69 protein-coding genes and 1 tRNA gene (2 of these 70 cut by a window edge) are annotated in these 53,202 nt (G+C 57.8%); 54 read left to right on the top strand and 16 right to left on the bottom strand.

Annotated features, from left to right (window positions below):
• A protein-coding gene (locus B9Z44_RS06215; protein ID WP_108401973.1) for a hypothetical protein crosses the window boundary here: on the bottom strand, positions 1 to 127 show its 5' portion. It extends 488 nt beyond the left edge of the window; only the first 127 of its 615 coding nucleotides appear in the window; it begins with the start codon at positions 125 to 127; its stop codon lies off the left edge, out of view.
• A gap of 49 nt (positions 128 to 176) precedes the next feature.
• Here B9Z44_RS06215 and B9Z44_RS06210 point away from each other — a divergent pair.
• Positions 177 to 252: transfer RNA gene (locus B9Z44_RS06210), tRNA-Phe, on the top strand.
• A gap of 317 nt (positions 253 to 569) precedes the next feature.
• Here B9Z44_RS06210 and B9Z44_RS06205 read toward each other — a convergent pair.
• Positions 570 to 1,508: a hypothetical protein gene (locus B9Z44_RS06205; RefSeq protein WP_108401972.1), complete on the bottom strand. Its 939-nt coding sequence runs from the start codon at positions 1,506 to 1,508 to the stop codon at positions 570 to 572.
• Positions 1,509 to 1,510: 2 nt separating this feature from the next.
• The gene (locus B9Z44_RS06200) at positions 1,511 to 2,755 is read right to left on the bottom strand and encodes a hypothetical protein (protein ID WP_108401971.1); all 1,245 of its coding nucleotides are present in this window, start codon (positions 2,753 to 2,755) and stop codon (positions 1,511 to 1,513) included.
• 217 nt (positions 2,756 to 2,972) lie between these two features.
• On the opposite strand from B9Z44_RS06200, the gene B9Z44_RS06195 reads away from it, so the two are divergent.
• The 7 genes from B9Z44_RS06195 to B9Z44_RS06165 all read left to right on the top strand — a co-directional run bounded on the left by B9Z44_RS06195 (position 2,973) and on the right by B9Z44_RS06165 (position 7,751).
• Complete coding sequence (locus B9Z44_RS06195) at positions 2,973 to 3,320, top strand: helix-turn-helix domain-containing protein (protein WP_108401970.1); 348 nt, start codon at positions 2,973 to 2,975, stop codon at positions 3,318 to 3,320.
• The gene (locus B9Z44_RS06190; RefSeq protein WP_245912771.1) at positions 3,317 to 4,246 is read left to right on the top strand and encodes an ImmA/IrrE family metallo-endopeptidase; all 930 of its coding nucleotides are present in this window, start codon (positions 3,317 to 3,319) and stop codon (positions 4,244 to 4,246) included. The genes B9Z44_RS06195 and B9Z44_RS06190 overlap by 4 nt, the downstream gene beginning before the upstream one ends.
• 176 nt (positions 4,247 to 4,422) lie before the next feature.
• On the top strand, positions 4,423 to 5,028 hold the full coding sequence (locus B9Z44_RS06185) for a hypothetical protein (RefSeq protein WP_108401969.1): 606 nt from the start codon (positions 4,423 to 4,425) through the stop codon (positions 5,026 to 5,028).
• Between the two features lie 149 nt (positions 5,029 to 5,177).
• Positions 5,178 to 5,387: a hypothetical protein gene (locus B9Z44_RS06180; protein ID WP_108401968.1), complete on the top strand. Its 210-nt coding sequence runs from the start codon at positions 5,178 to 5,180 to the stop codon at positions 5,385 to 5,387.
• 14 nt (positions 5,388 to 5,401) lie between these two features.
• Positions 5,402 to 5,869, top strand: coding sequence for a DUF2924 domain-containing protein (locus B9Z44_RS06175; RefSeq protein WP_108401967.1), 468 nt, complete (start codon positions 5,402 to 5,404; stop codon positions 5,867 to 5,869).
• On the top strand, positions 5,866 to 7,284 hold the full coding sequence (locus B9Z44_RS06170) for a recombinase family protein (protein ID WP_108401966.1): 1,419 nt from the start codon (positions 5,866 to 5,868) through the stop codon (positions 7,282 to 7,284). Before B9Z44_RS06175 ends, B9Z44_RS06170 begins: the two co-directional genes overlap by 4 nt.
• Complete coding sequence (locus B9Z44_RS06165) at positions 7,281 to 7,751, top strand: hypothetical protein (RefSeq protein WP_108401965.1); 471 nt, start codon at positions 7,281 to 7,283, stop codon at positions 7,749 to 7,751. The genes B9Z44_RS06170 and B9Z44_RS06165 overlap by 4 nt, the downstream gene beginning before the upstream one ends.
• 285 nt (positions 7,752 to 8,036) lie before the next feature.
• Here B9Z44_RS06165 and B9Z44_RS06160 read toward each other — a convergent pair whose 3' ends face one another.
• From B9Z44_RS06160 to B9Z44_RS06145, 4 genes are read right to left on the bottom strand one after another with little or no spacing between them, the layout of a single operon-like run.
• Entirely contained in the window at positions 8,037 to 8,465 is a 429-nt protein-coding gene (locus tag B9Z44_RS06160; RefSeq protein ID WP_108327068.1) for an organic hydroperoxide resistance protein, read from the bottom strand.
• 33 nt (positions 8,466 to 8,498) lie between these two features.
• Positions 8,499 to 9,632 carry an NAD(P)/FAD-dependent oxidoreductase gene (locus tag B9Z44_RS06155; protein ID WP_245912770.1) on the bottom strand — a complete coding sequence of 378 codons (1,134 nt, stop codon included), beginning with the start codon at positions 9,630 to 9,632 and terminating at the stop codon, positions 8,499 to 8,501.
• 41 nt (positions 9,633 to 9,673) lie between these two features.
• On the bottom strand, positions 9,674 to 9,841 hold the full coding sequence (locus B9Z44_RS06150; protein ID WP_108327073.1) for a rubredoxin: 168 nt from the start codon (positions 9,839 to 9,841) through the stop codon (positions 9,674 to 9,676).
• 42 nt (positions 9,842 to 9,883) lie between these two features.
• Positions 9,884 to 10,357, bottom strand: a complete 474-nt coding sequence (locus B9Z44_RS06145; RefSeq protein WP_108327070.1) for a rubrerythrin family protein — start codon at positions 10,355 to 10,357, stop codon at positions 9,884 to 9,886.
• Between the two features lie 140 nt (positions 10,358 to 10,497).
• Between B9Z44_RS06145 and B9Z44_RS06140 the strand changes: the two genes are divergently transcribed.
• The 14 genes from B9Z44_RS06140 (at position 10,498) to B9Z44_RS06075 (ending at position 21,099) form a co-directional block, all read left to right on the top strand.
• Complete coding sequence (locus B9Z44_RS06140) at positions 10,498 to 11,403, top strand: hydrogen peroxide-inducible genes activator (RefSeq protein ID WP_108401963.1); 906 nt, start codon at positions 10,498 to 10,500, stop codon at positions 11,401 to 11,403.
• Between the two features lie 301 nt (positions 11,404 to 11,704).
• Positions 11,705 to 11,968 (top strand): helix-turn-helix transcriptional regulator, encoded by a 264-nt coding sequence (locus tag B9Z44_RS06135; protein ID WP_211308690.1) that lies wholly within the window; start codon positions 11,705 to 11,707, stop codon positions 11,966 to 11,968.
• Positions 11,969 to 11,981: 13 nt separating this feature from the next.
• Entirely contained in the window at positions 11,982 to 12,461 is a 480-nt protein-coding gene (locus tag B9Z44_RS06130) for a hypothetical protein (RefSeq protein WP_108401962.1), read from the top strand.
• Between the two features lie 2 nt (positions 12,462 to 12,463).
• Positions 12,464 to 13,213, top strand: coding sequence for a BRO-N domain-containing protein (locus B9Z44_RS06125; protein ID WP_108401961.1), 750 nt, complete (start codon positions 12,464 to 12,466; stop codon positions 13,211 to 13,213).
• Complete coding sequence (locus B9Z44_RS06120) at positions 13,213 to 14,031, top strand: ATP-binding protein (RefSeq protein WP_211308689.1); 819 nt, start codon at positions 13,213 to 13,215, stop codon at positions 14,029 to 14,031. Before B9Z44_RS06125 ends, B9Z44_RS06120 begins: the two co-directional genes overlap by 1 nt.
• Positions 14,032 to 14,034: 3 nt before the next feature.
• The gene (locus B9Z44_RS06115; protein ID WP_108401959.1) at positions 14,035 to 14,643 is read left to right on the top strand and encodes a hypothetical protein; all 609 of its coding nucleotides are present in this window, start codon (positions 14,035 to 14,037) and stop codon (positions 14,641 to 14,643) included.
• 9 nt (positions 14,644 to 14,652) lie between these two features.
• Positions 14,653 to 15,138: a DUF6511 domain-containing protein gene (locus B9Z44_RS06110; protein ID WP_108401958.1), complete on the top strand. Its 486-nt coding sequence runs from the start codon at positions 14,653 to 14,655 to the stop codon at positions 15,136 to 15,138.
• Positions 15,135 to 15,881, top strand: a complete 747-nt coding sequence (locus B9Z44_RS06105) for a hypothetical protein (RefSeq protein ID WP_108401957.1) — start codon at positions 15,135 to 15,137, stop codon at positions 15,879 to 15,881. Before B9Z44_RS06110 ends, B9Z44_RS06105 begins: the two co-directional genes overlap by 4 nt.
• The gene (locus B9Z44_RS06100; protein ID WP_108401956.1) at positions 15,868 to 16,095 is read left to right on the top strand and encodes a MerR family transcriptional regulator; all 228 of its coding nucleotides are present in this window, start codon (positions 15,868 to 15,870) and stop codon (positions 16,093 to 16,095) included. The genes B9Z44_RS06105 and B9Z44_RS06100 overlap by 14 nt, the downstream gene beginning before the upstream one ends.
• Complete coding sequence (locus tag B9Z44_RS06095; RefSeq protein ID WP_108401955.1) at positions 16,088 to 18,358, top strand: phage/plasmid primase, P4 family; 2,271 nt, start codon at positions 16,088 to 16,090, stop codon at positions 18,356 to 18,358. Before B9Z44_RS06100 ends, B9Z44_RS06095 begins: the two co-directional genes overlap by 8 nt.
• 126 nt (positions 18,359 to 18,484) lie before the next feature.
• Positions 18,485 to 18,958, top strand: coding sequence for a crossover junction endodeoxyribonuclease RuvC (locus B9Z44_RS06090; RefSeq protein ID WP_108401954.1), 474 nt, complete (start codon positions 18,485 to 18,487; stop codon positions 18,956 to 18,958).
• Between the two features lies 1 nt (position 18,959).
• Entirely contained in the window at positions 18,960 to 19,166 is a 207-nt protein-coding gene (locus B9Z44_RS06085) for a hypothetical protein (protein WP_108401953.1), read from the top strand.
• Entirely contained in the window at positions 19,159 to 19,557 is a 399-nt protein-coding gene (locus tag B9Z44_RS06080; protein WP_211308688.1) for a DUF6362 family protein, read from the top strand. The genes B9Z44_RS06085 and B9Z44_RS06080 overlap by 8 nt, the downstream gene beginning before the upstream one ends.
• Before the next feature lie 276 nt (positions 19,558 to 19,833).
• Entirely contained in the window at positions 19,834 to 21,099 is a 1,266-nt protein-coding gene (locus B9Z44_RS06075) for a site-specific DNA-methyltransferase (protein ID WP_108401951.1), read from the top strand.
• On the opposite strand, the gene B9Z44_RS06070 is transcribed toward B9Z44_RS06075, so the two are convergent.
• The 4 genes from B9Z44_RS06070 to B9Z44_RS06055 are packed head-to-tail and all read right to left on the bottom strand — an operon-like array spanning position 21,084 to position 22,565.
• On the bottom strand, positions 21,084 to 21,461 hold the full coding sequence (locus tag B9Z44_RS06070; protein WP_108401950.1) for a hypothetical protein: 378 nt from the start codon (positions 21,459 to 21,461) through the stop codon (positions 21,084 to 21,086). The two genes, B9Z44_RS06075 and B9Z44_RS06070, sit on opposite strands and share 16 nt — an antisense overlap.
• 3 nt (positions 21,462 to 21,464) lie before the next feature.
• Positions 21,465 to 21,824 carry a hypothetical protein gene (locus tag B9Z44_RS06065; RefSeq protein WP_108401949.1) on the bottom strand — a complete coding sequence of 120 codons (360 nt, stop codon included), beginning with the start codon at positions 21,822 to 21,824 and terminating at the stop codon, positions 21,465 to 21,467.
• Between the two features lie 7 nt (positions 21,825 to 21,831).
• Positions 21,832 to 22,278 carry a DUF3489 domain-containing protein gene (locus B9Z44_RS06060; RefSeq protein WP_108401948.1) on the bottom strand — a complete coding sequence of 149 codons (447 nt, stop codon included), beginning with the start codon at positions 22,276 to 22,278 and terminating at the stop codon, positions 21,832 to 21,834.
• 53 nt (positions 22,279 to 22,331) lie between these two features.
• On the bottom strand, positions 22,332 to 22,565 hold the full coding sequence (locus B9Z44_RS06055; protein ID WP_108401947.1) for a DUF6900 domain-containing protein: 234 nt from the start codon (positions 22,563 to 22,565) through the stop codon (positions 22,332 to 22,334).
• 95 nt (positions 22,566 to 22,660) lie between these two features.
• Between B9Z44_RS06055 and B9Z44_RS06050 the strand changes: the two genes are divergently transcribed.
• The 15 genes from B9Z44_RS06050 to B9Z44_RS05985 all read left to right on the top strand — a co-directional run bounded on the left by B9Z44_RS06050 (position 22,661) and on the right by B9Z44_RS05985 (position 35,930).
• Positions 22,661 to 23,212, top strand: coding sequence for an elements of external origin (locus tag B9Z44_RS06050; RefSeq protein WP_108401946.1), 552 nt, complete (start codon positions 22,661 to 22,663; stop codon positions 23,210 to 23,212).
• 42 nt (positions 23,213 to 23,254) lie between these two features.
• A complete protein-coding gene (locus B9Z44_RS06045) occupies positions 23,255 to 25,192 on the top strand; it encodes a phage terminase large subunit family protein (protein ID WP_108402828.1) in 1,938 nt (645 codons plus the stop codon).
• The gene (locus B9Z44_RS06040; RefSeq protein ID WP_108401945.1) at positions 25,192 to 25,401 is read left to right on the top strand and encodes a phage head-tail joining protein; all 210 of its coding nucleotides are present in this window, start codon (positions 25,192 to 25,194) and stop codon (positions 25,399 to 25,401) included. Before B9Z44_RS06045 ends, B9Z44_RS06040 begins: the two co-directional genes overlap by 1 nt.
• Position 25,402: 1 nt before the next feature.
• A complete protein-coding gene (locus B9Z44_RS06035) occupies positions 25,403 to 26,905 on the top strand; it encodes a phage portal protein (RefSeq protein ID WP_108401944.1) in 1,503 nt (500 codons plus the stop codon).
• A 31-nt stretch (positions 26,906 to 26,936) separates the two neighbouring features.
• Positions 26,937 to 28,313, top strand: coding sequence for a S49 family peptidase (locus tag B9Z44_RS06030; RefSeq protein WP_425437197.1), 1,377 nt, complete (start codon positions 26,937 to 26,939; stop codon positions 28,311 to 28,313).
• 12 nt (positions 28,314 to 28,325) lie between these two features.
• Complete coding sequence (locus B9Z44_RS06025) at positions 28,326 to 28,703, top strand: head decoration protein (RefSeq protein ID WP_108401943.1); 378 nt, start codon at positions 28,326 to 28,328, stop codon at positions 28,701 to 28,703.
• A gap of 3 nt (positions 28,704 to 28,706) precedes the next feature.
• Positions 28,707 to 29,711 (top strand): major capsid protein, encoded by a 1,005-nt coding sequence (locus tag B9Z44_RS06020; protein ID WP_108401942.1) that lies wholly within the window; start codon positions 28,707 to 28,709, stop codon positions 29,709 to 29,711.
• Entirely contained in the window at positions 29,711 to 30,046 is a 336-nt protein-coding gene (locus tag B9Z44_RS06015; RefSeq protein WP_108401941.1) for a head-tail joining protein, read from the top strand. The genes B9Z44_RS06020 and B9Z44_RS06015 overlap by 1 nt, the downstream gene beginning before the upstream one ends.
• Positions 30,047 to 30,048: 2 nt before the next feature.
• Positions 30,049 to 30,708 (top strand): DUF6441 family protein, encoded by a 660-nt coding sequence (locus tag B9Z44_RS06010; RefSeq protein ID WP_245912768.1) that lies wholly within the window; start codon positions 30,049 to 30,051, stop codon positions 30,706 to 30,708.
• A 1-nt stretch (position 30,709) separates the two neighbouring features.
• Complete coding sequence (locus tag B9Z44_RS06005; protein WP_108401940.1) at positions 30,710 to 31,156, top strand: hypothetical protein; 447 nt, start codon at positions 30,710 to 30,712, stop codon at positions 31,154 to 31,156.
• Between the two features lie 35 nt (positions 31,157 to 31,191).
• A complete protein-coding gene (locus B9Z44_RS06000; RefSeq protein ID WP_108401939.1) occupies positions 31,192 to 32,130 on the top strand; it encodes a phage tail tube protein in 939 nt (312 codons plus the stop codon).
• A 15-nt stretch (positions 32,131 to 32,145) separates the two neighbouring features.
• Entirely contained in the window at positions 32,146 to 32,496 is a 351-nt protein-coding gene (locus B9Z44_RS05995) for a hypothetical protein (protein ID WP_108401938.1), read from the top strand.
• A gap of 83 nt (positions 32,497 to 32,579) precedes the next feature.
• Complete coding sequence (locus B9Z44_RS15040) at positions 32,580 to 32,813, top strand: DUF7697 family protein (protein ID WP_146180593.1); 234 nt, start codon at positions 32,580 to 32,582, stop codon at positions 32,811 to 32,813.
• Positions 32,806 to 35,433 carry a phage tail tape measure C-terminal domain-containing protein gene (locus B9Z44_RS05990; protein ID WP_108401937.1) on the top strand — a complete coding sequence of 876 codons (2,628 nt, stop codon included), beginning with the start codon at positions 32,806 to 32,808 and terminating at the stop codon, positions 35,431 to 35,433. The genes B9Z44_RS15040 and B9Z44_RS05990 overlap by 8 nt, the downstream gene beginning before the upstream one ends.
• Positions 35,430 to 35,930: a hypothetical protein gene (locus B9Z44_RS05985; RefSeq protein WP_108401936.1), complete on the top strand. Its 501-nt coding sequence runs from the start codon at positions 35,430 to 35,432 to the stop codon at positions 35,928 to 35,930. The genes B9Z44_RS05990 and B9Z44_RS05985 overlap by 4 nt, the downstream gene beginning before the upstream one ends.
• 6 nt (positions 35,931 to 35,936) lie before the next feature.
• On the opposite strand, the gene B9Z44_RS05980 is transcribed toward B9Z44_RS05985, so the two are convergent.
• The 4 genes from B9Z44_RS05980 to B9Z44_RS05965 form a co-directional block, all read right to left on the bottom strand.
• The gene (locus B9Z44_RS05980; protein ID WP_146180592.1) at positions 35,937 to 36,182 is read right to left on the bottom strand and encodes a hypothetical protein; all 246 of its coding nucleotides are present in this window, start codon (positions 36,180 to 36,182) and stop codon (positions 35,937 to 35,939) included.
• On the bottom strand, positions 36,179 to 36,487 hold the full coding sequence (locus B9Z44_RS05975) for a hypothetical protein (RefSeq protein ID WP_108401934.1): 309 nt from the start codon (positions 36,485 to 36,487) through the stop codon (positions 36,179 to 36,181). The genes B9Z44_RS05980 and B9Z44_RS05975 overlap by 4 nt, the downstream gene beginning before the upstream one ends.
• 390 nt (positions 36,488 to 36,877) lie before the next feature.
• Positions 36,878 to 37,285 carry a hypothetical protein gene (locus B9Z44_RS05970; RefSeq protein WP_108401933.1) on the bottom strand — a complete coding sequence of 136 codons (408 nt, stop codon included), beginning with the start codon at positions 37,283 to 37,285 and terminating at the stop codon, positions 36,878 to 36,880.
• Positions 37,286 to 37,351: 66 nt separating this feature from the next.
• A complete protein-coding gene (locus B9Z44_RS05965) occupies positions 37,352 to 37,801 on the bottom strand; it encodes a hypothetical protein (protein ID WP_146180591.1) in 450 nt (149 codons plus the stop codon).
• 16 nt (positions 37,802 to 37,817) lie between these two features.
• Between B9Z44_RS05965 and B9Z44_RS05960 the strand changes: the two genes are divergently transcribed.
• The 14 genes from B9Z44_RS05960 (at position 37,818) to B9Z44_RS05895 (ending at position 48,098) form a co-directional block, all read left to right on the top strand.
• Entirely contained in the window at positions 37,818 to 38,660 is an 843-nt protein-coding gene (locus B9Z44_RS05960) for a hypothetical protein (protein WP_146180590.1), read from the top strand.
• A 12-nt stretch (positions 38,661 to 38,672) separates the two neighbouring features.
• Complete coding sequence (locus B9Z44_RS05955; RefSeq protein ID WP_108401930.1) at positions 38,673 to 39,227, top strand: hypothetical protein; 555 nt, start codon at positions 38,673 to 38,675, stop codon at positions 39,225 to 39,227.
• A gap of 9 nt (positions 39,228 to 39,236) precedes the next feature.
• A complete protein-coding gene (locus tag B9Z44_RS05950) occupies positions 39,237 to 40,070 on the top strand; it encodes a hypothetical protein (protein ID WP_108401929.1) in 834 nt (277 codons plus the stop codon).
• A complete protein-coding gene (locus B9Z44_RS05945; RefSeq protein WP_108401928.1) occupies positions 40,063 to 40,671 on the top strand; it encodes a 2OG-Fe(II) oxygenase family protein in 609 nt (202 codons plus the stop codon). Before B9Z44_RS05950 ends, B9Z44_RS05945 begins: the two co-directional genes overlap by 8 nt.
• A complete protein-coding gene (locus B9Z44_RS05940; protein WP_108401927.1) occupies positions 40,625 to 41,212 on the top strand; it encodes a 2OG-Fe(II) oxygenase in 588 nt (195 codons plus the stop codon). Before B9Z44_RS05945 ends, B9Z44_RS05940 begins: the two co-directional genes overlap by 47 nt.
• A 46-nt stretch (positions 41,213 to 41,258) precedes the next feature.
• Positions 41,259 to 41,870, top strand: a complete 612-nt coding sequence (locus tag B9Z44_RS05935) for a 2OG-Fe(II) oxygenase family protein (protein WP_146180589.1) — start codon at positions 41,259 to 41,261, stop codon at positions 41,868 to 41,870.
• Positions 41,871 to 41,888: 18 nt separating this feature from the next.
• On the top strand, positions 41,889 to 42,086 hold the full coding sequence (locus tag B9Z44_RS05930) for a hypothetical protein (RefSeq protein ID WP_146180588.1): 198 nt from the start codon (positions 41,889 to 41,891) through the stop codon (positions 42,084 to 42,086).
• Positions 42,086 to 43,447, top strand: a complete 1,362-nt coding sequence (locus B9Z44_RS05925) for a radical SAM/SPASM domain-containing protein (protein WP_245912767.1) — start codon at positions 42,086 to 42,088, stop codon at positions 43,445 to 43,447. The genes B9Z44_RS05930 and B9Z44_RS05925 overlap by 1 nt, the downstream gene beginning before the upstream one ends.
• Positions 43,440 to 43,982 carry a DUF1833 family protein gene (locus B9Z44_RS05920; RefSeq protein WP_108401924.1) on the top strand — a complete coding sequence of 181 codons (543 nt, stop codon included), beginning with the start codon at positions 43,440 to 43,442 and terminating at the stop codon, positions 43,980 to 43,982. Before B9Z44_RS05925 ends, B9Z44_RS05920 begins: the two co-directional genes overlap by 8 nt.
• Positions 43,979 to 44,401, top strand: coding sequence for an NlpC/P60 family protein (locus B9Z44_RS05915; RefSeq protein ID WP_108401923.1), 423 nt, complete (start codon positions 43,979 to 43,981; stop codon positions 44,399 to 44,401). The genes B9Z44_RS05920 and B9Z44_RS05915 overlap by 4 nt, the downstream gene beginning before the upstream one ends.
• 11 nt (positions 44,402 to 44,412) lie before the next feature.
• Complete coding sequence (locus B9Z44_RS05910) at positions 44,413 to 46,692, top strand: phage tail protein (protein ID WP_108402824.1); 2,280 nt, start codon at positions 44,413 to 44,415, stop codon at positions 46,690 to 46,692.
• A gap of 67 nt (positions 46,693 to 46,759) precedes the next feature.
• Entirely contained in the window at positions 46,760 to 47,143 is a 384-nt protein-coding gene (locus B9Z44_RS05905; protein WP_108401922.1) for a hypothetical protein, read from the top strand.
• Entirely contained in the window at positions 47,140 to 47,604 is a 465-nt protein-coding gene (locus B9Z44_RS05900; protein ID WP_108401921.1) for a glycoside hydrolase family 73 protein, read from the top strand. Before B9Z44_RS05905 ends, B9Z44_RS05900 begins: the two co-directional genes overlap by 4 nt.
• Complete coding sequence (locus B9Z44_RS05895) at positions 47,601 to 48,098, top strand: hypothetical protein (protein ID WP_108401920.1); 498 nt, start codon at positions 47,601 to 47,603, stop codon at positions 48,096 to 48,098. Before B9Z44_RS05900 ends, B9Z44_RS05895 begins: the two co-directional genes overlap by 4 nt.
• 449 nt (positions 48,099 to 48,547) lie before the next feature.
• Here the strand turns inward: B9Z44_RS05895 and cadR are convergent, their stop codons facing one another.
• Positions 48,548 to 49,012 carry a Cd(II)/Pb(II)-responsive transcriptional regulator gene (gene cadR, locus B9Z44_RS05890; protein WP_108401919.1) on the bottom strand — a complete coding sequence of 155 codons (465 nt, stop codon included), beginning with the start codon at positions 49,010 to 49,012 and terminating at the stop codon, positions 48,548 to 48,550.
• A 104-nt stretch (positions 49,013 to 49,116) separates the two neighbouring features.
• Between cadR and B9Z44_RS05885 the strand changes: the two genes are divergently transcribed.
• From B9Z44_RS05885 to B9Z44_RS05875, 3 genes are all read left to right on the top strand, one after another.
• Complete coding sequence (locus B9Z44_RS05885) at positions 49,117 to 51,351, top strand: heavy metal translocating P-type ATPase (RefSeq protein ID WP_104801476.1); 2,235 nt, start codon at positions 49,117 to 49,119, stop codon at positions 51,349 to 51,351.
• Between the two features lie 57 nt (positions 51,352 to 51,408).
• A complete protein-coding gene (locus B9Z44_RS05880; protein WP_236658025.1) occupies positions 51,409 to 51,750 on the top strand; it encodes a hypothetical protein in 342 nt (113 codons plus the stop codon).
• Positions 51,751 to 51,918: 168 nt separating this feature from the next.
• Positions 51,919 to 53,202, top strand: partial view of a TolC family protein gene (locus B9Z44_RS05875; RefSeq protein ID WP_108401918.1) — the 5' portion only. 75 nt of this gene lie beyond the right edge of the window; 1,284 of the gene's 1,359 nt are visible here — the first part of the coding sequence; the start codon lies at positions 51,919 to 51,921; its stop codon lies off the right edge, out of view.

Below are 53,202 nucleotides of genomic sequence, written 5' to 3'. Positions count from 1 at the left end.
CAAGCCCGCTGAATAACCAGTTGTTGGCCAGGTGTGTGGCGCAATACAAGCAGCCCGTCAAGATGACCAAGATGAGAATGGTTGGATCTTTGTAAGGGGAGGACGGATCGAAAATGCTATTTTTCACGGGCCACTATCTTAATAGCCGCGCCAGAGGGTGTTACAATATTTCTCTCGGCCCGGTAGCTCAGTTGGTAGAGCAGCGGATTGAAAATCCGCGTGTCGGCAGTTCGATTCTGCCCCAGGCCACCAATCCAAGACGCCCAACTGTTCTCAGTTGGGCGTTTTCATTTGGGGCATCCCCAGAGCACGCGGGGTGTGGCGCAATTCTACGTGTGCCAACCCCCTCCGGTACTTGGGGCGGTATTGCCCCCCAAATCTCATACTCTGCCTTCTCTTCTCACGAAACTTCTGCAAACCCTCACGCTGTGGCACACGCAGAACGCCTTTCACGGCAACAACTTACGCGTGTGTCGGATACGAAGGTTTTGCTATCGACTTGCTGAGGCAAACCATGAGGTTTGTGTGTTGTCGCACACAACGCTTTGAGAAAACACCCTAGAAAGTAGTCACCCAGCGGAGCACGGCATCGAGTAAAGCCCCGGTCGTTGCACCGTGACCACCAACTCTCGGTACGCCATCAACGGACGATCAACTCCCGGTTTTCCTTTGTCACGGGACTTCACCTTGAACACATCAATGGGCTTGTCGCTGTCCAAGCCTGCACGCTCCATGATTCGCTCGGCTCGCATGGGCTCACCCTTGAACGACCAAAGCGACTGGAACACCGAAGCCTGCGCCTCGGTGAGGTTGATGTGGCCATGCTCTGGCAGCAGCACCGTGCGGAAGTCGTCCGCGAAGGGGCCGTAAACCGGTTTGGCGGGCTCACGTGGCGTTTCTGCCGGGTGGTGGCCCTGTGGGGCGATAAAGGCGATGCCGTCGCCGTAAAAGGCGAACCGCTCCTGAAGTGGCAGCCACTCGATGTCGGCAGCGAATGGGTGCGCAGTCTGGTCCATCGGCTTGGGTGTGATGACCCGCAGGCTCGCACCCTTGACCCGGAAACTATCGAGGATCGCAGGCGCACGAACTAGGGTGGCCAAGCTGCGAGCCAGAATGACCGGCCCTTGCCTGGCGTCCCCCAACCGCCAAATGCCAGGGCCAACCTGATCAATGCCGTCGCGGCTGTTGATCTCCAGTGCCAAGCGCAACTTCTGGCGCAGCCAATCCTCGTTGAGCATGACTGCTGCCAGATCCTGTGGTTCGATTTGGACGGGGCCGCATTCGGGGCATTGGCAAAGCCTGCCGCCCTTGCCATCACCGACGACTTGCCCACGGTGCAGGTTGCAATGTGGGCAAAGTACGTATTGCTGATTGACGGGCGCAGCCTTTATGGCGGAGCCGAGCAAGGAGCATGCAGCCAGCTCGTGAGGGGACAACGCCCAGCGATGGACGTGCGTCCCCTCAGCGAACAAGCGGCAGACCAATGACCAAGCATGATGTGAGTTCACGCTCACTCCTGGTACGCAGGTTCGGACAGGAAGGCGTCTTCACCGGACTGCTGCTCAGTGGCGTTCAGCGTTTGGTCGGCACCCAGAATGCCGAGGGCAACCAGGTAGCCTTCGAGCTGGGCTTGCATCTTGGCGTCGAACTTGTGAAGGTTCAGTCGGCCTTTACGGGTGATCTCGATGGTGATGACCTTTGATCGCATCTTGCCTGGTTCAGGTGGGTAGTAGAGGTTGATGTGCGCCGAGTTGATCTGCCAGTTGCGCTTGAGCGGGTTCTCGTTGGGGAAGGACTCTGCGATCAGTTCGGTCACACATTGCTGGTCGCTCGATGCGGTTGCCGTGCATTCAACCTTCAGGTCGCCGTGGGGGCTGAGCAGTGAAAGGGTCTTAACCTGCACCGCCATGAACCCATCGGTGGTCAGCGCCTGGGGCACATCAAAACCCAGCCGCAACGCAGACAGGTCAAGTGTGGGCGGCTTGATGCGGTGTGCATCGACTTTCGTGCCCAGCAGATGTTCTGCGAATGCTTCCAGCAGCATGTTGTGGTACTTGACCCCTCCCTTGACCAGGGTGCGCGCCACACCGGTCTTGGCCGAATACTCCAGCACCATGTGGATGTTGGGATTGCCGACGCGACGGGTCAGGTTCGAACCTTCGAACTCCAGACGCAGCATCGCCAGATCCTTGACGTGGACCGTCAGCAAATAGACGTCGGGGGAGCGCTCCAGCACGTATGCCACGCTGCCGTCGCCGCATTGCAATTCCCGCTGATAGAACGCTGAGATGGACTGGCGCATGCCGAGCATTGCGGCTTCGGAGGTGTTGGGCTTACGTTTGACGCCCAGATCGTTCTGTTGTGCCTGGGTGCCATGGCGCTCAAAGAAGTCCACATCCCCGGCCAGATCAAAGAGCTCGGGGTGGTTCACGTACAGCCAGAACGAGCGATGAATGTCACTTTGGTTGGCAACGAGCCCCATCAAGGCTGCACCGTTTTGCCTGGCCACCTGAAACATTGCTTGTTTGCCCGCCGCATCCCCGAGTCCAACGCTTGCCATGAGTTTGGCAATGAGTGCGTCACGGCCAATTTCGTCGGGCCAAGACCGGATAGCCTCGATCACGGTCTGGGTGACCTCTTGGCCATCAGACCAGGAGAGGTCATCGGGTAAAGGCAAACCATTGGCCGCCAAAAAGGTCTGCAAAGTGGTGTCTACGGGCAGCTCAAGCAGCACATCGACAAAGGTTTTTTTCATTTTCTTGGTCCTTGTGAAATGTCGGTGTTCTGCGTGCAGGGGATGCTGGCGCTGGCCGACGGGTGGTAAACAAATATCCCATCAAAGTAAAGTGGCGAGATACAGCGTAATTGTGTCCCGCTTATTTCCGCTTGTCAAACCACGTAGAACATCTGGGCGGATGGTGTATCTTGGTGCTATACTTTTAGGCTGACTTGATTCAGATAGGAGCTTTGCCATGGCATCGACCTTAGGAGCGCGTTTACGGCGTTTACGAGAGGCCAAGAAGCTGACATTGCAGCAAGTAGCCGATGCGGTTGGCTGCACCAAGGCATACATCTGGGAACTGGAAATGAAGGAGGGCCAACGCCCTTCTGCCGAGCGGATTCACCTGCTGGCCAAGGTTCTGGGGGTCACGATGGAGGACCTCATGAACGAATCAAACGAGCAAGTACCTCAGGCCTCCGTTGAAGACGTGGCGTTTTTCCGCCATTACGCTGGCATGACGGAAGAAGAAAAGCAGCGTTACCAGCAAGCCCTCAAACTGATGTTCCCAACAGCGGGGCAAGAGGAAACCAAGAGTTGAGTGACAGCGCTCAACTGACCCCGAGCAAAGCGGCCAACACAATCCTGCGATGGATTCGTGTGGCCAGCGGAGAAACGGCTGCCTTCACCGATCTCGACATGGTTCGCGAGGGGTTGCCTGGGACGCCTTACGGCGAAGGTGTGAAGATCATCAAGCCGCCTATGGCATCCCCAATCAAAAGCTCTGAGGGGATGCTAGTTTGCAACCCGGACGATCCAACTGAGTGGGGCATCTTCGTCAATGAAGATTCAAGCCCGGAGCGTCGGCGATTCACGATCGCGCATGAGCTCGGACACTTCGTGCTGCACCGAGCCAAGCGACGCACATTCAACTGCGACAAGGCCGCTGTGCATCTCAGCTTGGAAAGCGCAGGTGTCATCGAGCGTGAGGCAGATGAATTTGCCAGCAATCTATTGATGCCTGGCGATGTCCTGCGTGATCGCATCACAAGTCAAGACGTTGACCTTTACTTGCTCAGTGGCTTGGCCAAAACATTCGGCGTGTCGTTCGAGGCCTTATGCATCCGCTTCATCAAGTTCACGGAGAAGCGTGCGATCTTGCTGCACTGGGACAACGGCTTTCTCAAGTACGAATGGCGTAGCCGCAGTGCTGTGCTGAGCAACACCCGCATTCGAAGGTTGAGTGATCCTGCAGAGCCTCTGCGCGATACCGTTGCAGCAGACGAGTCCATCACGCAGGAGTGGAACGGGATCGATATGTCCGCCGCAGTTTGGTGCGTCGGTGAACAGCCCTACATGAAGCTGCAGGAATTCAAACACAGCTACGGCGGGCGAGATCGCGTGCTGACGTTGTTGATCCTTGAAGATGCTGAACCGCGCAGGTGGGATAACTCCTGGCAGGATCAGGAGAGCTTCGACAGCTTCGATCAGTTCACATCCAGCGGTCAGATGCCGATTAGAAAATAGGCATATCATGATTTCGGTGGTGTCTCATGCAGCGGCCCCAAATACCTCTGCGCCAGTGACTAGCCCAGCGATGGGTCGAATGGCTATATAGGGTAAAGGCCGACTGTGCCGTGGCTACATACTTCGCAACGGTGTGACACCACCACCCTAACTTTTATTGATTACGCGTTTCAGTGATGCAGAAACCTACCCCCGAATTGGTCAAGCAACTGAGGCGTCAACTGGACTTCATCCGAAACTCTGCCTCTGCATACGATGCAGGTCACTCCGAGGAAGCATTGCGCATCGGCGTAGCTATCCGTGTCTTGCTCCACGACACGAAATTCAGCAGTTCTTTGCTGAATCAAATGGGTCGGAAAGAATCTTTAAAGCTGATCACCACGGCCAAAGAAATTCCAGAGGATCTGCTTGCTGAACTTGATTTTGGAGAGTGCCTGGCGGGCATGGTGATCGGCAGTTCCATTGAGTACTCTCCCGTGCCAGACGGGATGCCAACGCTCAGTTGCATCGAATGGTGGGCACAGCCCGTCTTTATTCGCGACAAAGTCATGTACACCCGGAAAGATGTCGTTCTGTCAGCTGCCAACAAAGACGGTGGCGCTCATGTGGATGAGCCTGACGAAAAGCTGCAAGCCCTTCAAACAGCCTTCTGGACGAAGACGCAAACTAACGCGGATGGCAAGACCACAACCATACCGATGGAAGACAATCATTTTCGAATGCTGCGCAGGTTCGCCGACGAATTGCTGTTGAGTTCAGAGTTACTTGTGTTGGCGAATTGAGTTCTGAACAGGGCGTGACCTGGTGGCCGTGACAGTGACCGAGTGCAATAGGCGTACTTTGCTCATCTACGAGCATGTTGGTCCAAACACGTTACGCGAAGTGACCTTGACTAATAGCATAAGAAGCGTTTTCTACTGGAACGCTGACCATGCACAACAACGAACAAATCTCTAATTTCAGGGCTGGCGCAGCCCCCCGACACCCGCAACAAGAAGTCGTCGATCTAATCGCAGTGGCCCTGCTGCGATTGCGCGAAGCTGAATCATCTGCGCAGAAACCTTCACCTATTCGCGACAGTAGGAAGGTTTCACTTGGCTTCGCTGGCCAGAAGAGCGTGAATGCAAACACCGATCACTAAGAAGGAGTTTGCACATGACGACACACGCACAACAATCAAAAACGGTATCCATCGCGGCGCAAGTCGCGCAGCTTCCGCACCTGCCCATGCAGAACATATGGGCCATGTGGGACGCGCATTTTGATGAACGACCACAGCACCACCATCGCACCTGGCTGGAGTCCCGACTGGCCTACAAGATTCAGGAAAAGGCCTTCGGTTCACTCAAGCCGACGACGCGTAGGAAGCTTGAGGAAATCGGCGAAACAGGGGTTCTTCCCAAACGCTTGCAAGGTGATGCGGATCGCCTGCTGCCCGGCACCATGCTCAGCCGTTTCTTTGATGATCAAGAGCACAAGGTGGTCGTGCGCGGCGTGCGCGACTTTGAGTACCGTGGCCAGCGGTTCAAGAGTTTGTCGGCGATCGCGCGGTTGATCGCTGGTTGCCCATGGTCGGGACCTGCCTTTTTTGGGTTGAAGTCCACCAAGAAGGGGGTCGCATGAGAACCTCCCGCACCTCAGTGGCAAGCACGCCCTCGTTCATTCCCAAAAAGCGATGCGCCATCTACACGCGCAAGTCGACCGATGAAGGATTGGACCAGGAGTACAACAGCCTGGAAGCACAACGCGATGCCGGTCTCTCATTCGTGAGCAGCCAACGCCATGAAGGTTGGCTGGCGCTGGATGACACCTACGACGACGGCGGATTTTCCGGCGGCAATATTGATCGTCCTGGACTCAAACGCCTGATGGCAGACATTGAGGCCAGAAAAATTGATGTGGTGGTGGTCTACAAGATTGACCGTCTCACGCGCAGCTTGCCCGACTTTGCCAAGCTCGTGGAGGTGTTCGATCGCAACAACGTCTCGTTTGTCTCGGTCACCCAACAATTCAACACGACCACATCAATGGGGCGGCTGACGCTCAACATCCTGCTGTCCTTCGCACAGTTTGAACGTGAGGTCACGGGCGAACGCATCCGAGACAAGATCGCAGCCAGCAAGGCCAAGGGCATGTGGATGGGTGGTACGCCCCCGCTGGGCTATGACGTGGTTGATCGCAAACTGCTGGTCAACGAGCGAGAGGCCAGTCTGGTGCAGGACATCTTCCGTAGGTACGCAGAGCACGGTTCCGCAGCACGCCTGGTACGTGAGTTGGAAATCGAAGGTCACAGCACCAAGTCCTGGGTCACACAATCCGGCCAGCATCGTGCGGGTCGTCCCATTGATCAGCAGTACCTGTTTTGCTTGCTGCGAAACCGGCTCTACCTAGGTGAGATCAGCCACAAGGGGGAGTTCTTTCCAGCGCAACACACCGGCATCATTTCGCAGGAGTTGTGGGATGGTGTGCAAGCGTTCGTCAACCGGCGCAAGCAAGGCCCAAGGGTGCGAAAAGACGAATACCCGGCGCTGTTGGGCGGTTTGTTATTCGCACCCGATGGCCAGCGCATGATCCATCACTACACCAAGAAAAAGAATGGCCGCATGTATCGCTACTACGTGCCGTACTTGGAAAAGCGACGCAGCGCAGGCGCAACCCAAGATGGACGCGGGCAAAGCATCGGTGCGCTCCCGGCAGCTGAAATCGAGGCTGCGGTTTTGAATGAAATCGAGCTGGCGCTGATGGAGCCGGAGCCATTGATTGGTGTGTGGCGCTCATGCCTGCAGCACAGTGCCGGAGCCGATCTTCAAGAGGACCAGGTGGTGGTGTCGATGAGACGAATTGCTGATGTATGGAAGCAGTTGTTCCCTGCGGAGCAACAGCGCATTGCACAGTTGCTCATTGAGCGCGTGGACTTCAAGGATGGCAGTCTCGACATCCATTGGCGCGAGGATGGTTGGATCGGACTTGACCCAAGCATCGTGGCGCACCCCTATGTGGAAGAGGCCAAAGAGTATGTAGAGGAGGTGATGGCATGACTAACGAGGCGTATCAGGGCAACCCAAGGTTGCGCAATGTGCGAATTGAAGTGGGTGGGGCTGCGCGGCAAATCATGGACGGCACGCAACGTGTGACGATAGTCCCGCTGACGATCCGTCGCAAACAAAACCGCAAGCTCTTGACCCCACCGTCGGGCTCCAGTGCGAACGTCATGTCAGGCGGCATGGACATTCCGATGATCAAAACGCTGGGCAAGGCGTTTTATTGGCAGCGCTTGCTTGATGAGGGCAAGTACGCCACTGCGACAGATCTTGCTCGTGCTTTCAAGCTGGAGCCGGGCTGGGTCGCGGAGGTCCTGCGCATGGCGAATTTGGCTCCCGAGATCATTGAAGCCATCCTGGAGGGTTCCCAGCCACGGCATCTGAATCTGCAGACGATCCGTGGGCGTCATGAGCCCCTGCCACGCGACTGGGAAGAGCAAAAAAAGATGCTTGCCTTTGTGTGATTTGGCTCAGCTTGATTTGACTGAAAACGGCCATAAGCAGTCGGTCATGCCAGAAAATCTAGTGGACTGCTTTAGGCCTTGAAGTACCGCGCAGTCAAGGAAAACTGTCCAAGAGGATGCTTTCTCTTTTTGGGCCATCTCGTAGATTCTGACTTCCTGCGGTGTTGATGGTTCACTCGATGAAACAGGTATGGGATTGGAAACTTCCCCTATCGGATGTGATGAGCACCGTCATGGTGAGCGCCCAAAAGGACAAAGTCATCATGGCGGCGCTTTCCTTTCAGATCAGACCAGCGTCAACTCTACGACGATGTTGCCGCGAGTGGCATTTGAGTAAGGGCAGACCTGGTGGGCTGTGTCGATCAGGTCCTGGGCCACGGCACGGTCCATGCCGGGCAGGCTGATGTCCAGACGGGCGGCGATTCCGAAGCCTGCGGGAATTGGACCAATGTCCACGCTGGCGTCGATGGCCGCATCAACAGGCACCGCGACTTTCTTCAAACTGGCTACATGCTTGAGTGCGCCCATGAAGCAAGCCGAATAGCCCGCTGCAAACAGTTGTTCGGGGTTGGTCGCACCGCCCATGCCGCCGAGTTCTTTCGGTGGTGCCAGCTTGACATCCAGCAGACCATCACTGGAGACTGAGCGGCCGTCACGGCCTCCAGTGGTATGGGCTTTGGCGGTGTAGAGGACTTTGTCGAGTTTAGTGGTCATTTCATTTCTCCATTCAAGGGTTAAGGGATTGATTTAAGCCAGCACGGCTGGCAAAGATTTTTGTAAAACGGTTTTCTGGCCTGTAGCCTTGCCAGCAAGTGCAAAGCCCAGCAAGGTGCCATCCAAACCAACAAATCGGGCGTCCACTCCGTCAGAGAAGGCGTTGACCTGCCAACTTCCTTGGGCGTTCGCGAGTGGCGGCGAGACCACCACTGGCATGGCGGGTGTCTTGACGACCACAGGCATGGCCGGGTAGCGCAAAGTGGCCGGCTGGCCAGCCAGATGCGCTGCTAGAGTGCGTGCAGACTGCATCATAGGCATGACATAGGGCAAGAGCAGACCTTCAACTTCTGCAACGTCGCCCAGCGCGTAAATGTCGGTTTGGCTGGTCTGCAGTTGGCGGTTGACGACGATGCCGCGCGCGGTCTGTAGTCCTGCAGCCTTTGCCAGCGCGATCCGAGGGCGCAAGCCAACAGCCGATAAAACGAGGTCGCTGGCCAAGCGCTGGCCGTTGGCCAGTTCGACCTGCAGACCTTGCGGCGCAGCGAGCACTGCCTGTACCGAGTTGCCAAAGTGAAAACGCACACCAGCGTGCGCAAGCGCCTGCTGCATCTGCTGCCCCGCCTCTAGCGGTAGGAGTCGACCCAAGGGGTGAGTGCCAGGATCGATCACATCAACCTCATAACCGGCCTGCACAAGGTCATTCGCAAATTCGCAGCCGATCAAGCCTGCGCCGATGACGGTCACTCGCTTTGCACCTTCGAGCTGTGCACGAAACGTCGCGTAATCTTGGAGGTCATTGACCGAGATCACCCGGTCCGCTGCATCGCCCTGCAGGGGCAGACGCACCGGGTCAGCGCCTAACGCCAGCACCAGACGGCTGTAAGTCACTGGCCCCAGGGCAGTGGTGACACTGTAGGCGACCGGATCGATGGCCGTCACATCGGTCTTAGCCATCACAGTGACCCCCAACTGCTGCGCCATGGCCGCGCTGGTGGCGCTGACCAGCTGAGCTGCGGTTTTGCCGCTGCTCAGGGCGTTGGACAACATGGGCTTGCTGTAAAAGTCCCCGTTGTCGCGGGTGATCAGGGTGATGGGTGTCTGGGCATCGAGCTTGCGGAACTCCCGGACCAACGTCCAGGCCGCGAGACCCGAGCCTACGATCACCAGGCTTTGTGCAGGCGCAATCATCAAGTGCTCCTGTTCTCTCAGCCGATCTCGACCATTTCAAAGTCGGCCTTGGCGACGCCGCAATCAGGACATTCCCAGTTTTCAGGGATGTCTTCGAAACGGGTGCCGGCGGCGATGCCGTCTTCAGGGATACCTTGGGCTTCGTCGTAGATGAAACCGCAAACAATGCATTGCCAAACTTTCATGATGTTCTCCAAAAATTGAAACGTTGAATCGGTGTGGATGGCTCAGGCCTGAATGGCGTCGAGGGCCTTTTGGTAGTGGTTGGCGTGGCGCTCTTCAACTTTGGCCAAGGCAGCAAAGCGCTTGGCGGCCTTTTCGAGCACGGCCTTGAACTGATCAGCGTGTTCTTTGGACTCGCTGATCTGCTCGTCGATCTCGGCCACGGCAGCGGCGTTGCCTTCCTCCACAGCGGTCTTGCGAAAACCTGGGTACATCTCGCTGTACTCGTAGGTTTCGCCTTCGATGGCGATCTGCAGGGCCTTAGCCGGAGTCATGTCGGTCGCTGGGTAAAGCAGATCGAGGTGGCCGAAGGCGTGCATCACTTCCTGGTCTGCGGTTTGCTCGAAGATGCGGGCCGTATCTTCGTCACCAGCAGCGCGGGCCAGTTTGGCGAAGTAGCGGTACTTGATGTGGGCCATCGATTCACCGGCAAATGCAGCTTCGAGGTTTTGATAGGTTTTGATTTCTGGACGTGCCATTTGAAGTTCCTTTCAGGGGGTGGTTTTGTTGCGATGGATGAATTGTAAAATTTCTCAATCAATCAGTCCAACGGATAATTTTCATTGAATCAATCTAAAATATCGATAACTGACTTGTAGTTACTGAAAGAACACCCCCTATGGCCGCCTTGCCCTCGCTGCGACAGCTGCGCTATCTGCTGGCCTTGGCCGAGCACCTGAACTTCACACGCGCTGCTGAAGCCAGCTTTGTCAGTCAGTCCACTTTGAGCACAGGTCTCAAGGAGCTCGAAGGTACGCTGGGCGTGCAGCTGGTCGAGCGTGACAAGCAGAGCGTGGCGCTGACGGCCGTGGGCGAAGAAGTGGTGGCTCGTGCGAGGCAGGTGCTGGCAGCAGCCGAAGACCTGAGCGATTTCGCTTCTGACGCTTCGCGCCCCATGCAGGGCCGATTGCGTCTTGGAGTGATTCCGACAATTGCACCATTCGTGCTGCCCGCCGTTATGCCTCTGCTGCGCGAAAAATTCCCGCTTCTGGAGCTTGGCCTACGCGAGGACCTGACTGCACATTTGCTGGAGCGGCTGCGAAACCGACAGTTGGACTTTGCGCTGATTGCGCTGCCCTACGACACGCCAGACCTGCGGGTCTTGCCGCTCTATAAGGACAGGTTTTGGCTGGTGGGGCGGGAGAAGGACCCGGCGATCCAAGGACGTGCCATCCAATTGGGTAGCGAGTGGACGGAACGTCTGCTACTGCTCGAAGAGGGGCATTGCCTGCGCGACCATGCTCTTCAAGCTTGCCAGGCAACCGAAGTGGCCAGTGTGGACGGGATCGAAGCCACCAGTCTCCTAACACTGGTACAAATGGTCGCTTCGGGAATGGGTGTTGCGTTGTTACCCGAAATGGCCATCAAGAGTGGTGTCCTGGGTAACTTGCCATTGAAATCCAGACCCTTGGCGCCTCCGGCGCCTGAACGAACGATAGCGTTAGTCACGCGCTCAACATCTGCCCACATGGTGGAATTCGAGGCGATTGCTCAATTGATTTCCTCTGTTCACCGAAAAAAATGAACTGCTCGAAGACCTGCAGCATGAAAGCAGACATTCCAAACCCAAAGACCAGTGACGGCTTTGGGTCGGACTGAGACATTCACGTAACAGCGTCCGACAAAGGACATCAAGACAACATCAACTTTGTGCCTGAACATCAGGCAACTTAACCAGCGGCGAGCCAAGTGCTCGCCGTTTTCATTTGTGCCGGGGCATTGGCGAACCAGAAGTTTCCGTGTGGTTCGCCAATCGGTCCCTCGTATGTTCGCCACCCGAAATCTCCAATGACACCTGTTCCTCAACAACGTCAAAGGAGTACTTCATGCCAGCAACGGCAACCTCACTTACCCGATCGACCCTAGAGGCGATCAACAACCTGTCACCCGGAGATCGCCGGGTGCTCAACGAGAACGAACTGGCCCAGCGCTGGGGCATCAGCCCCAAAACACTTCAGCGCTGGCGCTGCGAAGGTCGTGGCCCCAAGTATCTGAAATTGTCCAAGCGCGTGAGTTATGCGCTCGAGATGATTTTGGATTTCGAGAAGAACGCTCTGCACGTTTCGACTTCCGAGCGCGCGACGGCCTGAAGGGAGTACAGAGATGAACGACTTGTCCATTTTCCCTGCCGACATTGCTGAGATGTCTGTTTCCCAGCTGGCCACCCTGCCTGCGCAGCAACTGGTGGAGGTCGATACCAATTTGGATCAGGCCATTGCCTGGCTCAAAGCGGCTCGCACAAAACTGGATGGTGCTCTGGACCAACGCTTCGGTGCGCAAGGTCGCGAGAGCCTCAACGCCTCTGGGCGTGATTTCGGAACCGCGCACGTCAAAACTGATGGCTTGCACGTGAAGTTCGATCTGCCCAAGAAAGTCTCCTGGGATCAGAAGAAACTCAAGACCATCGCCGAGCGCATCGTCGCCTCTGGCGAAGCCGTTGAGAGCTACCTCGACGTCAAGTTGTCGGTACCTGAATCCCGGTACACGAACTGGCCCCCCTCATTGCAGCAGCAATTCGCCGATGCCCGCACGGTCGAGGCAGGCAAGCCCTCGTTCCACATATCCCCTGAATCGGAGGTCTGATCATGAAACAGCAACTTGTCGCATTTGATTTCGAGGGCAGCCAGGTCCGTGTGGTCACCGACGCACAGGGCGAACCATGGTTCGTGGCAGCCGACGTGCTGTCGACTATCAGCCTTGATCGCAAGGCACTTGAGCGTCTAGACGACGACGAAAAGGGTGTGAATTCAATTCACACCCCTGGTGGAACTCAAGAAATGACCACGGTGAACGAGCCCGGGCTGTATGCCTTGGTGCTAGGAAGCCGTAAGGCCGAAGCCAAACGCTTCAAGCGTTGGGTTACCCACGAGGTTTTGCCTGCCATCCGCAAGACCGGCTCCTATGCCGTGTCCGCCATGGCCGCATTGCCTGCACCTACCCAGGACCGTGTCACTTCGCTGCTCCTGATTGGGGAAGCCGTGGCAAAGGTGCCGGGCGTCAAGGTGGGCATCGCCATGGCGGCGACGCTGACCTGCATTCATGAAAACACCGGCCTGGCCATCGAGACCTTGCGTCGCGCGCTGCCCGCAGCCAACGAGCCGATCTGCTCTCTCAATGCCACGCAACTGGGCAAGCTGGTCGGCCTCTCGGCCAAGACCACCAACCTGCGCCTGGCCAACCTGGGTCTGCAGGTGCGCAACGAGCGTGATGAGTGGGAGCTGACCGAACCGGGTGAGGCATGGGCGGAAGCTCTGCCGTACTCGCGCAATGGTCACAGCGGTTACCAGATCCTCTGGAATCCGAGCGTCGCTCAAGAACTGCGTGAGGTGGCGTGATGGGACTTCCAATCATTACCGCTGATCAGCGCCTGCGCGAGAAAAAAGGGGTGAAGTTGGTTCTGCTCGGCAAGAGCGGCATCGGCAAAACCACCCAACTCAAGACCCTGCCTGAAGACAAGACCTTGTTCGTCGACCTCGAGGCCGGGGACCTGGCTGTCAAAGACTGGCGCGGTGACTGCGTGCGCCCAACCACCTGGCCTGAATTCCGTGACCTGGTTGTGTTCTTGGCTGGTCCCAACCCTGCGCTGCCACCTGAGGCTCCGTATTCGCAGGCGCACTACGCGCATGTCTGTGAGCAGTATGGAGACCCCGCTCAGTTGGCCAAGTACGACTGCTACTTCGTGGACAGCATAACTGTGCTGGCGCGACTGGCATTGATCTGGGCAAAGACACAACCCCAGGCTGTTTCCGACCGCACAGGCAAACCTGACACCCGTGGTGCTTATGGCTTGCTGGGCTCGGAAATGTTGGGTGCGCTCATGCACCTGCAACACGCACGCGGCAAGCACGTCGTGTTCGTGGCCATCTTGGACGAGCGCCTGGATGACTTCAACCGCAAGGTGTTCGTCCCGCAGATCGAAGGCTCCAAGACGGCAGCCGAACTGCCCGGCATCGTCGATGAGGTCGTGACGCTCGCAGAGATCAAGAGCGATGACGGTGAGCCGTATCGCGCCTTCGTGACCCACACGCTCAACCCCTATGGCTTCCCAGCCAAAGACCGTTCGGGCCAGCTCGAAATGCTCGAACCCCCAAACCTGCTTGCACTCATCGAAAAGTGCGCAGCCGCAACCCAACCCCAAAACATCAAGGAGTAAACCATGTCCGCCTGGAACGATTTCAACGACGCTGAACAACAACAATCTTTTGACCTGATCCCCAAGGGCACGGTGGCACCGGTGCGCATGACGATCAAGCCCGGTGGTCATGACGATGCAGCACAAGGCTGGACGGGTGGCTATGCAACTCAGAGCTTTGAGACGGGCAGCATCTTCTTGGCCTGTGAGTTCGTGATCCTGGATGGTGAATATGCCCGTCGCAAGATGTGGTCGAACGTAGGTCTGCACAGCTCAAAGGGTCCCGCTTGGGGAAACATGGGTCGCACCTTCATCCGTGCGGTGCTCAACTCCTCGCGCAACATCCAACCGCAGGACAACTCCCCGCAGGCCGCTGCCGCGCGTCGCATCCAAGGCTTCAATGAGCTCGATGGCATTGAGTTCGTGGCGCGCATCGATGTGGAAAAGGATGGTCGCGGTGAGATGCGCAACGTCGTGAAGATGGCGGTGGAGCCGGATCAGACGGATTACCCCCGTGGGGCGACATCGGCTGCGCCACGTCCTGCCGCAAGCTACCAAGCACCTCCTGCCAGCAGCGCTCCCGCTCAGGCGCAACGTGCACCTGTCTCGGGCAAACCGAGCTGGGCTCAGTAAGGGGGCGTAATGAAATGCTGGGTCTGCAACAGACAGGCCCGGGGTTTCGGCCACACCGACAACCGTCACGGTGTGGGCAATCCCCGGCGCTACCCAATCGACTGGGTTTTCTGCTCGAAAAAATGTCAGGACACGTTCCATGCGATGTACGGGAACTGGCAGCGCGCGCTCGATGGGCGGGTCGATCTCAAGGAGGTACCCATGATCGATCCCTCTGACATTGAACTGGCTTCAATGAAGAAATGCCTCAAAGCATTCGGAGAGTCGGCTGGCGAGATTGGATTCAACAAACCTCTGGGCGAGTATTCAGAAGCGGAAGCCCTGCGCGTCATTGATGCCATCGTGACATGCTGGACCGACGCCATGCTGGCGCATCACGAGCAGACGAAATTCCCGCCAGTGCGTGGACTGCCACCAACGCCTGATCCTCTGGCCCATCCGTTCGCGGATCTGGAGGATGACTTGCCCTGGGTGGTGGAGGGAGACAAGAAATGATGGATTTCAACTCCTCCTCCAGCATCGCTGGACAGGTCAGCGCGCTGATTGATGCCGGGATGCAGCGTGAGCATGCCAAGCAACGCCCGAGAAGTTACCTCGGCGCCTCACGCTTGGGAGTCTCGTGTGAGCGTGCCTTGCAGTACGAGTTCGCCAAGGCTCCCGTGGATCCTGGGCGTGAGCATCCTGGTCGCTTGCTGCGCATCTTTGAGCGTGGCCATCGCTCTGAGGACAGCATGATCCAGTGGCTGCGTGATGCAGGGTTTGACCTGCGCACGACCAAAGCCAATGGTGAGCAGTTTGGCTTTGCTGCGCTCGATGGCCGCTTAGCCGGACACATTGATGGCGTGATCGTCGGCGGTCCCGATGGCTTCAAGTACCCCGCTTTGTGGGAGAACAAGTGCCTCGGTTCCAAGTCGTGGCGTGACCTCGAAAAAAACAAGCTGGCCATCTCCAAGCCGATCTATCACGCTCAGGTGGTGCTTTACCAAGCCTATCTCGAGCTGCATGAAAACCCAGCGGTTTTCACGGCGGTGAACGCCGACACCATGGAGATCTACACCGAGCTGGTGCCTTTTGATGCGGCGCTTGCGCAGCGCATGTCTGACCGTGCGCTCAAGGTGATCTCCGCAACCGAGGAGGGCGAACTTCTCGTTCGCGCCTATCAAGACCCCACTCATTTTGAATGCCGGATGTGCGCATGGCAGGACCGGTGCTGGAGACAAAGTAATGACGGACGCTAATCAAATCCTCACCGAAAGACTGGTCGATGCACGCGAGGCAGCGTACTGCCTGAAAGTCCCCATCTACCTGCTCACCCATCCTAAAGAGCGCCAGCGTCTTGGCCTGCCGCATTACCGCGTCGGCAAGATGGTCCGCTTCAAGGTCAGTGAGTTGATGGCTTGGATGCAAGCGAAAGCAGAAGCAGAGGCGAAAGGAGAGTCGTCGGATGCTTGATTTCAATGACAACGACTCAACTGCACACAAAGACACAGACGCTACTCGAGAGCAGTTGCGTGCGTCGCTGATCGATCGCCTGGAATCGGTGCTGAGCACTCTGTTTCCCGCTGGCAAAAGGCGCCGTGGCAAGTTCCTGATGGGCGACGTCTTGGGCAGTCCCGGCGACAGTCTGGAGGTCGTCCTTGATGGGGAGAAGGCTGGGCTGTGGACCGATCGCGCCACGGGCGACGGCGGAGATGTCTTTGGTTTGATTGCTGCTTACCTTGGTGCAGACGTTCAATCCGACTTCCCCCGGGTGTTGGACTACGCGGCAGATCTGGTTGGCCAAGCCGCACCTACCCAATCCCGTAAAGCCAAGAAAGAAGCTCCGGTCGACGAGTTGGGACCAGCCACGGCCAAGTGGGATTACTTTGACCCCGCCGGTCATCTGATCGCCGTGGTCTATCGCTATGACCCGCCTGGGGGCAAGAAGGAGTTCCGACCATGGGACGCCAAGCGTCGCAAGATGGCTCCACCCGATCCTCGCCCCCTGTTCAACCAACCGGGGATGGTCAGTGCCGAGCGGGTGATCTTGGTTGAGGGTGAGAAGTGTGCCCAGGCATTGATCGCTGCTGGAATCACATCCACGACTGCCATGCACGGCGCCAATGCCCCTGTGGACAAAACCGACTGGTCACCACTCACAGGCAAGGCCGTTTTGATCTGGCCCGACCGAGACAAGCCAGGCTGGGAGTACGCCATGGCGGCGGCGCAAGCTGTCCTGGATGCGGGCGCGCATTCCTGCGATGTGCTCTTGCCGCCCGATGACAAGGCTGATGGCTGGGACGCTGCCGATGCATTGGTCGAGGGCTTTGATGTGACCACGTTCATTGCCTCTGGGCCGCGTATGTGCGTGAAGACCACCAAGGCCATGACGTCTCAGGACGCCACGGTGTGGGCAACCGACGATGCATTGACGTTGGCGTTCACATCTCGCTATGCCGACGAGTGGCGCTATTGCGCGGCCTGGGGCAAGTGGCTGGTGTGGACCGGTTGCCGCTGGCAACCCGATGAGACCTTGATGTCCCATCACCTCATTCGCGCCATCTGCCGTGAGGCCGCACTCAAGGTGGACTCGCATCGCCTGGCAGCCAAGTTACTCGCCAGCAGCACCGTGGGGGGTGTCGATCGCATGGCGAGGTCGGATCGCCGTCATGCATCCACCACTGAGGAGTGGGACGCAGACCTGTTCTTGCTCAACACTCCTGGTGGCGTAGTGAACCTCAAGGTGGGCGTCACGCGTCCGCATGACCGTGCGGACCGCATGACCAAAATTGCGACGGCCACCCCAAAGGGTGACTGTCCCCAGTGGAAGGCGTTCTTGAACGACGTGACCGGCGGCGACCTGCTTTTGCAGGAGTACTTGCAGCGCATGGCGGGCTACTGCCTGACCGGTGCAACCAGTGCCCATGCATTGTTCTTCCTGTACGGGACCGGCGCGAACGGCAAGTCGGTGTTCGTGAATACCTTGGCCAGCATCTTGGGCGACTACGCCACGAGCGCACCCATGGACACCTTCATGGATGCCCGAGGTGATCGACACCCCACTGATTTGGCCGGATTGCGCGGCGCACGCTTTGTAGCGTCAGTGGAAACCGAGCAAGGCAGGCGCTGGAATGAATCCAAGGTCAAGGCCATCACGGGTGGTGACAAGGTGTCTGCTCGCTTCATGCGACAGGACTTCTTCGAGTACATCCCGCAGTTCAAGCTGTTGATCGCAGGTAACCACAAGCCATCGATTCGCAACGTGGATGAGGCGATGAAGCGGCGACTGCACTTGATCCCCTTCACGGTGACGATCCCGCCCGAGAGGCGTGACGGCAAGCTGACCGAGAAACTGTACGCAGAGCGTGACGGTATTTTGGCCTGGGCGGTCGAAGGGTGCCTCGCATGGCAGCGCGATGGGCTGCGTCCACCCGAGTGCGTGGTATCGGCAACCGAAGAGTATTTCGAAGCAGAAGATGCCTTAGGCCAATGGATCGAAGAGCGCTGCATTTTGAGCAAGACCCATCGCGAAGGCGTATCGAACCTTTTCACTGATTGGCGTGAGTGGGCCGAGCGTGCTGGCGAGTACGTGGGCTCGATAAAGCGGTTCTCGGAGCTGATGTCGACCCGCAAGTTCGAGAAATGCCGACTGCATGGCGGTGCGCGCGCAATCGCGGGAATCAGTCTACGACCTAAGCCTCATAGCGGCAGTGGCTACCCATACCGAGACGATTGAACCAAACCATGGTGACGGATTTGACAGTCTTACTGATTAACCCCTCACGCGTGCGCGCACACACACGATAGAGGAGTAACCGTGAAACCTGTCCAACCCGTCACCCGATCAAATTCTGGAGACGAAATGAACATGACGATTCTTGCCTTGGACTTGGGCACAACGACTGGATGGGCCTTGATGGGTGCAGACGGTCAGATCACAAGTGGAAGTCAATCCTTTAAGCCCCAACGCTTCGAAGGTGGTGGCATGCGATTCCTCAAATTCAAACGCTGGCTCACGGACGTGAAGCAATGCACTACAGGCGTTGACCTGGTCGTTTTTGAGGAAGTTCGTAGACATGCTGGAGTTGATGCCGCACATGCCTACGGTGGCTTCATGGGGCAACTGACCGCATGGTGTGAGCACCATCAAATCCCCTACGAAGGCGTGCCAGTCGGAACGATCAAGAAGCACGCAACCGGCAAAGGAAACGCTGGCAAGGAGGACATGATCGCGAGCGCACAAGCACGTGGCCACAACCCTGCAGACGACAACGAAGCGGACGCGATTGCATTGGTCTACCTGACCCACGCTCGCCAGACGCCAGAGGAGGTGTGAGATGAAAGTCCCAGCACAACCCTATCGCTGCGCTCTTGGAAAGGTGCAGCCTGTCGTGACTGACCTGGATGCCGTCAAGCGTTCAGGCTGGCGTGAGCAACACATCCTGGTCATCTCCGATCAGGACGAGCGACTGGACTTCCTCGAGCGTGAGTTCATCAGACGCATTGGTGAGCGCCTCTATGGCTCAGGAGGTCAGCATGGCTAAGACAGAGTGGACAACAGACGATGTGGCTGCAAGGTTTAGTGATGCAGCACACACCTCCTACCGATTACCTGCCGTGCGTGTTCAGGGGTACTCCAACCCCTGGATGGGCCTTGCAATGCAGATCCCTGATCGTTACCCAGACCCTGAGCGTGTCTACCGCCCCATGCCGCCCAGCCCTGAGGCAGTAGAGCGAATGCTCGAGACGATGCGTTGGGTTCAGTGGTTGGAGGAGGAGCAACGGCATCTGGTCTGGATGCGGGCCAAGCGATACGACTGGCATCAGATCGGTCGTCGCTTTGCGTGCGATCGAAACACGGCAGCCAGACGTTGGAAGAAGGCCATGCAACTGGTCACCGACAAGCTCAACGATGCGGTCAACTCATGCGCGTAAATTGGCGTGATTTGAATAAATCGGTGGGCAATGTGGGTGCATCTGAGGCAATGAGCGAATTTACCCAGTGCAGCATTTCAGCCCAATTGAGCGTACATTTTCAGCTATGGTGTGGAAAAGAGTGCAGGCCACTCCCACCACACAAATTTCTGGGTCCTTCCTCGCCAAGTTCCTATGCGGGGGGCAAAGGCCCGAGATTTCGATAGCGACAGATTCAAAAACCGGGTTTGCAGTTCGCACCGGGTTTGCACCTCCCCCTCACCCCCCAAGGACTTTATGACTCCCGAGATCAGAATGATCGCGGTGGATGCGCTCATCCCTTATGCGCGCAACGCCCGTACACACAGCGACGGCCAGGTGGCTCAGATTGCAGCATCCATTGCCGAGTTTGGTTTCACCAACCCGATCCTGTCGGATGGTGAGCGCGGAGTGATTGCTGGGCATGGCCGTTTGATGGCTGCCCGCAAGTTGGGACTCACGGAGGTGCCCGTCATCGAATTGGCGCACCTGACGCCCACCCAGAAAAAAGCCTACATCCTGGCCGACAACCGGATTGCTGAGAACGCAGGCTGGGATGAAGAACTCTTGAAGTTGGAGCTTGCTGAGTTGCAGGCCGCCGAGTACGACCTGGACCTGATGGGTTTCAGTGATGAAGAAATCGACAATCTGCTCAATGGCGATGAACAAAGCGATGGTCTGACCAACGAAGACGCAGTACCGGAAACCCCAGTAGAACCGACCTCAAAGCCGGGCGACCTGTGGATCCTCGGCAACCATCGCTTACTTTGCGGCGACTCCACGGTCTTGGCAGATGTGGAGCGCCTGATGGATGGCCAACTGGCAGACATGGCATTCACCGATCCACCCTACAACGTGGACTACGGCAACAGCGCCAAGGACAAGATGCGCGGCAAAGACCGACGCATCCTCAACGACGCCTTGGGCGACGGCTTCTACCAATTTCTCTATGACGCCTGCGTCAACTTGCTGGTGGTCACCAAGGGTGCGTGCTACGTGTGCATGAGTTCATCGGAGCTACACACATTGCAAAAGGCATGGCTCGATGCAGGCGGCAAGTGGTCGACCTTCGTTATCTGGGCCAAGAACACTTTCACGTTGGGAAGATCTGATTACCAACGCCAGTACGAGCCGATCTTGTACGGCTGGAAGCACGGCACCGATCACTTTTGGTGTGGCGACCGAGACCAGGCTGATGTCTGGTTCTACAACAAGCCGCGCGTCAACGATCTGCACCCGACCATGAAACCGGTCGAGCTGGTTGAGCGGGCCATTCGCAATTCGTCTAAGAGCCGCGATGTCGTTCTGGATCTATTCGGTGGCTCCGGAACCACCTTGATCGCGTGTGAGAAGACGGGGCGTCAAGCTCGCTTGATTGAACTGGATCCGAAATTTGTGGACGTGATCGTCAAACGCTGGGAGGACTACACCGGCAAGAAAGCTGTTCGAGAAAACGGTGGCTCAGAACTGGATCAGGCACCACAGGCCAATGAGCGAGAGGCGGTGGATCAGGTGCAGTCTTGATCAATTCCGCTTTGGATCACAAACCCGGTGAGGTATGGCAGCCCTTTGGGGATACCGTAGCTGCGCTGAGTCAAGCGTCCAATTTTCCAACTCATCCATTTCTCAATGGCCTCAGCGACGGCCTCGTGCATGTCATGGCTATTCAATAAGGCGTCTTGCACCGAATCGGCGAAGTGGCGGCCATGGCTGCTATCCAGAAACACGCGGATAGATTCAGGCGGCTCACCGGTGGCCTTGGATATTTGCGCCATGGCAATGGGCCAGGCGATGCTGGCGTGTCCGCCCATAGTTCCCCAAAAGCCCCACGACTCGTTTTCAGAGGTGGGGATTTTGACGAAGTCATTTGCTTGTGAAGATCGCATGGCTCAACCCAATCGAGCAACGTAGCGTGGGTAATCCCCGCCAGACGGATCGATGAACAGATAGGGGCGACCGGGCGCTTGAACTTGGACGCATAAGCGCCCTTGTCCCAAGTAGCCGCCCTTGCCCTTGAGCCAGTCGCGCGACTTAAAGAGATTCATCGCGAATCCGTCGAACTCTTCGGGTTCCATCTCGCGGACCTCGGTGACGTAGACGATGTAATCGCCGCTGCCTGCGATGTCGTTGATGTCGCTGGGTTTGCGTCCGAAGGGTAAGCGGATGCTCAGCTCTTGAACCTCAATCTCCTGGCCGTCGAAATCCACGGTCACGGGTTTGCATTCGATGTTGAGGGTGATGTTTTTCATGTGAACCTCAGGCAATCCGATAGGTGCGTTGTTGGCCATCGGTTTTCTCGGAAACGATGCTCAAACCGAGCTTCTTTTTCAGGGCTCCGGCCATGCAGCCCCTGACCGTGTGCTGTTGCCATCCGGTGGCCTGGACCATCTGCTCGAGCGTTGCCCCCTCCGGACGCTGGAGCAATTCGATCAGCGTGGCCTGCTTGGTGCCCTCTCGTTTGGAGGGTGTTGCCTTGGCTTCGATCGCAATGCCAAGGGCGCTGCGCCCTGCGTCTGTGATTGCAAATCGCGTGGTGCCGTCCTCGGCTTGGCTGTGGGCGGCAATGAGATTGGCGTTGGCCAGGGATGTCAAAACCTTAAGCCGCGCACCCCCTTTGAGATTGGCCGGGAATTCGGTCAGCAAGTGCTCTGGATGCTGGGCCGCTGCGGTGAGCAGATTGGTTTGGGTCTCGGAGAGTTTCATGGTTTTTCCTTTAAAAAATGGTGATGTGATGAACGCTTCATTCCGCTCGCTTATCAAGCGATTTCTGAATCTTTTTTCTTCCCCTGTTGCTTCTTCGTCTGTGCCTGCAGGCCAGCTTGATAAGCCGCTTGCAGAGCTGCCTCAATCCCCCAAACCGACACGTCGTGAAAGTCCAGCCGGTCCGAGCTCTGCGTCTGCAGCGTCTGGACAAAAAGGTGCTCGCGTGCGATCTGCTCCAAAAGGCAAGAAGGCGCGTTGATGGCGTTGGTGGTTTTCTTGTGGTTCATGCGGCGCTCCAAAAAACGTTGATTGATGACCGTATGAACGCTTCATTTCCGAACAACATCAAGTCAATTTCTTAGCCAGACTCTTTCACTTGGGTATGACCGATCGACTCTCAATTCGGGCCTATGCGCGCCACCGAGGGGTGTCCGATACGGCGGTGCGCAAGGCCATCGAGGCCGGGCGAATTACCCCCAACGCAGACGGCACGATCAATGCGGCGCAAGCCGACGCTCAATGGAGCAAAAACACAGACGCTGCGCAGCAACGGGGCAAACACAAGCCCGTCTCCAATGAGGCGATTGCGGGAATACGGGAAACGCTGGGTGAATCAGCGGGCGCGTTTGAACCCAAAGGCGGTGGCACCACCTTGCTGCAGGCCAAGACCGCCAATGAGGTGCTCAAGGCGCAGACCAATCGGGTGCGACTGGCCCGACTCAAAGGCGAGTTGGTCAATCGTGACCAGGCCGTCGCACACGTTTTCAAGATGGCGCGCGCCGAGCGCGATGCCTGGTTGAACTGGCCTGCGCGGGTGGCTGCGCAGATGGCCGCTGACCTCAACGCCGATGGGCATACCTTGCATGTGCTGCTGGAAAAAGCCGTGCGCAATCACTTGATCGAACTGGGCGATTTGGCCGTTCGATTGGACTGAGCCCTGATTGGGGCTTGAGGCTTTACGGAATGCAGGAATGTGTTGGAACACTATGACGGATTTGATGCCATTGCTGAGGCGTGGCGCGAGGGGCTAACCCCCGACCCACTGCTGACCGTGTCTGAATGGGCTGATCAGTACCGAGTGCTTTCAGGAAAGTCGGCCTCGGAGCCGGGCAAGTGGCGAACCAATCGCACGCCCTATCTCAAAGAGATCATGGACTGTCTCTCGCCGACGTCACCCGTCGAGCGGGTGGTGTTCATGAAAGGCGCGCAGGTCGGCGGCACGGAGTGCGGCAACAACTGGATTGGCTATGTGATCCATCTGGCCCCTGGCCCCATGATGGCTGTTGCGCCGACGGTCGAGATGGCCAAGCGCAACTCCAAGCAGCGGATTGATCCTCTCATTGAAGAGAGCCCGACGCTCTCTAGCTTGATCGCCCCCGCAAGGGCGCGCGATTCAGGCAACACCATCCTGGGCAAAGAGTTCCGTGGTGGCGTTCTGGTGATGACGGGCGCAAACAGCGCCGTGGGTCTGCGCTCAATGCCAGTGCGCTATTTGTTTCTGGACGAAGTTGATGGCTACCCGGGTGACGTTGAAGGAGAAGGTGATGCGATTGCACTGGCTGAGGCTCGAACCCGAACCTTTGCACGCAGAAAAATTTTCATCGTCTCGACGCCAACAATTTCTGGATCGTCACGCATCGAGCGCGAGTACGAACAAACAGACCAGCGACAGTTCATGGTCCCGTGTCCGCACTGCGAGTACGAACAAGTCCTGACCTTCGAACAACTGATTTGGGAAAAAGGACTGCCCGAGACGGCGCACTACAAGTGCGAGTCGTGCGAGCAGCCCATCTACGAATACCAAAAAACCGAGATGTTGGAACGGGGTCGATGGCAATCTTCGATCCCTGACTACGTTGGCAAAACGGTGGGGTTTCACCTGTCCAGTCTGTACAGCCCAGTGGGTTGGCGCAGTTGGGCCGACATCGCCGCAGCCTGGGAAGCGGCGCAAGGATCTGCAACTGCCTTGAAAGCATTCAAAAACACAGAGCTGGGCGAGACCTGGGTCGAGCAAGGCGAAACCCCCGAGTGGGAGCGTTTGCTTGAGCGCCGTGAGGACTACCGGATCGGCACCGTCCCACTTGGGGCGGTTTTGCTGTGCGCCGGGGTGGACGTTCAGAAGGACCGCATCGAGGTTTCTGTCTGGGCATTCGGTCGGGGCAAAGAAGCCTGGCTGGTGGAACACCGTGTGCTGGCAGGCGACACCTCCCGCGATACGGTCTGGCAGCGACTGCGTGAAATGCTTGATGAGTCGTGGACGCATGCGTCTGGGGTGCAGTTGCGCCTCACCCGAATCGGTCTGGACACGGGCTTTGCCACGCAAGAAGCCTATGCCTTTGTGCGCAAGTGGCGTGATTCCAGGCTGCTGCCCATGAAGGGCGTAGCCCGAGGCGCTGCACTGGTTGGATTGCCGACAGCGGTGGACATGACCGTGGGTGGCAAGAAGCTGCGCCGGGGTGTTCGGGTCTATTCAGTGGTGGGTGGCATTGCCAAGCTGGAGTTCTACAACCACCTGCGCAAGACCATGGAGGTGACCGAGGACGGTGAGATCCTGTATCCCGCTGGGTACATCCATTTGCCCAAGGTCGATGCCGAGTTTGTGCAGCAGTTGTGCTCAGAGCAGTTGGTCACGCGCAGGGACCGTAATGGTTATCCGGTGCGTGAGTGGCAAAAAATCCGCGAACGCAACGAAGCACTTGATTGCTACGTCTACGCACGGGCCGCCGCGAGCCTCGCTGGCCTGGACCGATATGAGGAGCGTCATTGGCGCGAATTGGAAAAACCGCTGGGCATGGCAGGACCACCTGAAGACGCCCAATTAACCAAGCAAGAAGCCACCCCCAGCGGTGGCTTCGTTGTTTCTAAAGGACCACAACGCGGCAGGCGCTTGATTCGCAGCCGGTGGATGAACTGATGACGACCTATACCCCTGAACATGCCCAAGCGCTGCGAGAAGCCATTGCCAGTGGCGAGCATCGGGTGACTTACGACGGCAAGACCATTGAGTACCGCACGGTCTCCGATCTCAAGTTGGCCTTGGCCGAAGTTGAGGCAGCGCTGGCATACGACAGCGGCAAAACCAAGACTCGCCAGATTCGGGTCACCACATCCAAAGGGTTCTGAGATGGCCTTTTGGAAAAAACTCACGGCCTATGTGGGCTGGAATTCCGTTCACGAGGCTGCTGGCTCAGGTCGCAGGTCTCGTGTCTGGAATCCTGGTGATCCGGGAGCTGTCTCGGCGATGCTGGCCACGGGCAACCAGCTGCGGGTCAAGTCTCGGGATCTGGTGCGCAGAAACGCCTGGGCGGCCAACGCGGTCGACAGCTTTGTCTCCAATGCCATCGGCACGGGGATCAAGCCGCAATCCTTGGTGGATGACCCCAAGTTCCGGGAGAAGGTTCATGCGCTGTGGTGGCAGTGGGTGGAGGAAGCAGACAGCAACAACCTCACCGATTTCTACGGCCTGCAGTCACTTGCTTGCAGGGCGATGGTCGAGGGCGGTGAATGCCTGATCCGCATCCGCAATCGACGGCAAGAGGATGGCCTGAGTGTGCCGATCCAGCTGCAGATTCTGGAGCCCGAGCACCTGCCTTTGAGCCTGAACACGATCAGTGCATCGGGCAACCCGATCCGCAGCGGCATCGAGTTTGATGCCCTTGGGCGTCGGGTTGCCTACCACCTGTACCGCGAGCATCCGGGTGACCCGAACTTGACGGTCAACGGCAACGATCTGGTGCCGGTCCCAGCTGAGGAGATCGTCCACCTTTTTCGCCCCCTGCGACCTGGACAGATTCGCGGCGAGCCCTGGCTGTCGCGGGCCTTGGTCAAGCTCAACGAGCTCGATCAGTACGACGACGCAGAGTTGGTGCGAAAGAAGACGGCTGCCATGTTCGCAGGCTTCATCACACGCCAGTCGCCTGAAGACCAACTGCTGGGCGAAGGCGAAGCGGATGAAATGGGCGTAGCCATGACGGGATTGGAGCCGGGTACCTTGCAAGTTCTGGAGCCTGGTGAGGACGTGAAGTTCTCCGATCCAGCAGATGTTGGTGGTTCCTATGCGGAGTTCCTGCGGGTGCAGTTTCGTGCAGTCGCGGTGGCCATGGGCATCACCTACGAACAGTTGACGGGCGATCTGTCGGGCGTGAACTACTCGTCGATCCGTGCCGGTCTCCTGGAGTTCCGACGCCGATGTGAAGCCATCCAGCATGGCGTGATCGTGCATCAGATGTGTCGCCCGATCTGGCGTGCATGGATGGATGCGGCAGTGCTCAGTGGCGCACTGACTGCGCTGGGGTATGCCAAGAGCCGTCAGTCCGCCAGAGCATGGCAGGCGGCGAAATGGATACCGCAAGGCTGGCAGTGGGTGGACCCTGAGAAGGAGTTCAAAGCCCTGCAGCTGGCCATTCGATCCGGATTGATGAGCCGCTCTGAGGCTATTTCGTCCTTTGGCTACGACGCGGAAACGATCGACAAAGAGATCGCGGCGGACAACGCCAGGGCCGATTCGTTGGGGCTCGTTCTTGATACGGACCCCAGGCAAGTGGCTCGCAACGGTGCAACCAACTCGGCTGCTCCCTCGCTCCCTCCTGACTCACCAAGCGCGCCCTTGGTGGATCAGCAAACCTGAAACCAGAGGATTTATGAACCACATCTCGTCGATGCCACATCTGGCATCGCGAATCTTTGGCACGCCCCTGCTGATTCACCCCAGAAAACTGGATGTGATTCTCTCGGTGCTTGGCCCCCGTTTGGGAGTGGCCATGTCAGACGATTCGCAACAACTCATCAAGCACTTGGCTGCGCAGGCCCCGCCTGCCAGTCCAACCTCGTTGACATCGAACATCGCAGTCATCAGCGTGTCCGGGACATTGGTGCGGCGAGCGGCAGCAGTCGATGCAGCCTCAGGCCTGACCAGTTACGCAGCCATCAGCGCGCAGCTTGCGCAGGCCGTGCGTGACCCTGCGGTCAATGCGATCTTGTTGGACATCGATTCACCAGGCGGTGAGGCTGGTGGTGCGTTTGATCTGGCAGACCAGATCGTGGCGGCCCGTCAGATCAAGCCCATCTGGGCTGTTGCCAACGACGATGCGTTCTCGGCAGCGTATGCCATTGCCAGCGCAGCCACCCGGGTCTATGTCACCCGAACCGGTGGTGTGGGCTCTGTTGGCGTGATCGCACTGCATGTGGATCAGTCTCAGCGGGACGCTATGAGCGGGCTTCGCTACACGGCGGTGTATGCCGGGGATCGCAAGAACGACATGTCGCCCCATGCGCCTTTGTCCACCGATGCGGCGCAAGCCCTGCAGGCCGAAGTGGACCGGCTGTATGGCCTGTTCGTGTCGACGGTCGCAGTCAACCGAAACCTCTCAGCGCAAGACGTTCAAGACACCGAAGCCGGGCTGTATTTCGCACAAGACGCGATTGATGCCGGTCTGGCCGATGTGGTCGGGACGCTTGACGACGCACTGATCGCTCTGAGTGAAGAGCTCCAAATGAAAACGACATCCATCGCGCGAATTCAAGGTTCGGGCCGCGAGATGGGGATCTCCACGCCCGGGCCGTCCATGAAAAGGAGCGTTTGCATGCAAAACGATGCAACCCAAACTGCCGATGGGCAGACCAACCAAGAAGAGCAACACCAACCAGCCGACCAGACAGGTACTGGGCCTGCAAAAGATGGCGATGCCGCGCAAAGCACGGGTGATCAACCCGGCGCTCAGGTGCAAGCCAGTGCCGCAGCTCAAGGCCACGACATCAAGGCGGCCAGTGCACAGGTGCTGGCCATTGCCGAGATGTGTCTTCTGGCGGGCAAGTCCGAGATGACGGCGGCCCTGATCGAGCGTGGTGTCTCAGTTGACCAAGCACGCAAGGAGCTGTTGGCGGCCAAGGCCTCCGGCTCTCCCGAAATCTCCAGCCGCATCTTGCCCGAGGCAGGAACCCAAACCCAAGCCAAGCCCGAAGACAGCCCCGTCGTTCGTGCGGCGCAGCAGCGCGCTCAAAAGCAGCGTGACGCAGCGCTCGTCACCCACCGTTAATAGGAGAACCTGATGACTGCCATTACCAATGACCTCACCTTGGGCGACCTGCTCAAGTACGAAGAGGAAAACCTGTATTCCCGTGACCAGGTCACGGTGCTTTCTGGACAAAACCTCAAGCTCGGTGCCGTGATTGGCCGAGTCAGTGCGACCCAAAAGGTCAAAGCACTCGACCCTTCTGCAACCGACGGTTCCGAGGTCGCGGCTGGCGTGGTGCTGCAAAGCATCGATGCCAGTGCCGCAGAGAAAACCAACGGCCTGATTGTTTCGCGCCAGGCCATCGTGGCCGATCACGCGCTCATCTGGCCTTCTGCCATCACCACGGAAGAAAAAACCGCAGCCATCGCTCAGCTCGAAGCAATCGGCGTCCTCGTTCGTCAAGGAGTCTAAGCAATGAACAATCCTTTCCAGTCCCCCGCGTTTTCGATGACGGCGCTCACCGCTGCCATCAACATCCTGCCAAACCAGTTCGGCAAGCTCGATCAGATCAACCTGATGCCTGCTCGCCCTGTGCGCTTTCGCCAAATTGCGGTGGAAGAGCGCAACGGTGTTCTGAACCTGCTACCTACGCTGCCCGTCGGTGCCCCTGGTACGGTGGGCAAACGCGGTCGCCGCACGCTGCGCTCGTTCATCATCCCGCACATTCCGCACGACGACGTGGTGCTGCCCGAAGAAGTGCAAGGCCTGCGTGCCTTTGGTTCTGAAACTGACACAGAAACCATCGCGAATGTGATGGCCGAGCATCTGCAATCGATGCGCAACAAGCACGCCATTACGCTCGAGCATTTGCGCATGGGTGCACTCAAGGGCGTGATCCTGGATGCGGACGGTTCGGTCCTCTACAACCTCTTCGATGAGTTCGGTATCGAGCCCAAGGAATTCAACTTCGCGCTCAACAACGAAAAAACGGACGTCAAGAAGAAGTGCCTGGATCTCAAGCGCTACCTTGAGCTCAACCTCAAGGGCGAGTACATGACCGGCGTTCGCGTGCTGGTCTCGCCGGAATTCTTCGATCTGCTGACGGCTCACCCCAATGTGGTCAAGGCATATCAGTGGTACCAGGAGAGTCTGGCGTTGCGTGCAGACCAACGCACTGGTTTCACCTTTGCGGGCGTCACCTTCGAGGAGTATCTGGGCCAAGCATCCGACGTGGATGGCAATGTGCGCAAGTTCATCGCCTCTGGCGAAGGCCATGCCTTCCCCGAAGGCACGGTGGACACCTTTGCCACGTACTTCGCACCAGCTGACTTTAATGAGACGGTCAATACGCTGGGCCAGCCCCTGTACGCCAAGCAAGAGCCTCGTGAATTTGGTCGTGGCACGGATCTGCACACGCAGAGCAATCCGCTGCCGATGTGCCATCGCCCGGGGCTCTTGGTCAAACTTCTGGCCAGCTGATGCCGCGCGATCCGTTTGCACTGGGTGTCAAACGGCTGTTCGCAAGTTTGGGATCCCCGGCACAGTACAGCACTGTGGCCGGGGAGACCATCGAACTCAAGGTCATCAGCAAGGCACCGGATTCGGTACAGGAATTCGGCCAGTCACATCTGGCGGTGACCTCGTATCGATTTGACTTGCAAGCGGCAGACGTCGCCCGGCCTCAAGAGGGCGATCGCCTGACGTGGCGGGGTGTCATCTACGTCATTCAAGGCGATGCGCTGGTTGACCGTGATCGTTTGATCTGGACGGTGAGCGCCTACCCCTTGCCCGACTATCCAGCGACGGCGAGGTGAGCATGAGCGTGCGACTACTGGCTGCCCTGCAAGGCGATCTCTCCAAGATGATGGCGCAGGAGCTGAACTCGGTTCGGGTGGCGGTGACCACAGGCGTGCGAGAAGCGACGCAAGGGCTCAAGAGTGAATTGCGCTCGCAAATCGAAGGCTCTGGTCTGGGCTCGCGTCTGGCCAATACCTGGCGTGGGGAGGTGTACCCGAAGGGCCGCCCCAGCTTGGGGTCGGCGGGGCTTGTGTACAGCCGAGCGCCTGTTGTCGTTGCGGCGCACGACCAAGGTGCGTTGATCCGTTCGAAAAATGGATTCTGGCTCGCCATCCCGCTCCCCGCAGCAGGCACTGGGCCACGCGGCAAACGCATGACGCCTGGTCTGTGGGAGCGCATGCGCGGTCAACGACTGCGCTTTGTGTATCGCTCGGGCAAACCGTCGCTACTGGTAGCGGACAACTTTCGGGCCAAAACAGGCAAGCGCGGAGGCTTCGCGGCAGCATCTGCCTCCGCTCAGAAATCAGGACGAGGGCTGACCACAGTCCCCATTTTTTTGCTGGTACCGCAAGCCCAACTCAGGAAGAAATTCGACATCGCCAGTGCCGCCCAGCGGTGGCAAGACAGGCTGATGGTGTTGGTCACGCAGTCGTGGCCAGAAGAAAGTTCGGACACATGAAATGACGATCAAAACCAGCCAACGAGAAGCGGCGCTGGGGGCTTTGTTCACGCTGTTGGACGGCCTTCCCCTGCAGCCCAATGCCATACGCAGAAATTCATCCTTGCCGGAGCGGCTCAGCGAGCACGCCATGGTGTTCCTGCGAGATGGGGACATGACTCAGGTCGATATCACCTTGTCGCCTGTGACCTATTTGTGGGAGCACGCGGCAAGCATCGAAATCTATGTTGCGCACCCCGAGGCATCTGCCAGAGACGCGCGGATGGATGAATTGCTTCAGGCGCTGGGCACCCTGGTCTTGGCCGATCCGACCTTATCTGGACAGATCGATCACACCGAAGTGATGCCGCCCAAATTTGAAGACGTCACACCCGAAGGGTCTGTGGGCATCAAGGCCTGCACGCTGGACGTGGTGATGCATTACGCGAGCAGCCATCCATTGGCCTGATCGCCTCACAAACTTTAACAACCTGGAGATTCACCATGGCTCGTGCATATGGCGCGAACGCCAGCCTATTGGCTGCGTTTGAACCCACCTATGGCAACACACCGACCGGAGACTTTGGAAAGATTCCATTTGTCTCAACCACCTTAGGCTCAGAGCAGGGCTTGATTGCAAACGATCTGATTGGCCTGGGACGAGACCCGAGTGCGCCCATCCGTGACGTGATCAAAGTCGAGGGCGACATCGTCATTCCCATCGACCTTCGCAACATCGGCATGTGGCTTAAAGCGCTGCTGGGCAGTCCAGTGAGCCTTGGAGACACCGCGCACACCCACACCTTCGTTTCTGGCAACTCAGGTCTGCCTAGCTTGTCACTGGAGACGGGACTGCCGGACATCCCAGCGTACTTCTTGGCCTCGGGTGTGATGGCCAACTCATTGCAGGTGAAGTTCGCGCGCTCGGGCGCAGCCGACGCCACCTTGGGCCTCATTGCCCAAGGGGAGGTCAAGCGAACCTCCAGCGCAGACGCGACGCCCACGACCTTGCCGATCACCCGCTTCAATCAGTTTCAGGGTTCGATCAAAAAGAATGGCCAGGCCCTGGGCAACGTGGTCGCCGCACAGTTGACCTATTCGAACAATCTGGCGCGCATCGAAACGATTCGCTCCGACGGAAAGATCGAAGGAGCCGACCCCACAGTGGCCAGCTTGACGGGTAACTTGGAGGTGCGCTTTGCGGATACGGAATTGATCGACGCCGCAACCAACAACACTCCACTGGAGCTGACCTTCAGCTATGTCATTGACGCTACCAAGAGCCTGACCTTCATCGCGCATGAGGTGTACCTGCCCAAGCCCAAGCTTTCGATCTCTGGCCCGGGGGGTATTCAAGCCACCTTCGACTGGCAGGCTGCCAAGAACACCGCAGCCGGTCACATGCTGACCGTGCAACTCGTCAATGACGTGGTTGCGTACTGAACCTAAGAGGCAAACATGCTCAAACTCAATCTGAAACGTGAGCCGTATTGGCTCGATTTGGTCCAAGGTGTACGCATCAAGGTCAAACCTGCGACCACTGCACTGGTCATGGCAGCTCGCCATGCAGCGGCCCTGATCGATGGCAAAGACCACGCGGCAGCTGGCGAGCGCACAGCCACCCTCATCACCGAGTTGGCCAAGGCTGCCATCTTGGCCTGGGAGGGCGTGGGTGACGACAAAGGCAAAGCCGCAGCCGTCACGCCAGATGGTATTGCTGCGCTCATGGAACTGTGGCCTGTGGCCGATGCCTTTGAGCGTGAATACCTGGCCGCACTCTATCTCTTGGATGCCGAAAAAAACGGCTGAAGGCCCGCACCGAATGGCACTTCGGTGGTGGGGCCGCGTACTGCGGGGCATGCGAGGCGACCTGTCCTGAGTGTCCGTTCCAGGTGAATTCACCCCGGACCGAAGAAGGCTGGCAGGCCCTCGCGGTGCTTGATGTCTGTTCGTCCCAAGTGCGCGCTGTTCAAGGTGCAGTGCTGGGCATGGACTTCAACGCGTGGATGTCTGCCAGCCAGGCCCTGGATGCAGACCCCGCTGCCATGACCCACTTATTCCCAGCCGTCGAGGCGGGCCTAACTCAAGCATTGAACAAACCATCTTCGGACAACCCACATGGCTGAACGTAACCTATCGATTCGACTGGCTGTCATTGACGGCGGCAAAGTCAAAGCCGAACTGGCAGACGTGGGCGAGGCCGGAGAGCGATCGCTCAAAAAGATCGAGTCGGCATCGCAGCCTGCCTCTGCTGGTCTGAACCTGCTGTCCAAGGCGGCCAACGATGCTTTCGTGCGCATGGAAGACGCCACTTCTCGCCTGGGGATGCTGGGAAGTGTTCTCGGTCGCCTTGGCCCAGCCGGGTTGATCGTTGGAGCATCTGTTGCTGCAGTCGGTTACGGCATGCATCAGCTGGTCGTTCCGGTCGCTGAAGTGGGCGAAGAGCTCAACAAGCTCTCCCAAAAAACCGCTGTTTCGGTCGAGGCCTTGTCGGCGCTGCTGTACGCCTCTGAGCTGTCGGACGTGAGTGCGGAGAGCCTGACCAAGGCGCTTAAATTTCTCTCGACTGCCATGTTCGATGCCAAGGTCAAGGGTGGCGAAGGCAGTGCTGCGCTCAAGGCGTTCGGTGTGTCGGCGCTGGATGCGCAAGGGCAGATTCGCCCAACTGAGCAGGTGCTGCTGGATCTGGCGGAGAAATTTGCAGCCATGCCTGACAGTGCAGAAAAGGCGGCGCTTGCCGTCAAGCTGTTCGGTAAGAACGGTCTGGACATGATCCCCATGCTCAACCAGGGGCGTGATGGGCTGACCGAAATGATGGAAGAGGCCAAGCGCCTCGGGCTGGTCATGTCTGCCGATGCAGCACGCGCTGCAGAGGAGTTCAACGACAACATGAAGCGCTTGCACGCGGTCAACGAAGGCGTGCAGCGCCAAATCGGGTCCGCGTTGCTGCCGATCCTGGCTGACCTGACGGAGCAGATGTTCCTGGCCAAAACCGAGGCCGGTGGATTCACAAGCGAGTTGCAGGCCATCACGCACAACCGACAACAGGTCCTGTCATTCCTCGAGGAGGTCGCAACCGGGCTGGGATTCATCGCCGAGTCGGCGGTGCTTGCCAAGCGCGTGATTAGCCAGCCATTTGACAGTCTGCAGGTGGTCGCCAAGGACGTGGAGACCTGGATCAAGACCGACATGCTGCGTTCCATGAAGTCCATGGGCTATGACGAGACGCAGATCAATGCCGAAATCGCCAAGTTGCAAGCGGCGCGTGATCGGTTCGTCGAGGCTGCAAACGACCGCTTGACGCACCTGACGGACAACCCAGGGTACGTCAACAAGATCGAAAAGTTCTTCGATGAGCAACGCCGCACGGTGCGCGTCATGGGGCAGAAATTTGTCCTGGAAACGGCAGAGCAGGCTGCGCAAGTTCAGAAGATCTATGACGAGTTCCTGCCCAAGATGCCCCGCAAGCGACCCAGTGGCCTGGATCTGTCGGGCTTTGAGAAGAACAACGAGGGCTTGCAGTTCTTGAAGCAGTTGGAGCAGCGTGCGCTGCGTGTGACGCAAGGCGAAGGCGCTGAATTGCGCGCCAAGGCACTGGAACTGGAACGCAAAGGCTATGCAGGCATCGTCAAGGAAGCAGAGAAATACATCGATGCCATAGAGCGGATCGAAAAACAGAAGGAAGCCGACAAGAAATTCGACGAGTACGAGAAGGAGCTGCAAAAGGTCCATCAGATCACCGAGAACTACATCGGCAACAACCGACTCAAGCAGGAAGAGTTGCAATTGAAGCGCCAGCTTCTGGATGTTGGAGAGGTTGAGCGGGCCGCTTTGCAGACGCGCTTTGACATGGAAAAAGCCGCTGTCATGGCATTGCGCCAGGCCGAGCAAATCAACGACCCTGGCCTCAAAGCCGAGGCTATCGCTGCGATCAACGATGCTTTGGCTCGGCAGTTGCCGATCGTTGAAGAGCTTGCACGGGCCAATGTGGAATATCAACGCAGCTTTGACTATGGCCTTCGCAGTTCTCTGCGCACCTACATCGAGGACGCGACCAATGCGGCCAAGCAGGCTGAACGTGCCGTAACCGGTGCGTTCAAGTCCATGGAGGACGCGATGGTTCAATTTGTGACGACCGGCAAGGTGGACTTCAACAGTCTGGCCAACTCGATCATTGCGGACCTGGTGCGTATCCAGATTCAAAAAATGATCACCTTGCCTTTGGCCGGGTGGATGAGCGGACTGAACCTGTTTGGTGGTTCAGGCGGCAACGGGTTGGGCGGTGCATTCCCTGCTGGAGCTACGGACCTGATGTCGGGCGGCACGATGGTGGCGCACACCGGTGCCCTGATTGGCAGCGATGTGCTGGCCACACGCTCTGTCGGGCTGCAGCACTTCGATGGCGCTCAGCGGTTTCATACCGGTGGCTTGGTGGCAGGTGAGGTGCCCATCATTGCGCAGCCGGGTGAGGCGGTATTCACGCCGGGCCAGTTGCGCGTCTTAGGTGGTGCATTGGTAAAAAACAATCCGTCGCCGGTCAAGGTGCTGGTGAATGTGACCAACCATGCCTCGGGCGTGGACGCGAGAGTTCAAACCACCCAGCAACCCGACGGCAGTACCCGGCTGGATGTGATCGTCGAGCAGATCGAGGCGCGCATGAATCGTTCCATCAACCAGGGCGTGGGCATTGCCCCCACGCTTGAGCGTCGCTATGGGCTTAACCCAGCGGTAGGAGCTTTGCGATGAGTGATGTGACCTTGCCTGTTGGCATCCCTGTTTGGCCGGACACCTTGCCGTTGCCACGTATCGAGGGCTATGGGCTGGCCCCGCAATCGAATGCAGTGCGAACGGACATCGATGCCGGGGCGGCTCGGATGCGCTTGCGCTCCACGAGCACGCTTTATCGGGTGCGCGTTGAGTGGCGTTTCTCGCAGGAGGCGTTTGCCGTTTTTGATGCCTGGTGGATGCATGTCCTCAACCAAGGCGTTCTCTGGTTTGCGATGCCCTTGGCGGCTGGCTTGGGTGTTCAGGCGGTGCAGTCCCGCTTCATTGCGCCGTGGGACACCGAGCTGTTGACCGGCAACCGATGGCAAGTCAAAGCGCAATTGGAAGTGCAGGAATTTCCACGGCTCACAGCCGATGAAACCCAAGTCGCTGCGGTGCTGGGGCCGGATGCCATTGCGCTGGGCGAGCGCCTGCACACCTGGCTCAACCAATCCATGGCGGCGGCTGATTACTGGTAGATCAATTTAAGGAACCCAATCATGACCCTCAAGACCCGGCTGGATGAAGCTGTGGGAACGATCGAGGGGGATGCCCAACTGCTCCATGAGATCGTCCACGGGGATGATCAGACGACCGTGACCACGCAAGGTGGCCAGGTCAAGAGCGTGGCCAACGTCATACATGGGGTTCAAACCCAACTTGATGCGTCCCGCCAAGATCTGACCAATCAGGTGGCTACGGCCACCCAACAAGCGAGTAATGCTGCTCAATCGGCTAGCAATGCATCGACATCGGCCACAACAGCCAGTACCAAGGCAAGTGCGGCCAGTGATTCTGCAACCAGTGCGGCAAGTTCTGCGACGGCTGCGGCGTCTTCGGCAACCACGGCCAGTACCAAAGCCAGTGATGCCAGCAGCAGCAAAACGGCAGCGGCCACCTCTGCAACCAATGCGGCCACCAGTGCCACCAATGCAGCGAGCTCGGCAACAGCGGCGGCAGCCTCGGCCACCACCGCGACGCAAAAGGCCAGCGATGCGGCCACCAGTGCCAGTTCGGCGGCGAGCTCCGCCTCCACGGCCAGCAGTAAGGCAACAGATGCACAGACCGCTTTGGCGTCGGCTCAGTCGCAGGCTTCGTTGGCGTCTGACTGGGCGCAAAAAACCGCTGCAACCGTTGACGGCACTGGGTATTCGGCGAAGTATTGGGCCGGTCAGGCAGCCAACTCGGCAGCAGTGGTGACCACCAATACGGTGATTCCGGCTGATGTGTTTGCAGGGGATGGCGTCAAGACGGATTTCACCCTCAGCCATCCCGTGGCCTATCCGGGTGCTGTGTTGGTGACGGTGGCTGGAGTTCCTCAAGCACCGATAGATTCGTACTCGGTCCCCGCAAGTACGACCCTGCGCTTTGTGTCCGCACCGGCAACAGGTGTGGGCATCAGTGTTCGGTATCTCGACAAGGAGGCTCAATCTGGCGCAGCGTCTGCACAGGAGTGGGCCACCAAAACCGGCGGTGTGGTCTCCGGCTCGACGGAATATTCGGCCAAGTACCACGCCCAGGCAGCTGCTGCGAGTGCCACTTCGGCATCGTCGTCTGCGACGGCGGCATCTGGAAGTGCGACATCGGCAGCAGGCTCCGCAACCACGGCCACGACCAAGGCTGCCGATGCAGGGACATCGGCCACCAATGCGGCAACTTCAGCCACCACAGCCAGCACCAAGGCCAGCGACGCTGCGACATCGGCGACCAATGCTGCCAACAGTGCCAGTGGTGCATCTGCCTCTGCAACAATAGCAACGGCTAAGGCCACCGATGCAAACAGCAGCGCAACAGCTGCAGCAAGTTCGGCCAGCAGTGCATCTGGCAGTGCCATTCTGGCGCAGGATTGGGCGACCAAAACGACAGCCCCCGTCAGCGGCAGCGACTATTCGGCCAAGTATTACGCCCAGTCGATCTCTGCTTCAGCATCAACCGCCACGCAAAAGGCAACGGATGCGGCGGCCAGTGCGACGGCTGCGGCTGGTTCAGCAAGTACCGCCTCGACCAAAGCCTCGGATGCCGCAACGTCGGCGACCAATTCAGCGACTTCTGCCAGTACCGCCAGTACGCAGGCGGCTGCAGCGGCAACCTCAGCTACGAATGCGGCGAGCTCCGCTACTGCAGCGGCAGGTTCGGCCACCACCGCAAGTGGCAAAGCGACGGACGCAGCCAACAGTGCCACAGCGGCAGCAACCTCGGCCAGCAACGCCAGCACGAGTGCCACCAATGCAGCAACTTCGGCCACGTCGGCAGCTGGGGCAGCCACAACGGCAACGACTAAAGCTGGAGATGCAACGGCGAGTGCAACTTCCGCTGCTAATTCGGCGACTGCGGCGGCAGGCAGTGCCACAAGCGCAGCAGGGTCGTTGACGGCATCGCAGGCGCAAGCAACACTGGCTTCTGATTGGGCGCAAAAGACCACCGGTACGGTCGACGGCAGTGGTTACTCAGCCAAATACTGGGCGGGGCAAGCGGCAGGATCGGCAGCAGCGGTGACGGCCAATACGGTCATTCCCGCCGATGTGTTCACCGGCGATGGCGTGAAGACGGATTTCACAATCAGTCGGCCCGTTGGATATCCCGGAGCACTGATGGTGACGGTTGCCGGGGTGCCTCAAGCACCCTTGGATGCCTACACCACACCAGCCACGACAACACTCAGATTCAGTTCGGCTCCTGCCAATGGCGTCGTGATCAGCGTGCGCTACCTGGACAAGGAAGCGCAGTCTGGCGCAGCCGCAGCCGAGGAATGGGCGAACAAGACGTCGGGACCTGTTTCAGGATCGACCGAGTATTCGGCCAAATACTACGCACAGTCCATCGCTGCAAGTGCGGCGACGGCCAGTCAGCAAGCAACCAGTGCCGCGAATTCGGCTGCGGCGTCGGCTGGCAGTGCGACCGCATCGGCGAACTCTGCGACAGCATCAGCAACATCTGCCACCCAAGCTCAGAGCTACATGAGTCAGGCGCAGGGGTATGCCGCTGCAGCGGGCGGCTCCAGCGTCGCTCCACAGGTCTTTACCGGCAATGGTTCGGCTACTGACTTCAGTCTGAGCACTGCAGCGTCCAGCGTCCACAAATTGATCGTGACGGTCAATTACGTGGTGCAGGACTCACTCGATGCCTACGTCCTGGTCAATTCCGGGGCGACTTTGCGATTCACATCAGCACCAGCCGCCAGCGCGCGGATTGTGGTGCGTTACATCTAACTAGGAGAAATCATGGCGATTACGCGCATCCCCAAAGCGGGGCTGGATGATGCCTTGCAGAACGAAATCAATGGCAAGTTGGACAAGGCCGGTGGAACCATGACGGGCTCCATCACGATGACTAATGGAGCCTTGTTCAAGAGCAGCGTCACAAGTGATGACGCTCGAAATACGGGCTACAAGATGGCCGACGGGCAGGACATCGGAGAGATGAATCGCTCAAGTCAGTACTACGACGACCGGGCCACCAACTGCAATGGATATCTGCCTAATGGCAACTGCGCCAGTAACGGGTACTGGAACCCCCCCAATGGCAACTGGTGGACCTGGGGCGTCAGTGGAGTGCCGACTGGAAATTGCGCCAACTGGGGCAGCTATGACGGCGCAGGCGGCACCACTCAGGTCTTCAACGCGGTGTCGGTCGGATTTAACTACGACGGGTATTACGAAGCCGCCAACGAGATCGGTGGTTCTGAGTACCACCGTTGGTATCGAAATTGCAACTGTGGGGCGTTCAACTGCCGAACCAATTGCAATTGCAACTGTGCATGTTGCGGCTGCTGCTGAGGAGACGCTATGAAAGTCTATATCACCCGTCCCCCAGCCTATGCGAGCTCGCCAGATCACGTGGTTCGTGTCTTGGTCGATGCGCCAAAGCAACGCGTTGGCGTTGAGATGTGCATTGTTTTTTCACCCAATCCCAGCGAGCCAGTGCCAGACGATGGGAGCGTTGTGCAAAGCGGTGACAAGTTCTACAAGGTCATCGCTGCCAGCGAGTTTGACTATGAGCTGCTCAAAAGAAGTACGGGGTGGGCGGATCGTCAAGCCTGGCATCTGACATTCCGTTGGGATGCCCGATCGTTCACTGATCCGATTCCGCTCTACACCTATTCCATGGCCACCAAGATGTCGGCCCCAGAGTTGTCTCGAACGACCTACCAAAACAATCTGTCAGTGGGCTTTGTGGTTCCGTTCTCGGACTCGGCCTTTGAGGACTGTGCTGTGACCGTGAACATCAACCCCGATGTGAACAAAGGCGATTGTGTGGTGATGGGCGTGAACGCTTCGGAAATCGAACGTACCGACTATTCGGCGAGTGCCCAGGTACGGGAGTTGATCTTGTTGCCTGGTGTCCAGATATCAGCGCCAACGAGCTGTACACCTGACGGCCAGGTCAACGTCCAGGTGCAAGTGCTCGATGCGAATGACATGCCTATTGAGCACGATGCTGAAATCTTTCTTGAGGCGGTCAATGGCTACCTTCCAAAGACCCGCATCAAAACAGTCAACGGCCAGGCAAGTGTCCCTTTCATGGCCTTGGGCCTTGTGGCAGGAGATTCAGCACGGGTCAAAGCCGGTTTCAAATACTTCAGTGGTGCTTCTGATGTCTCCATCCAGATCCATGACTAAGGAGCTGTTTGGAGCAAGGGTATATGTCGGTCTCCATCCATTTTCAGATGACGTGATGCTGGAGATGCGCAAACGGGCGCTGGCCATACACCAGAGCATTAATCCTCATGGCATGCCATGGTCTCGATGCACACGGGAGAGTTTGCATATCGCCGAACCATTTCAGCAGGTTACGGAATTGATCGAGCATGTGGTCGAGACTGAGTACGGATGCAGTGTGAGCCAACTGACTGGACGAGAAGTGGTCATACAGAACGGGCAATGCCTGCCGCTGCACTGTGAGGACACCGATCTGTCAGCGGTATTCGTGCTGAGTACTGAAGCCAGAGCGAATCCTGAGCGCAGTGATTACTCCGGCGCATTCGTTTTGGTCAATCCGAGTGGAGCGTTTGGATTCAAGCGCCTGCCATGGGAGGGGCTGAGATCGGAACTGATTTATCCGGCAGCAGGAATGCTGATGATTTTTCCGAGCTACCTGGCTCACCACACTCACCCCTACAACGCACAGGAGCCAGCGGTTGAGTTGCACTTTGAACTCAACGTGGTCGACAACCATGCCCATCAACGTTTACGACAACCCAGTTTCCCCCGAACTCTGTGAAGCAACGCGAGCCTGGCTTTTGTCGCAAAGCCCCATCTTCGGATGGCGAGCACACGCGAATGCACCAGGCGCGTTCTGGCATCGAAATTTCGTGTTGCCAGGAATACATCAGCACCACTATGACGATGATGCTTGGAATTCTGAGCTGAGTTACGAGGCCTTTTGTTCCTCGAAAAGTCCCTTGGCAGAGGTTGCCGAGATCATTCGCCAGCAGCACTTTGACGGAGAGGCCTTCACTCGGATCTGGGCTAACTTTCAGTCCTTTGGTGACGAGTCAGCATTTCACAGGGACTTCCCTGTGCAGTACGCACGGACTGCCCGCACAGCCGTTTGGTATCCAGTGATGAACTGGGAGAGGGATTGGGGTGGTGATTTCATCACTCTCTCGGATGACGGAGAGGTCGATGCCTGCACATTGATTAAACCAAATCGGCTGGTGGTGTTTAACGGGACGAAAACGCATGCGGCTCGTCCGATTTCTCGCTACTGCAGCGAACTGCGAATAGCAGTTTCATTCGGATGTGAGGTGATCAATGCTTGAGCATCTATGGAGCACCCCAGTTCTCCATGAGGAATCGCCATTCACCATGGACCAGCTCGAGGAGTTGAAGCAATTCACAACTGAGCGATTTCGCAATCACAAAGCCCATCCGCCTCGTCATGCATTGCCTGATGTGCCCGTGAAGTTGCGAACGCAGCTGAATCTGTTCTTGCCTGATCATGAGATGCATGCCCCAGCGGTCTGGTTTGAATTCAAACGCTGGGTGGATCGCACCTACCGCGCCTATCTGAAAGAAGCCCATGGAGTTAGGAATGTGAACGAGCTTGAAGTGCTCGCTCGGTGCATACCTGTCTGCTACCAAAAAGGCATGCGCGCGCAGCCACATTACCACCACACGGGCGATCATGTGCTGTGTCTGTATTTGGATTGCGGCAACGACCGAATACCTCCAGAGGACCGCGATTGGACGGTCGGAGATGGTGAATTGCTCTTACAGGACCCCCGCCCCATGGCGGGGTTTCCATTTTGGGAGAAGGTTCGCTACATCGAAACATCTCCCGGCCTGGTCGTATTGCACCCATCGCGGGTATGGCATGAGACCAACCCCTTCAATGCCCCAAGCGGTCAACGCACCTTGTTGGTCGTGACCCTGCGTGTGGCGTCCCATAACTACACCGAGCTGTACACCCGGCTATGAGCCGATTCGGAGATGACGATGATTGAGAAAACCATAGACCTCGTTGATGACGAGCATGTTTTGTTCACTGTGACGGTAGTCGAAGGCGAGCGCATCCGCTCCCGTCGTGAATACCACTTGGCCAAGTTCGCGCACCAAGACGCTGAAGAGGTTTGTCGTCAGGCTTGCCCCGAGGCTTTCGCACAAGAGCCGTCGGTTCAGAGCGGAGGCATGTGATGGCTAAGTTCACATTGCTGGCACGCGATCGTGCCAATTCACCTGTTACGCTGATCTACGACAACCAGACCAGTGAACTGCTCGATGGGGATCTGATGCCTTGGCCTCTGCCGTATGTGGAAAAAACCTGGTCGGTTGGTCACATCGAGGCGATAAGTCAGACGATGCCAGGGCGCAAAGAGAGTCCGAAAGTTCTGAAAATTCAGCTAGGTCTCTCATGCAACTATTCGTGTGACTACTGCAGCCAGCGGTTCGTCCCTCATGCTGAAGAAACAACGCAGGCAGATGTGCCGCAGTTCTTGCATCTGCTCGAATCAAGTCTTGAGAGGGCTCCAGAGCGCATTGAGTTCTGGGGTGGAGAGCCGCTGGTCTACATCAAGACCTTGCGTCCATTGGCCGAAGCCCTGCGACAGCGATACCCGGATGCTTCATTCAGCATCGTTACCAACGGCTCTTTACTCAACCCCGAGGTCAACACCTGGCTTGATGTGATGGGATTTGGGGTAGGCGTTAGTCATGACGGACCAGGCCAACCCGCTCGCGGTCCAGATCCGCTAGATGATGAAGCGAGTCGCGAAGGGATCATGGACTTGTATCGACGTCTTGCACCGCAGGGGCGCATTTCGTTCAATGCGATGGTCCATCGAACCAACACCAGCCGGGAAGAAATCGCCAAGTTCTTCCTGCAACTGACTGGTGACCCGTCGCTGTCAATCGGCGAGGGTTCATTTGTCGATCCCTACGATGTCGGTGGCTTGGCCAACTCGATCCAGTCTGAGCAGGAGGCCTTTGAATTCCGTCGCCAATCGCTTGAAGAGATCCGGCGTGGTCGCATCGTGCATTTGGATGTGGCTCGATCTCGCATGCAGGAATGGGCGCGCAGCATCTTGGAACGTCGTCCTGCCAGCGTATTAGGACAAAAGTGCGGGATGGATACCGCGAACCAAGTCGCCGTTGACCTCATGGGCAACGTGCTCACTTGTCAAAACGTGAGCGCGGTTGCTGTTGCACCCAACGGGCAGTCCCATCACATTGGCCACCTCTCCAATCTCGAAAAAGTAGCCCTCCGCAGTTCGACGCACTGGTCTCACCGTGAAGAGTGTCTGAATTGTCCTGTGCTGCAGGCTTGCAAGGGCGCTTGCATGTTCTTGGAAGGGCCGTTGTGGACAGCTGCTTGTGACAATGCGTACTCGGACCATGTGCCGTTCTTTGTGGCTGCCATTGAGCACCTGACAGGGTGTGCCGTTTATCGCATCGAAGGCGACTTGCCAGAGGGTCGAGCCGACGTTTTTGGGCTGAAGTCGCAAGACCAAAGATCACCACGCCGCAAGTTCATCCCGATCAAGGTCTCAAATGCCTGATGTCGCACTCTCTGAGGCACTGCGGGAGGCCTATGCAAGCGCTCCGAGCAATGTCGTCATTCTGCATACGCTGGAGATCCGGCACCCGGATTTCAAAGATGATGCGGGTAATACGACGGCAATCCGTGTGGTGCGTGATCAGCAAGACTTGCTGGCAAGGCTTGAGGAGTCAGCGCCAATCAATGCGGGCCAGCAGGTCCAGTTCGTGGCCATGGGCTTTGAGCTTGATCTGCCGCCGGTGGATATCGCGCCGGTTCCTGAAATCGCGATCACCCTGGACAACGTCACCCGGGAGATCGTGAAGCACTTGGACGAGGCATCGGCCTCGGAGTCATCCATTGAAGTGACCTACCGTCCTTACCTGTCCAACGATCTGAGTGGTCCGCAGATGGATCCACCGATCACGCTCGTGATCACCGAAGTCGAGGCCGACGTGCAGCGGGTCACGGCCAAGGCACGCATGGCGGACATTGGCAACAAGACCTTCCCGTCTCGCCTGTACACCGCAACTGAGTTTCCAGGGTTGGCCCGATGAAAGATGAAGATTCACCGAGTTGGGCGATCCAGTACATCGGTCGTCCGTGGATTGCAGGCGAGAGAGGCCCCGAGTCATTTGACTGCTGGGGCCTTTTTCTTTGGGTCCAGAAGACCCACTTCGGTCGTGACTTGCCGGTGATCCCGGTGGACGCGCTGAATCTGCGCACGGTCCTTCATACGTTCAAAAACCACCCGGAGAGACAACGCTGGGCGGCAGTCGATGTTCCCAAGCAGGGCGATGCAGTGTTGATGCGTCAGTCTCGACACCCCGTGCATGTGGGTGTGTGGGTCGATGCGGACGGCGGTGGTGTCTTGCACTGCTCCCAGCAAATTGGGGTGGTGTTTCAACAACTGAGTTCCCTTGCTAGTCACGGCTGGCAGGTGGAGGGGTATTACCGATGGAAGGAATTGCCATGACAAGCGTTTGCATGTCAGACCTGCCCAGTCCTGGACTGGTCATCTGGATGCGAAATCCGTTCGAGCCCAGTGATCGGCAGGTGAGTCATGTGTTTGGTTCGCCCACGATCGCTCAATGGATGAATCGTGATGGCATCGAGCTCGACCAGCCCACCTTGATCCTCAAAAACGGCCAGCCGGTGCTGTTGGCACACAGGGCTGTGACTCCGATCGATGCAGGTGACGTTGTTGCTTTGGTCACTCTGCCGCAAGGTGGTGGAGGTGGGGGCAAAAACCCGCTGAGAACTGTGCTAATGATCGCCGTCCTAGTCGTTGCCAATGCATATGGCGGCGCACTGGCTGCCTCAATGGGGTATTCAGGCACGCTGGCCACGGCTGTGGCGTCCACTGCAATCGCGGTCACTGGCTCGGTGCTCGTCAATGCGCTGGTGCCATTGCCAAATCAGTCCTTGCCCTCGGCATCGGCCAACACCACATCCCCCAGCCCGACGTACTCATTGCAGGCGCGTGGGAACTATGGACGCCTCGCGCAACCCGTGCCCGTGATCTATGGCCGCCATCTGGTGTACCCAGATCTGGCCACCATGCCCTATACCGAGTACGAGAACAACGAGGAGTATCTCCATCAATTGCACGTCATCGGTGTGGGTCAGTTTCAGTTTGAGGAACTGTCCATCGATGACAGCCCGATCAGCTCGTTTGCCGAGGTGCAGGCGCAGGTGATTGAGCCTGGCGGACAGAACACCCTGTTCAACCCGGATGTGGTCACGGCCCCAGAGGTGTCAGGGCAGGAGTTGATTGCTGTCAACGACACCGGGGCCATCGTTGGTCCCTTCGCCCTGAATCCGGTGGGCACACAGATTAATCAGGTTGGTGTCGATGTGGTGATGCTGCGCGGTCTGTATTACGCCAACGACAGTGGTGCATTGGAAAGCCGCTCGGTGCAATGGCGGGTTGAGGTACGAAGCATCAACGACGATGGCGACGCCACCTCAGGCTGGCTCCATGTGGCAGATGAAACTTACTCGGCGGCCACCAACACTGCGCAACGCCTGTCGTTCAAGTATTCGGTGTCGCCTGGGCGTTATGAGGTTCGCCTGCAGCGCCTGGATGCGCGGGACACCAGCAACCGAGCTGGTCACGAGCTGCGTTGGGGCCAGGCTAAGGGCTATTTGGCGGGATCGAGTTTGCCCACTGATCTGACCTACTTGGCACTCAGGATGCGCGCAACCGACAACTTATCGCAGCGCTCATCCCGACTGGTCAACTGTCTGGTGACGCGCAAGCTCCCTATCTGGAATCCGAGCACTGGATGGTCTGCGCTGCAACCCACTCGTTCGATTGCGTGGGCCTTCGCGGATGCGGTCAAGGCCAGCTATGGAGCAGGGTTGCCGGATCGGCAATTAGACCTGGCAGCCTTGGCACAGTTGGATGCGGTGTGGTCGGCGCGCGGGGATACCTTCAATGCCGTGTTCGATCAGAACCAGACGGTGTGGGACGCCTTGGGACAGATTGCCCGGACGGGGCGTGCTGTGCCGTTCTTGCAGGGTGGGATTGTTCGCATCGTTCGCGATGAACCCAAGACCATCCCGGTGGCGCTCTTTTCTGCAAGAAACATCGTGCGCAACAGCTTGAAGATCCAGTACCTGATGCCAGGCGATGCCACGGCGGATGCAGTCACGATCGAATACGTCAATCCCAAGAGTTGGAAGCCAGATGAGTTCACGGTGTCCTTGCCTGGATCCCAAGCTGCCAAGCCTGCTCGTGTGAGGTTGTTTGGCTGCACCGATAAGGCGCAGGGCATTCGTGAGGGGAAATACATCGCAGCGGCCAATCGGTATCGCCGACGAATCGTCACCTTTCGCACTGAGCTGGAAGGTTTGATCCCGACCTATGGGGATCTGATTGCCCTAAGCCATGACATTCCCCGTTGGGGTGTTAGTGGCGAGGTCTTAAGCTGGGACGGCCAGACGAGAACCGTGCGGTGTTCCGAGCCGCTGAGTTGGCAGTCAGGAGCCGTTCACTACCTCGTTCTGCGAAGGCCCGATGGCTCGGTCTCTGATGCCATCGAGGTCACGCCGGGCGCAACAGCCACCCATGCCGTCCTGAAAACCCAACCCGGCTTTGAGCCACTGGTCGGTACTGACCGAGAGCGAACGCACTTTGCTTTTGGTGTGGGCCAGTCCTGGTCCCAGTTGGCACGCGTCATGAGCGTCAAGCCTAGGGCTGAGCAGGTCGAGCTGACTTGCGTGGCCGAGAACGCGTTGGTGCATACCGCCGATCAATCCTGATCTGAACCTGATTTTTGTAACCGCCCGCCGAGGAGCAATCCCGGCGGGTTTCTTTTTGGAGAAATGAATGCCAGAACCGACAAGTAGTGGGGTCGCCGGAGCAGCAGTGGCCTACAAGGCGCTGGGAGGAACAGCAGCCGCTGTCGCGAGCGGGGCCACTTTGGCAGCCGTGGTGGTCATGCTGATGACCCCACCTCGGAATAAGCGGGAGTGGGCCGTCGGCTTGATCAGCACGGTGGTGTCCAGCATCGGCGGCGGTGCATTCACCGTCGAGCACTTCGATCTACATCACTGGGCGTTTTCAACCATGGGACTGTGTGCCATGGGTGGATTGATCTTTGCCTGTGGTCTGCCGGGATGGGCGATGGTGCGCTGGACCTTTGCTTTCATCGACAAGCGTCGGGATGACTCGCTTGATGCCGTGGCCAAGGACGTGAAGGAGCTGCTATGAAGCCGATTGAGTTCATCGCAATGATCGGATCTTCCGCGCAGGCTACTGCCAAACGCACGGGTGTGTTCGCCAGCATCACGATCGCTCAGGCGGCCTTGGAGTCAGGTTGGGGTGAGTCGGGTCTTGCTAAGGTGGGGAAGAACCTCTTTGGTATCAAGGCCGATAGCCGTTGGCGGGGGGAGACCTTGATCTTGCAGACCAAGGAATTCATCCGTGGCCAGTGGGTTGTGGTGCCTGCCAAGTGGCGCAAGTACGCCAGCTGGCAAGAGAGCATCGATGACCACGCAGCCTTTCTCAAGCAAAACCCACGCTATCAGCCGTGCTTCCAATGCCTCAAGGCAGAGGCATTTGCACAGGCACTGGCCAAAGCCGGGTATGCCACTGATCCAGGCTATGCCGACAAAGTGATCAATCTGATGAACCAACACAAGCTGCAAGCTCTGGACGGAGGTACGCCATGAGCTGGGTTTCCAGATTCATCTACGCCAACTGGAATTACCTGATGGGCGGTCTCGTGCTGATGATGGTATTCATCTGCGGAGTTCAGATCGGAGAGTCCCGGATTCAACGGGAGTGGAATGCCGAGAAGTTACGCGTGGCGTTGGTCGTGGCCAAGCAAGAGCAACGCGCCGCTGATGTGCAGCAATCTCAAAGTCAAATCAATCGGGAAATCTCAAATGAATATGCCAAAAACTCAAAGGCACTGGCCAGTCGTTTGCCTAGTCTTCGCCCTGTCGGGGTGTGCAGTAGCACCCCAATCTGTGCCGGGAGTGTGCCCACAGTTTCCGAAGCTCCCGCAGGAGCTGCAAGCCACCCCGCCGACGCTGTATCTCTTACCGCTGGAGATGCGGGAGCGGTGAGTTGCGCGCAGTTGAGCAAGGATGCTGCACAAACCACCCTGATGCTGCTTGAGGTACAGCGGTGGTACCAAAAACAATCAGCAATTGAACCTTAAACAGAAGCCCGGCTTGTCTTAGGACAGGTCGGGCTTTTTGTCGTTTGTGCGGTCGGGAATCCTTCTGGATCCATGGGAATCTAATCCTTCTTAGCTTTATCGATCAGAGAAAGAAGGTTTTTCATTGCGCTGGCCTGTGCAAATCCATCATAGATCTTGTCATCAAGGAGCTCCCTAGCTGACGGGCCTTCCTTGCACTTTCCTCCAGCCTTCACCAATGCATCCACCATTTCTGTATTGTTACTTCGTCTGTAAAGGTGCGAGTACTTGGCGATATCCAGAGGTAAGTCGCACTCGTTGTCTGGAATGTTTGGATCTGCGCCACGCTCAAGTAGCGTGTATGGCTAGCCCATAGTAAGTTTCATAAACTGCCACATACAAAGCAGTGCGCCCATCGTCATCACGAAAATTGATGTCATGACCCGATGTAAGCAGATGATGCCTTTCGTTCAAAGCTTTGCCTTGAGACTGTGTGCCCCATGAACATGCCCCTTGCTGGTGGTTAACTCCTGATCGGGATGCGATGCGGTGGACAACTCTCTCAAGATGCCGCATTGACTGGCCTGTTGAGATTTACGGCAGTTCTCCCGCAAGGTCTTGAGCTGTCGCTCTAGCGCTTTCAGCTCTTTGATGCGGGCGGCCACATGGCCGATGTGCTCGTCGAGTAAGTCATTGACATCTGCGCAGTTCTCTAGAGGCGAGTCCTTGAAGCGCAGCAATATTCGGATTTCGTCCAGCGTCATGTCCAACCCACGGCAGTTCCGTATGAAGGACAGTCGGTCAACGTGTTCGCTGCCGTACACCCGGTAGTTACCTTCTGTGCGAGGCGTTTCTGGCAACAATCCTTCGCGTTCGTAATACCGGATCGTCTCAACCTGAGTGTGAGCCGCCTTGGCCAGTTCACCGATTTTCATATCTTCACCTTGAGCGGTGGCAAGAAAGTTGCGCCATTTTATTTGTAGGTACTTGACATTGTAGTGGCTACAGGGTTTTTAATCCATCCAACAAGGAGAAGATCATGAACCCTACTCACCAACGCCAACAAGTTGACACTGCCTGCGGTTGTGGAAGTGGCTGCGCTGCATCCCCTGCCGTGGGCGGGCCAATGGCGTCTAAAGCAACGGCTGTTGAGCCACATAGATTCCGGATCGCGAACATGGACTGCGCGTCCGAAGAGTCAGAAATCCGTCGAGCGCTGGACGGCGTGGCAGGCATTCGTGGCTTGCAGTTCAACTTGGGCGACCGCGAGTTGACCATCGCTGCCGAGGATCATGCTCTGCGGTTGGCACTGGATGCGATTCGCAAAGCGGGCTTCAAACCGGAACCACTCGGAGTAGAAGACAAATCGGATGGAGCTACTGCCGCTGCGCCAACTGGTTTTTGGGCCTCATGGGGCAAATTGATTGCTGCATTGGGGCTGGCCGTGGCGGCTGAAGGCTTGGCATTCGCTTTTCCAGATAGTTGGCCAGCAAAAGCCCTTGGAATGGCGCTGGCCGCGGTGGCCATCGCCCTGGCGGGTTTCTCCGTCTACGGTAAAGGGCTTTCCGCACTGCGGCAAGGACGCTTGAACATCAACGCCTTGATGACTGTGGCCGTGACAGGTGCCTTCTTGATAGGCCAGTGGCCAGAAGCTGCCATGGTGATGGCCTTGTATGCCATAGCCGAGGCCATCGAGGCTCGAGCGGTGGACCGGGCGCGTAACGCCATCAAGAGCTTGCTGGCGCTGGCACCGGAGCAAGCCGAGGTGCGTCAAGGTGACGGCAGTTGGACGCGCGTCGGCGTCAAAGCTGTCGTTGTCGACGCAACAGTGCGCATCCGTCCAGGAGAGCGCGTTCCACTCGATGGTGTCGTCACGCTCGGACAGAGTGCCATCGACCAGTCCCCTGTGACTGGGGAAAGCCTGCCTATAGACAAGGCTCCTGGCGACGAAGTGTACGCAGGCACCATCAACCAGTCTGCAGCCTTGGAATTCCGTGTCACCGCGCCCGCTTCGGACAGCACCCTGGCGCGCATCATCCACGCAGTCGAGCAAGCACAGTCGTCCCGTGCGCCGACACAGCGCTTTGTAGATCGGTTTGCCGCGATCTACACCCCTGCCGTTTTCATCCTGGCTGTCGCCGTCGCGTTGCTAGCGCCGTGGATCACGGACTTGACCTGGATGCAGGCTGTCTACAAGGCCTTGGTGTTGTTGGTCATCGCTTGCCCTTGTGCCTTGGTTATTTCCACACCTGTCACGGTCGTCAGCGGTTTGGCAGCCGGGGCAAGGCGGGGGATTTTGATCAAAGGTGGCGTTTACTTGGAGGATGCGCGAAAGATCAAAGCTGTGGCCCTGGACAAGACCGGTACGATCACGGAAGGCAAGCCCAAACTGGTGGCCTTCGAGCCCGTGGACACAGGTCTTGATCAACGGGTGCTGGAGGGGCTTGCAAAGAGTCTCGCGGGCCGGTCGGATCACCCGGTTTCCAAAGCCATCGCAGAGGGGCTGTCAACCGCCGATCAAGAGGTGGGAGAGTTTCAAGCCGTTGCAGGGCGTGGAGTGCAAGGTGTTATCGGCAATCATTCCTACGCGCTGGCCAACCACCGCTGGATCGAGGAGCGTGGGCAATGTTCGGCTGAACTCGAAACCCGCCTCGCAGTTCATGAGGAGGCAGGTCGCACGGTCACACTCCTCGCTAACAGCGAACGTGTGATGGCGATCTGCGCGGTGGCGGACACCATCAAACCATCCTCCGCCCAAGCGGTGGCCGACCTGAAGTCGCTCGGCGTGACACCGGTCATGCTGACAGGGGATAACATCGCGACCGCGCGCACCGTTGGCTCTCTGGCGGGCATAGCCGAAGTGCGGGGCAACCTGCTGCCAGAAGACAAACTACAGGCTATCGGCGAACTTCAACAGCGACTGGGCATCACGGCAATGACTGGCGATGGCATCAACGATGCACCAGCACTTGCTAAGGCCGACATCGGCTTCGCCATGGGTGCTGCTGGAACCCATACGGCGATGGAAGCCGCAGATGTTGTGGTCATGAACGATGACCTGCGTCGTCTGCCGGAAACGATACGGCTCTCGAAGCGCACCCACGCTGTTCTGTGGCAGAACATATGTCTCGCGCTGGGCATCAAGTTGGTGTTCTTAGTGCTGGCCATCTTCGACAACGCCTCCATGTGGATGGCGGTGTTTGCGGACATGGGGGCAAGCTTGCTGGTGGTCCTCAATGGGCTAAGGTTGCTTGGAAAGCAATCGAGCAAGTAGAAAAAGATGTACGGGAAAGTCTATAGCTGCTATACTCTTGATCATATGCGTAAATGGTTGGCAATCCTTTTGTTGGTATTTGTGCCGCTACAGCTTAGCTGGGCGGCTGCAGCCAGCTATTGCCAACACGAAACCGGTACCTCAGCCAAGCACTTTGGTCACCATGACCATCAGCACAAGACTGCGGATGGCAAAGACGCATCTTCCGATTCAGTCAAGACCATCGGTGGCGACCCCGATTGCGCATCCTGTCACGCAGGATGTTTGTCGGCCTTGCTTGGGGCAGTAGCGATTGCATCGCTGGCCGACTCGTCTCTGGATACAGCAGAGTACGGGGCTCGTCTCACGTCGCCCCCTTTTGAACGCCTCGAACGCCCTCAGTGGCACGTCCTCGCCTGATCGGTGGGGAGCGCGTTCCTTTCCCTTCGTCATCCCAATGTTCGGATACGCCTAGAGCGTGACCGTGTCAAGCCGACTTCGTGCGGTTAATGTGATGGCGTCGTAGGCGATCATTTGGATCGCTCTCCACCGATTCCCTCGTGTTTTTGAATATCACCGGAGAATCGGATGTTGAAGAGTCATCACAATCACAAACGACGGAAGTCAGTCTCCGTCCCCCGCACATCAAGAGTTGCGGTAGCTACGAGTTTGCTCTTAGCGCTGACCGCAGGGGCAGCTTTCGCTCAGGCGCTTCCAGCAGCACAAGAGAATCATCCAGCCGTCAGAAGAGGCTTACAGAGCGAAGCGATAACGATACTGACGCTGCAAAAGGCCATCAATTTAGCCCTTGACAGCAACCTTGATCTGGCTGTCGCAAGGCGGGAAATAGAGGCAACACAAGGCCAGGTGGTCCAGGCGCAAGTTCGCCGTAATCCTGAACTTGCTTACTCACTCGAAGATAGGCAGGTACAGAGTCGCACAACAAGCGTGCAGATCAATTTGCCCATCGAAATGGGAGGCAAGCGCGCTGCCCGTGTCACTGCGGCAGAGCGAGGACGTGACATTGCGGCCGAGGACCTGAACGTGCGCCGCGTCGAAATTCGTGCCGCTGTGGTCGCTGCCTTCTTCGAGACTTTGGCAGCACAGGAACGCGTAGCATTGGCCGAGGATAGTGTCGATCTGGCAAAACGCGCTACTGATGCAGCTGCCAAACGTGTGGCAGCAGGCAGGGTTTCTCCAGTCGAAGAAACCAAGGCACGGGTGGCCGAAGCAGGTGTGCGGGTCGAACTGGCACAGGCACAGAGCGAACAACGCAGTACTCGTTCACGTTTGGCCAGTTTGCTTGGGTCCAACCCACCTCGATTTACCCTCGTGGCGGGCAGTGTGGACGAATTTCCGACGGTCCCTTCGTTCGATAACGTTCAGCAGCGCCTTGCTGCTTCGCCAACACTGCGCCGTGCGCAGCTGGAGGTTGAGCGCCGCAGGTCGTTGGTTGATGTTGAGCGCAGTAAACGGATACCGGACGTCACTTTCAGTCTGGGGGTGAAACGCCCCAACGAGCTGCAACGCGATCAACTGCTGTTCGGTGTTTCCGTCCCCTTGCCAATGTTTGATCGCAATCAGGGGAACTTGTTGGAAGCTCTAAAACGCGAAGGTAAGGCGCAGGACGAACTTCAAGCGCTGGACGTTCGCGTCAGCACGGATTTATTCCAAGCCCGTGAGCGGCTGGAATCCATTCGTGATGAGGTCGATGTCCTGCAACGGGATGTTTTGCCTGGAGCCAAGAGCGCCTACGACGCGGCCACCATCGGATTTGAAAACGGCAAGTTCAACTTCTTGGAAGTGCTGGATGCACAGCGCACTTACTTTGCCGCCAAGTCTCAATACCTCAAAGCATTGGCTGAGGCGCAT

Source organism: Limnohabitans curvus, assembly GCF_003063475.1.
Lineage (GTDB): Bacteria > Pseudomonadota > Gammaproteobacteria > Burkholderiales > Burkholderiaceae_C > Limnohabitans > Limnohabitans curvus.
Note: the sequence above shows the minus strand (reverse complement) of the source record. Positions and strands in the feature narration are given on the sequence as shown.

Bases quoted from the DNA above. Each gene is read 5' to 3' on its own strand.
- B9Z44_RS06200 (WP_108401971.1), bottom strand. From the start codon at position 2,755: ATGAAAAAAACCTTTGTCGATGTGCTGCTTGAGCTGCCCGTAGACACC.
- B9Z44_RS06195 (WP_108401970.1), top strand. From the start codon at position 2,973: ATGGCATCGACCTTAGGAGCGCGTTTACGGCGTTTACGAGAGGCCAAG.
- B9Z44_RS06185 (WP_108401969.1), top strand. From the start codon at position 4,423: ATGCAGAAACCTACCCCCGAATTGGTCAAGCAACTGAGGCGTCAACTG.
- B9Z44_RS06180 (WP_108401968.1), top strand. From the start codon at position 5,178: ATGCACAACAACGAACAAATCTCTAATTTCAGGGCTGGCGCAGCCCCC.
- B9Z44_RS06175 (WP_108401967.1), top strand. From the start codon at position 5,402: ATGACGACACACGCACAACAATCAAAAACGGTATCCATCGCGGCGCAA.
- B9Z44_RS06170 (WP_108401966.1), top strand. From the start codon at position 5,866: ATGAGAACCTCCCGCACCTCAGTGGCAAGCACGCCCTCGTTCATTCCC.
- B9Z44_RS06165 (WP_108401965.1), top strand. From the start codon at position 7,281: ATGACTAACGAGGCGTATCAGGGCAACCCAAGGTTGCGCAATGTGCGA.
- B9Z44_RS06160 (WP_108327068.1), bottom strand. From the start codon at position 8,465: ATGACCACTAAACTCGACAAAGTCCTCTACACCGCCAAAGCCCATACC.
- B9Z44_RS06150 (WP_108327073.1), bottom strand. From the start codon at position 9,841: ATGAAAGTTTGGCAATGCATTGTTTGCGGTTTCATCTACGACGAAGCC.
- B9Z44_RS06145 (WP_108327070.1), bottom strand. From the start codon at position 10,357: ATGGCACGTCCAGAAATCAAAACCTATCAAAACCTCGAAGCTGCATTT.
- B9Z44_RS06140 (WP_108401963.1), top strand. From the start codon at position 10,498: ATGGCCGCCTTGCCCTCGCTGCGACAGCTGCGCTATCTGCTGGCCTTG.
- B9Z44_RS06135 (WP_211308690.1), top strand. From the start codon at position 11,705: ATGCCAGCAACGGCAACCTCACTTACCCGATCGACCCTAGAGGCGATC.
- B9Z44_RS06130 (WP_108401962.1), top strand. From the start codon at position 11,982: ATGAACGACTTGTCCATTTTCCCTGCCGACATTGCTGAGATGTCTGTT.
- B9Z44_RS06125 (WP_108401961.1), top strand. From the start codon at position 12,464: ATGAAACAGCAACTTGTCGCATTTGATTTCGAGGGCAGCCAGGTCCGT.
- B9Z44_RS06120 (WP_211308689.1), top strand. From the start codon at position 13,213: ATGGGACTTCCAATCATTACCGCTGATCAGCGCCTGCGCGAGAAAAAA.
- B9Z44_RS06115 (WP_108401959.1), top strand. From the start codon at position 14,035: ATGTCCGCCTGGAACGATTTCAACGACGCTGAACAACAACAATCTTTT.
- B9Z44_RS06110 (WP_108401958.1), top strand. From the start codon at position 14,653: ATGAAATGCTGGGTCTGCAACAGACAGGCCCGGGGTTTCGGCCACACC.
- B9Z44_RS06105 (WP_108401957.1), top strand. From the start codon at position 15,135: ATGATGGATTTCAACTCCTCCTCCAGCATCGCTGGACAGGTCAGCGCG.
- B9Z44_RS06100 (WP_108401956.1), top strand. From the start codon at position 15,868: ATGACGGACGCTAATCAAATCCTCACCGAAAGACTGGTCGATGCACGC.
- B9Z44_RS06095 (WP_108401955.1), top strand. From the start codon at position 16,088: ATGCTTGATTTCAATGACAACGACTCAACTGCACACAAAGACACAGAC.
- B9Z44_RS06090 (WP_108401954.1), top strand. From the start codon at position 18,485: ATGAACATGACGATTCTTGCCTTGGACTTGGGCACAACGACTGGATGG.
- B9Z44_RS06085 (WP_108401953.1), top strand. From the start codon at position 18,960: ATGAAAGTCCCAGCACAACCCTATCGCTGCGCTCTTGGAAAGGTGCAG.
- B9Z44_RS06080 (WP_211308688.1), top strand. From the start codon at position 19,159: ATGGCTAAGACAGAGTGGACAACAGACGATGTGGCTGCAAGGTTTAGT.
- B9Z44_RS06075 (WP_108401951.1), top strand. From the start codon at position 19,834: ATGACTCCCGAGATCAGAATGATCGCGGTGGATGCGCTCATCCCTTAT.
- B9Z44_RS06070 (WP_108401950.1), bottom strand. From the start codon at position 21,461: ATGCGATCTTCACAAGCAAATGACTTCGTCAAAATCCCCACCTCTGAA.
- B9Z44_RS06065 (WP_108401949.1), bottom strand. From the start codon at position 21,824: ATGAAAAACATCACCCTCAACATCGAATGCAAACCCGTGACCGTGGAT.
- B9Z44_RS06060 (WP_108401948.1), bottom strand. From the start codon at position 22,278: ATGAAACTCTCCGAGACCCAAACCAATCTGCTCACCGCAGCGGCCCAG.
- B9Z44_RS06055 (WP_108401947.1), bottom strand. From the start codon at position 22,565: ATGAACCACAAGAAAACCACCAACGCCATCAACGCGCCTTCTTGCCTT.
- B9Z44_RS06050 (WP_108401946.1), top strand. From the start codon at position 22,661: ATGACCGATCGACTCTCAATTCGGGCCTATGCGCGCCACCGAGGGGTG.
- B9Z44_RS06040 (WP_108401945.1), top strand. From the start codon at position 25,192: ATGACGACCTATACCCCTGAACATGCCCAAGCGCTGCGAGAAGCCATT.
- B9Z44_RS06035 (WP_108401944.1), top strand. From the start codon at position 25,403: ATGGCCTTTTGGAAAAAACTCACGGCCTATGTGGGCTGGAATTCCGTT.
- B9Z44_RS06030 (WP_425437197.1), top strand. From the start codon at position 26,937: ATGCCACATCTGGCATCGCGAATCTTTGGCACGCCCCTGCTGATTCAC.
- B9Z44_RS06025 (WP_108401943.1), top strand. From the start codon at position 28,326: ATGACTGCCATTACCAATGACCTCACCTTGGGCGACCTGCTCAAGTAC.
- B9Z44_RS06020 (WP_108401942.1), top strand. From the start codon at position 28,707: ATGAACAATCCTTTCCAGTCCCCCGCGTTTTCGATGACGGCGCTCACC.
- B9Z44_RS06015 (WP_108401941.1), top strand. From the start codon at position 29,711: ATGCCGCGCGATCCGTTTGCACTGGGTGTCAAACGGCTGTTCGCAAGT.
- B9Z44_RS06010 (WP_245912768.1), top strand. From the start codon at position 30,049: ATGAGCGTGCGACTACTGGCTGCCCTGCAAGGCGATCTCTCCAAGATG.
- B9Z44_RS06005 (WP_108401940.1), top strand. From the start codon at position 30,710: ATGACGATCAAAACCAGCCAACGAGAAGCGGCGCTGGGGGCTTTGTTC.
- B9Z44_RS06000 (WP_108401939.1), top strand. From the start codon at position 31,192: ATGGCTCGTGCATATGGCGCGAACGCCAGCCTATTGGCTGCGTTTGAA.
- B9Z44_RS05995 (WP_108401938.1), top strand. From the start codon at position 32,146: ATGCTCAAACTCAATCTGAAACGTGAGCCGTATTGGCTCGATTTGGTC.
- B9Z44_RS05990 (WP_108401937.1), top strand. From the start codon at position 32,806: ATGGCTGAACGTAACCTATCGATTCGACTGGCTGTCATTGACGGCGGC.
- B9Z44_RS05985 (WP_108401936.1), top strand. From the start codon at position 35,430: ATGAGTGATGTGACCTTGCCTGTTGGCATCCCTGTTTGGCCGGACACC.
- B9Z44_RS05970 (WP_108401933.1), bottom strand. From the start codon at position 37,285: ATGGCACTGCCAGATGCACTGCTGGCCGAACTTGCTGCAGCTGTTGCG.
- B9Z44_RS05955 (WP_108401930.1), top strand. From the start codon at position 38,673: ATGGCGATTACGCGCATCCCCAAAGCGGGGCTGGATGATGCCTTGCAG.
- B9Z44_RS05950 (WP_108401929.1), top strand. From the start codon at position 39,237: ATGAAAGTCTATATCACCCGTCCCCCAGCCTATGCGAGCTCGCCAGAT.
- B9Z44_RS05945 (WP_108401928.1), top strand. From the start codon at position 40,063: ATGACTAAGGAGCTGTTTGGAGCAAGGGTATATGTCGGTCTCCATCCA.
- B9Z44_RS05940 (WP_108401927.1), top strand. From the start codon at position 40,625: ATGCCCATCAACGTTTACGACAACCCAGTTTCCCCCGAACTCTGTGAA.
- B9Z44_RS05935 (WP_146180589.1), top strand. From the start codon at position 41,259: ATGGACCAGCTCGAGGAGTTGAAGCAATTCACAACTGAGCGATTTCGC.
- B9Z44_RS05930 (WP_146180588.1), top strand. From the start codon at position 41,889: ATGATTGAGAAAACCATAGACCTCGTTGATGACGAGCATGTTTTGTTC.
- B9Z44_RS05925 (WP_245912767.1), top strand. From the start codon at position 42,086: ATGGCTAAGTTCACATTGCTGGCACGCGATCGTGCCAATTCACCTGTT.
- B9Z44_RS05920 (WP_108401924.1), top strand. From the start codon at position 43,440: ATGCCTGATGTCGCACTCTCTGAGGCACTGCGGGAGGCCTATGCAAGC.
- B9Z44_RS05915 (WP_108401923.1), top strand. From the start codon at position 43,979: ATGAAAGATGAAGATTCACCGAGTTGGGCGATCCAGTACATCGGTCGT.
- B9Z44_RS05910 (WP_108402824.1), top strand. From the start codon at position 44,413: ATGTCAGACCTGCCCAGTCCTGGACTGGTCATCTGGATGCGAAATCCG.
- B9Z44_RS05905 (WP_108401922.1), top strand. From the start codon at position 46,760: ATGCCAGAACCGACAAGTAGTGGGGTCGCCGGAGCAGCAGTGGCCTAC.
- B9Z44_RS05900 (WP_108401921.1), top strand. From the start codon at position 47,140: ATGAAGCCGATTGAGTTCATCGCAATGATCGGATCTTCCGCGCAGGCT.
- B9Z44_RS05895 (WP_108401920.1), top strand. From the start codon at position 47,601: ATGAGCTGGGTTTCCAGATTCATCTACGCCAACTGGAATTACCTGATG.
- cadR (WP_108401919.1), bottom strand. From the start codon at position 49,012: ATGAAAATCGGTGAACTGGCCAAGGCGGCTCACACTCAGGTTGAGACG.
- B9Z44_RS05885 (WP_104801476.1), top strand. From the start codon at position 49,117: ATGAACCCTACTCACCAACGCCAACAAGTTGACACTGCCTGCGGTTGT.